At 66.6% G+C, this 43308-nt stretch carries 43 protein-coding genes and 1 tRNA gene (1 of these 44 cut by a window edge); 22 read left to right on the top strand and 22 right to left on the bottom strand.

The features are described 5' to 3' along the window. Positions 1 to 172 (top strand): integrase core domain-containing protein (locus NDB2M1_RS23400; protein ID WP_171955319.1); only part of this gene is annotated, 172 nt, incomplete at its 5' end. 82 nt (positions 173 to 254) lie between these two features. On the opposite strand, the gene NDB2M1_RS04820 is transcribed toward NDB2M1_RS23400, so the two are convergent. Continuing rightward, a tRNA-Ser gene (locus NDB2M1_RS04820) sits at positions 255 to 347 on the bottom strand. A gap of 228 nt (positions 348 to 575) precedes the next feature. Between NDB2M1_RS04820 and NDB2M1_RS04815 the strand changes: the two genes are divergently transcribed. Beyond that, a complete protein-coding gene (locus NDB2M1_RS04815) occupies positions 576 to 1367 on the top strand; it encodes a DUF1134 domain-containing protein (RefSeq protein ID WP_171955318.1) in 792 nt (263 codons plus the stop codon). 52 nt (positions 1368 to 1419) lie between these two features. Beyond that, positions 1420 to 2592 (top strand): amino acid aminotransferase, encoded by a 1173-nt coding sequence (locus tag NDB2M1_RS04810; RefSeq protein ID WP_072379950.1) that lies wholly within the window; start codon positions 1420 to 1422, stop codon positions 2590 to 2592. A gap of 13 nt (positions 2593 to 2605) precedes the next feature. On the opposite strand, the gene NDB2M1_RS04805 is transcribed toward NDB2M1_RS04810, so the two are convergent. From NDB2M1_RS04805 to NDB2M1_RS04780, 6 genes are all read right to left on the bottom strand, one after another. Further along, the gene (locus NDB2M1_RS04805; RefSeq protein ID WP_054121638.1) at positions 2606 to 3229 is read right to left on the bottom strand and encodes a riboflavin synthase; all 624 of its coding nucleotides are present in this window, start codon (positions 3227 to 3229) and stop codon (positions 2606 to 2608) included. An 11-nt stretch (positions 3230 to 3240) separates the two neighbouring features. Beyond that, on the bottom strand, positions 3241 to 4212 hold the full coding sequence (gene ribD, locus NDB2M1_RS04800; protein ID WP_072379948.1) for a bifunctional diaminohydroxyphosphoribosylaminopyrimidine deaminase/5-amino-6-(5-phosphoribosylamino)uracil reductase RibD: 972 nt from the start codon (positions 4210 to 4212) through the stop codon (positions 3241 to 3243). Next, positions 4209 to 4682: a hypothetical protein gene (locus tag NDB2M1_RS04795; RefSeq protein ID WP_072379947.1), complete on the bottom strand. Its 474-nt coding sequence runs from the start codon at positions 4680 to 4682 to the stop codon at positions 4209 to 4211. Before NDB2M1_RS04795 ends, ribD begins: the two co-directional genes overlap by 4 nt. A 67-nt stretch (positions 4683 to 4749) precedes the next feature. Then, a complete protein-coding gene (locus tag NDB2M1_RS04790; protein ID WP_072379945.1) occupies positions 4750 to 5499 on the bottom strand; it encodes a M48 family metallopeptidase in 750 nt (249 codons plus the stop codon). Next, positions 5496 to 5957 carry a YcgN family cysteine cluster protein gene (locus tag NDB2M1_RS04785; protein WP_054121634.1) on the bottom strand — a complete coding sequence of 154 codons (462 nt, stop codon included), beginning with the start codon at positions 5955 to 5957 and terminating at the stop codon, positions 5496 to 5498. Before NDB2M1_RS04785 ends, NDB2M1_RS04790 begins: the two co-directional genes overlap by 4 nt. A 7-nt stretch (positions 5958 to 5964) precedes the next feature. Further along, positions 5965 to 6588, bottom strand: a complete 624-nt coding sequence (locus NDB2M1_RS04780) for an SCO family protein (RefSeq protein WP_143146612.1) — start codon at positions 6586 to 6588, stop codon at positions 5965 to 5967. A gap of 87 nt (positions 6589 to 6675) precedes the next feature. On the opposite strand from NDB2M1_RS04780, the gene NDB2M1_RS04775 reads away from it, so the two are divergent. From NDB2M1_RS04775 to ssb, 5 genes are all read left to right on the top strand, one after another. Then, the gene (locus NDB2M1_RS04775; protein ID WP_054121633.1) at positions 6676 to 7308 is read left to right on the top strand and encodes an ankyrin repeat domain-containing protein; all 633 of its coding nucleotides are present in this window, start codon (positions 6676 to 6678) and stop codon (positions 7306 to 7308) included. A 12-nt stretch (positions 7309 to 7320) separates the two neighbouring features. Beyond that, positions 7321 to 8001, top strand: a complete 681-nt coding sequence (locus tag NDB2M1_RS04770; RefSeq protein WP_072379943.1) for a COQ9 family protein — start codon at positions 7321 to 7323, stop codon at positions 7999 to 8001. A gap of 60 nt (positions 8002 to 8061) precedes the next feature. After that, on the top strand, positions 8062 to 8316 hold the full coding sequence (locus tag NDB2M1_RS04765; RefSeq protein ID WP_072379941.1) for a FeoA family protein: 255 nt from the start codon (positions 8062 to 8064) through the stop codon (positions 8314 to 8316). Beyond that, entirely contained in the window at positions 8313 to 10169 is a 1857-nt protein-coding gene (locus NDB2M1_RS04760) for a ferrous iron transporter B (protein ID WP_072379939.1), read from the top strand. Before NDB2M1_RS04765 ends, NDB2M1_RS04760 begins: the two co-directional genes overlap by 4 nt. Before the next feature lie 98 nt (positions 10170 to 10267). Further along, positions 10268 to 10801 (top strand): single-stranded DNA-binding protein, encoded by a 534-nt coding sequence (ssb, locus tag NDB2M1_RS04755; protein ID WP_072379937.1) that lies wholly within the window; start codon positions 10268 to 10270, stop codon positions 10799 to 10801. Between the two features lie 125 nt (positions 10802 to 10926). Here the strand turns inward: ssb and NDB2M1_RS04750 are convergent, their stop codons facing one another. Then, a complete protein-coding gene (locus tag NDB2M1_RS04750; protein WP_072379935.1) occupies positions 10927 to 11673 on the bottom strand; it encodes a 7-carboxy-7-deazaguanine synthase QueE in 747 nt (248 codons plus the stop codon). Continuing rightward, a complete protein-coding gene (locus tag NDB2M1_RS04745) occupies positions 11670 to 14477 on the bottom strand; it encodes a valine--tRNA ligase (RefSeq protein WP_083554671.1) in 2808 nt (935 codons plus the stop codon). The genes NDB2M1_RS04750 and NDB2M1_RS04745 overlap by 4 nt, the downstream gene beginning before the upstream one ends. A gap of 101 nt (positions 14478 to 14578) precedes the next feature. Here NDB2M1_RS04745 and NDB2M1_RS04740 point away from each other — a divergent pair, with 101 nt between their 5' ends. Genes NDB2M1_RS04740 through NDB2M1_RS04725 form a run of 4 tightly spaced genes read left to right on the top strand, consistent with a single transcriptional unit; the run spans position 14579 to position 18086 of the window. Then, the gene (locus NDB2M1_RS04740) at positions 14579 to 15694 is read left to right on the top strand and encodes an MlaE family ABC transporter permease (RefSeq protein ID WP_072379933.1); all 1116 of its coding nucleotides are present in this window, start codon (positions 14579 to 14581) and stop codon (positions 15692 to 15694) included. After that, entirely contained in the window at positions 15691 to 16554 is an 864-nt protein-coding gene (locus NDB2M1_RS04735) for an ABC transporter ATP-binding protein (RefSeq protein ID WP_083554649.1), read from the top strand. Before NDB2M1_RS04740 ends, NDB2M1_RS04735 begins: the two co-directional genes overlap by 4 nt. A gap of 9 nt (positions 16555 to 16563) precedes the next feature. Then, positions 16564 to 17502 carry an MlaD family protein gene (locus NDB2M1_RS04730; RefSeq protein ID WP_072379931.1) on the top strand — a complete coding sequence of 313 codons (939 nt, stop codon included), beginning with the start codon at positions 16564 to 16566 and terminating at the stop codon, positions 17500 to 17502. 8 nt (positions 17503 to 17510) lie between these two features. Beyond that, positions 17511 to 18086, top strand: a complete 576-nt coding sequence (locus NDB2M1_RS04725) for an ABC-type transport auxiliary lipoprotein family protein (protein ID WP_082364581.1) — start codon at positions 17511 to 17513, stop codon at positions 18084 to 18086. On the opposite strand, the gene NDB2M1_RS04720 is transcribed toward NDB2M1_RS04725, so the two are convergent. Genes NDB2M1_RS04720 through crcB form a run of 6 tightly spaced genes read right to left on the bottom strand, consistent with a single transcriptional unit; the run spans position 18083 to position 21905 of the window. Continuing rightward, on the bottom strand, positions 18083 to 18778 hold the full coding sequence (locus NDB2M1_RS04720; RefSeq protein WP_072379929.1) for an ATP12 family chaperone protein: 696 nt from the start codon (positions 18776 to 18778) through the stop codon (positions 18083 to 18085). The two genes, NDB2M1_RS04725 and NDB2M1_RS04720, sit on opposite strands and share 4 nt — an antisense overlap. Then, positions 18775 to 19005, bottom strand: a complete 231-nt coding sequence (locus NDB2M1_RS04715; protein WP_072379927.1) for a hypothetical protein — start codon at positions 19003 to 19005, stop codon at positions 18775 to 18777. Before NDB2M1_RS04715 ends, NDB2M1_RS04720 begins: the two co-directional genes overlap by 4 nt. Further along, entirely contained in the window at positions 19002 to 19664 is a 663-nt protein-coding gene (locus NDB2M1_RS04710; protein ID WP_054121622.1) for an HAD-IA family hydrolase, read from the bottom strand. Before NDB2M1_RS04710 ends, NDB2M1_RS04715 begins: the two co-directional genes overlap by 4 nt. After that, a complete protein-coding gene (locus NDB2M1_RS04705) occupies positions 19661 to 20263 on the bottom strand; it encodes an FMN-binding negative transcriptional regulator (RefSeq protein WP_072379925.1) in 603 nt (200 codons plus the stop codon). Before NDB2M1_RS04705 ends, NDB2M1_RS04710 begins: the two co-directional genes overlap by 4 nt. Continuing rightward, positions 20263 to 21489 carry an RluA family pseudouridine synthase gene (locus NDB2M1_RS04700; protein WP_072379923.1) on the bottom strand — a complete coding sequence of 409 codons (1227 nt, stop codon included), beginning with the start codon at positions 21487 to 21489 and terminating at the stop codon, positions 20263 to 20265. Before NDB2M1_RS04700 ends, NDB2M1_RS04705 begins: the two co-directional genes overlap by 1 nt. Continuing rightward, positions 21486 to 21905: a fluoride efflux transporter CrcB gene (gene crcB, locus NDB2M1_RS04695; RefSeq protein ID WP_072379921.1), complete on the bottom strand. Its 420-nt coding sequence runs from the start codon at positions 21903 to 21905 to the stop codon at positions 21486 to 21488. The genes NDB2M1_RS04700 and crcB overlap by 4 nt, the downstream gene beginning before the upstream one ends. A gap of 185 nt (positions 21906 to 22090) precedes the next feature. On the opposite strand from crcB, the gene rpsU reads away from it, so the two are divergent. The 5 genes from rpsU (at position 22091) to gatB (ending at position 26519) form a co-directional block, all read left to right on the top strand. After that, entirely contained in the window at positions 22091 to 22297 is a 207-nt protein-coding gene (gene rpsU / locus NDB2M1_RS04690) for a 30S ribosomal protein S21 (protein ID WP_054121618.1), read from the top strand. A gap of 210 nt (positions 22298 to 22507) precedes the next feature. Continuing rightward, positions 22508 to 23050, top strand: coding sequence for an FKBP-type peptidyl-prolyl cis-trans isomerase (locus tag NDB2M1_RS04685; RefSeq protein ID WP_054121617.1), 543 nt, complete (start codon positions 22508 to 22510; stop codon positions 23048 to 23050). 55 nt (positions 23051 to 23105) lie between these two features. Continuing rightward, complete coding sequence (gene gatC / locus NDB2M1_RS04680; RefSeq protein ID WP_072379919.1) at positions 23106 to 23408, top strand: Asp-tRNA(Asn)/Glu-tRNA(Gln) amidotransferase subunit GatC; 303 nt, start codon at positions 23106 to 23108, stop codon at positions 23406 to 23408. Positions 23409 to 23538: 130 nt separating this feature from the next. After that, positions 23539 to 25023 (top strand): Asp-tRNA(Asn)/Glu-tRNA(Gln) amidotransferase subunit GatA, encoded by a 1485-nt coding sequence (gene gatA, locus NDB2M1_RS04675; RefSeq protein ID WP_072379917.1) that lies wholly within the window; start codon positions 23539 to 23541, stop codon positions 25021 to 25023. Between the two features lie 2 nt (positions 25024 to 25025). Continuing rightward, positions 25026 to 26519, top strand: coding sequence for an Asp-tRNA(Asn)/Glu-tRNA(Gln) amidotransferase subunit GatB (gatB, locus tag NDB2M1_RS04670; protein WP_072379915.1), 1494 nt, complete (start codon positions 25026 to 25028; stop codon positions 26517 to 26519). Between the two features lie 22 nt (positions 26520 to 26541). Here gatB and NDB2M1_RS04665 read toward each other — a convergent pair whose 3' ends face one another. Continuing rightward, complete coding sequence (locus NDB2M1_RS04665) at positions 26542 to 29385, bottom strand: M16 family metallopeptidase (protein WP_253185760.1); 2844 nt, start codon at positions 29383 to 29385, stop codon at positions 26542 to 26544. A 488-nt stretch (positions 29386 to 29873) separates the two neighbouring features. On the opposite strand from NDB2M1_RS04665, the gene clpB reads away from it, so the two are divergent. Beyond that, on the top strand, positions 29874 to 32453 hold the full coding sequence (clpB, locus tag NDB2M1_RS04660; protein ID WP_072379912.1) for an ATP-dependent chaperone ClpB: 2580 nt from the start codon (positions 29874 to 29876) through the stop codon (positions 32451 to 32453). 110 nt (positions 32454 to 32563) lie between these two features. Here clpB and NDB2M1_RS04655 read toward each other — a convergent pair whose 3' ends face one another. The 6 genes from NDB2M1_RS04655 to NDB2M1_RS04625 form a co-directional block, all read right to left on the bottom strand. Beyond that, complete coding sequence (locus tag NDB2M1_RS04655; protein ID WP_072379910.1) at positions 32564 to 33367, bottom strand: oxygen-dependent tRNA uridine(34) hydroxylase TrhO; 804 nt, start codon at positions 33365 to 33367, stop codon at positions 32564 to 32566. A gap of 45 nt (positions 33368 to 33412) precedes the next feature. Further along, entirely contained in the window at positions 33413 to 34705 is a 1293-nt protein-coding gene (locus NDB2M1_RS04650) for a spinster family MFS transporter (RefSeq protein WP_072379908.1), read from the bottom strand. Between the two features lie 100 nt (positions 34706 to 34805). Then, positions 34806 to 35879, bottom strand: a complete 1074-nt coding sequence (locus tag NDB2M1_RS04645; RefSeq protein ID WP_072379906.1) for a phosphotransferase family protein — start codon at positions 35877 to 35879, stop codon at positions 34806 to 34808. Between the two features lie 86 nt (positions 35880 to 35965). Then, positions 35966 to 37054 carry a Zn-dependent alcohol dehydrogenase gene (locus NDB2M1_RS04640; RefSeq protein WP_072379904.1) on the bottom strand — a complete coding sequence of 363 codons (1089 nt, stop codon included), beginning with the start codon at positions 37052 to 37054 and terminating at the stop codon, positions 35966 to 35968. Between the two features lie 123 nt (positions 37055 to 37177). Beyond that, entirely contained in the window at positions 37178 to 38467 is a 1290-nt protein-coding gene (locus NDB2M1_RS04630) for an acyl-CoA dehydrogenase family protein (protein ID WP_072379900.1), read from the bottom strand. A gap of 92 nt (positions 38468 to 38559) precedes the next feature. Continuing rightward, complete coding sequence (locus NDB2M1_RS04625) at positions 38560 to 39426, bottom strand: SDR family NAD(P)-dependent oxidoreductase (RefSeq protein WP_072379898.1); 867 nt, start codon at positions 39424 to 39426, stop codon at positions 38560 to 38562. 187 nt (positions 39427 to 39613) lie between these two features. On the opposite strand from NDB2M1_RS04625, the gene NDB2M1_RS04620 reads away from it, so the two are divergent. The 4 genes from NDB2M1_RS04620 to NDB2M1_RS04605 form a co-directional block, all read left to right on the top strand. Beyond that, the gene (locus tag NDB2M1_RS04620; RefSeq protein WP_072379896.1) at positions 39614 to 40774 is read left to right on the top strand and encodes an acyl-CoA dehydrogenase family protein; all 1161 of its coding nucleotides are present in this window, start codon (positions 39614 to 39616) and stop codon (positions 40772 to 40774) included. 150 nt (positions 40775 to 40924) lie between these two features. Further along, complete coding sequence (locus NDB2M1_RS04615; RefSeq protein WP_072379894.1) at positions 40925 to 42064, top strand: acyl-CoA dehydrogenase family protein; 1140 nt, start codon at positions 40925 to 40927, stop codon at positions 42062 to 42064. Positions 42065 to 42075: 11 nt separating this feature from the next. Then, positions 42076 to 42876, top strand: coding sequence for an SDR family oxidoreductase (locus tag NDB2M1_RS04610; RefSeq protein WP_072379892.1), 801 nt, complete (start codon positions 42076 to 42078; stop codon positions 42874 to 42876). 4 nt (positions 42877 to 42880) lie between these two features. Further along, a protein-coding gene (locus NDB2M1_RS04605) for an SMP-30/gluconolactonase/LRE family protein (protein ID WP_072379890.1) crosses the window boundary here: on the top strand, positions 42881 to 43308 show its start. Its footprint extends 454 nt past the window's final position; the window shows 428 of its 882 coding nt (coding positions 1-428); its start codon is at positions 42881 to 42883; its stop codon lies beyond the right edge, outside the window.

Here is a 43308-nt window from a genome sequence, read left to right as displayed (position 1 = left end):
GCTGGCGGTCTGGCGCTACGACTACAACAACGAAAGGCCGCACTCGTCACTGGCGAACCGAACACCGGCACGAATATCAAACCGGTGGACTCTCGTTATGACCGCGGGACCAGCGGGGGGCAGGTCACTTTCCAGACCCACACTTGTGTTGGATAGAAGTGAACATATATAGAACATTGCAGATGCAGAAGATACGAAAAAAGCCGCATTTCTGCGGCTTTTTGGATATTTGCGGTGCTCTCTGGAAGCAAGCCTGGCGGAGACGGAGGGATTCGAACCCTCGGTACCGGTAATCCCAGTACGACGGTTTAGCAAACCGTTGGTTTCAGCCACTCACCCACGTCTCCGGATCGCAGCGGCGAGGGCGCGCTATAGCGAGGGAGTGGGGGGGCGGCAAGGGGCTTCCTGCGGGGATCATGCAGCCGGTGTGGATTCGCCTCGGCGCGAAATCGACTCGGCTCATCGCCGGTTCATTGTACCGGGCCGAGAGATGAGGGCCTGATAGCATGACAATGGGTCCGGCCATCAAACCGGGCCATAAACCGCCAACGGGCCGCAGGATGGGAAATCGGGTGATGAAGCTGAGCCGGAACATCGCGATCGGGCTTGCCGCCTTGGGCTTGATGCTGGGGTCGGGCGCAAGCGCGCAGGTGCAGCAGATCGATCCCAACTCTGCGATCGACGGGGATCTGCCCGCGAAGCCGGCTGCGGGATCCACGCCGCCCGCCAGCGCTCCGGCCCCCCTCCCGCCCGCTCCAGCCGCCACGACGACCGGAGGCGATCCTACATTTACCTCGCCGGCGGCCGGTAGCGACCCTGCCAAACCGGGTACGGCTTCGATTCCGCCTGCAGCCGGGCCATCCCAGGGCACGGCGGCCGATGGCACCACCTACCGTGAGGACGATCTCATCGGCGCGGCGGAAGGCGTGTTCGGCCGGGGTGCGAAGGGTCTTGCGCTGCTGATCCAGGACATTCTCAAGAAGCAGGGCCGGCCCAACGCCTACATCACCGGGCGCGAGGCGGGCGGTGCGGTCGTTGTCGGGCTGCGGTATGGTTCGGGCACGTTGCATCACAAGATCGAAGGTGAACGCCCGGTCTACTGGACGGGACCCTCCCTGGGTTTCGATCTCGGCGCCAATGCGGCGAACACCTTCGTGCTCGTCTACAACCTGCATGACAGCGAGGACCTCTTCCGCCGCTATGGCGCGGGCGAGGGGCAGGCCTACTTCGTCGGCGGGTTCAACGTGAGCTATCTGCGGCGCGGCGACATCGTGCTGATCCCGGTGCGGTTTGGCGCGGGGCTGCGGCTTGGCGTCAACGGCGGTTACATGAAGTTCCGCAAGACGCAGAACTGGGTCCCCTTCTAAGCAGAACCGCACCCCCTTGTGCGCGGGGCCGTTTGGGGGCAAAGGCGCGGCCATGCTCGAGACCCTGAACGCCCAGCCCGCCGACGCGCTGCTTGCGCTGATCAAGCTCCACAATGCCGATCCGCGGCCGACCAAGATCGACCTCGGCGTGGGTGTCTATCGCACTGGCGAAGGCGATACCCCGGTGTTCGGCGCGATCAAGGCGGCGGAGAAGATCCTGCTCGAGACGCAGGATTCCAAGGCCTATCTCGGACCGGAAGGTGACATGGGCTTTGTTCATGCGCTGATCCCTTATGTGTTCGGTGCCGATTTTGACCGCAGCCGGGTCGAAGGCATGCAGGCCCCTGGCGGCACTGGCGCAGTACGTCTGGCGGTGGAAGTGGCGGCGCGCGCGGGTGCCAAGCGCATCCTCATGGGTACGCCCTCGTGGCCCAACCATGCGCAGATCGTTTCAGCGGTCGGCCTCGAGCTCAAGACTTTCAAGCATATGACCGCCGAAGGCACAGCCGATCTCGAAGCGCTGCGCGCGGCGCTGGCCGATGCTGCACCAGGCGATGTCGTGCTGCTCCACGGCTGCTGCCACAACCCGACGGGCGTCGATTACACCACTGCGCAGTGGGACGAGATCGCGCAACTGGTGGCCGCTTCGGGTGTGCTGCCGCTGATCGACCTTGCCTATCAGGGCCTTGGCGACGGCATGGAAGCCGATTCCTATGGCCTGCGCAAGGTGCTCGCTGCGGTGCCGGAAGCTCTGGTGGCCTACAGCTGCGACAAGAACTTCGGGCTCTATCGTGATCGTGTGGGTGCGTTCTACGCGGTGACGGGTGATGCCGATGCGCTCGCCAAGACCATGGCCAACGGTGCGACGATTGCCCGTGCGAGCTGGTCAATGCCGCCCGATCACGGCGCCGCTGCGGTCCGCCTGATCCTTGGCGACGCCACGCTCACCGCACAGTGGATCGACGAGCTGACCGCGATGCGCGCGCGCATGGCCGAAGTGCGCGAACGGCTCGCCGCCGCGCAGCAGATCGGGCCGATCAACATGGCGCCGCTTGGCATGCAGAAGGGCCTCTTCTCGATGCTGCCGCTTTCGAGCGAGCAAATCATGGCGCTGCGCGAGAAGCACGGCGTTTACATGGCCGGGTCGGGCCGCGTGAACATCGCGGGCCTGACGACGGGGAATATCGAGGCGTTTGTCGCGGCGCTGAAGGACGTGGCAGGCTGATCAGCCCGCCGGCCTACCCTGCCGCCGCGAGGCTCTGCATCCGCTTGAGGTAGCGGGCGAGGACATCGATCTCGAGGTTCACTTCGCGCCCCGGCGCAAGGCTGCCCAGCGTGGTCACTTCCGCCGTGTGCGGGATGATGTTGAGCATGAAATGGCAGCTGCCGTCCGGCTGGTCGGCCAGGTCGTTGACCGTCAGCGAGACGCCATCGACGGTGATCGAGCCCTTGGCGGCGATGTAAGGCGCAAGCTCCTTCGGCGCCGAGACGACGACGTGCCACGAGCCGCCAATGCGGTCGACCGAGACGACATGGCCAACGGCATCGACATGGCCGGTTACGATATGGCCGCCTAGTTCGTCACCCAGCTTGAGTGCGGGTTCGAGATTGAGCGCGGCGTGCTCGTGCCACTGCGCGGGGGCAGTGCGGCGGATCGTTTCGCCCGAGACGTCGACCGCGAACCAGCTGTCTCCCGCCGCGCCGCCCTTGTCGACCACGGTCAGGCACACGCCCGAGCAGGCGATCGAGGCGCCGATGGCGATCTTGGCCGGGTCCATCGCGCAGGCGATTGTCACGCGCGTATCGCCCTTGGTGGCAATGGCGCGGATGCGGCCGACTTCGGTCACGATACCTGTGAACATGGGGGTCTCCTTCAGCGGATGCGGTCGTAGACGTCGAGCGTGTCGCTGCCAAGCCGCCGCCGGTCCGTCAGCGCCCAGCGGCCATGGGCATTGCCCAAGGAGGTAAGGCCGATATCGCCGAGGCCGGGCCTGCCCGCACCGATCAGGATGGGCGCGCGGTACAGCAGCAGGCGGTCGACGCGGTCGGCGGCGAGGAACGCGGCGGCAGCACCGGCACCGCCTTCGATCAGGAGGTACTGCGTTTCGCTGAAGCTGGCGGCAGGATCGGCGATGGCCTGCCAGCCGTCAGGGGCAGTTCCGCGCGTCAGCACCCAGCGGGCGGGGCTGCGCGTCTCGAGGCCGGGCAGGCGAACGTCGAGCCGTGGCGAATCGGTGCGGAGCGTCTCGCCGCCGACAAGGATGGCGTCGGATCGCGCGCGCATGGCGTGGCCGTGGGCGCGGGCTTCGGCTCCGGTGATCCACTGACTGGTGCCGTCGGCCATCGCGATGCAGCCGTCGAGCGAGGTGGCGAGCTTGAGCGTGGTGTGCGGGCGGCCATGGCGCGCGCGGGTGAGGTAGCCTTCCAGCGAGCGCAGCGAGGCGGGGGAGGGGAGCAGTTCCGCCGCGATCCCCGCAGCCCGCAGCGAGGCGATGCCGGCGCCGGCCGTGCGCGGGTCAGGGTCTTCGCAGCCGATCACCACGCGGGCCAAACCGGCTTCGCGGAGGAGGTGTGCGCAGGCCGGGCCGCGCTGGCTGTCATGCGCGCAAGGTTCGAGCGTAACGTAGGCTGTCGCGCCGCGCGCCGCCGCGCCCGCCTGTGCCAGCGCTTCGGCTTCGGCATGGGGGCGGCCGCCAGGCAGGGTCCATCCTCGCCCGATGACACGGCCATCCTTGACGATCAGAGCACCGACGGCGGGGTTTGGCCGGCTCAGCGGCCTTCCGCGCGCCGCGAGTGCAGCAGCGGCGTCCAGCCAGTCGGTATCACTGAACGCCACTGTGCTCAGGGCGTCTTTGCGGAGGGCGTTGCCACCGGCTTGACCAGTGACTGCTCGAGAATCGCCTTGTTGCGGGCATCGGCAGCGCGCTTGGCCGCTTCACGCTCGGCGCGGCCCTGCCGGTCCATCGCTTCGGTATCAAGCCCGGTGGCGGCACCAACCGCCTTGTACATCTTGCGTACGTCCTCGGCGCGGGCTTCTTCCTCGGCGGCTTCCGCGCGGGCCTTCTTGGTCGCTTCGATATTGCCGGCGATGATTTCCGCATCGCTGCGATCCGCGCGCCAGCTTTCGAAGTAGATCACTTCGGGCGGACGGGGCAGACCGCGACCGCCTTGCTGCCACATCACCGAAAAGATCCCGACCGTGACAGCGAGCGCCAGCGCAAGCGAGCGGAAGCGGAATTCGCTCGGCGCGCCGAGGATCTGCCAGAGATCCTTGACGGCGCGCACCGGGGAGACGTTGCGGAAAAACTCTTTCATGCGGGCCTAGATAGAACGTGGCGGGGCGCTGCGCCAGTGGCGGCGCACCAACGCGGAAGAAGGGCAGTCAACCGAACGGCTGATAGAGCAGGCGGCCTTCCGCCTTCAGCCAGCGGTTGGCCTGCTCGATGCGGCCCTCATAAAGCTTGGCCAGATGCACATGGAAGGCCGGGCTGTGGTCGAAATGCGTCATGTGCGCCACTTCATGCGCGACGACCGAGCGGCGCACGAAATCGGGCGCCATCACCAGCCGCCAGTTGATCCTGATCACACCCCGGCTGCTGCAGCTGCCCCAGCGCCGCCGCGCGCGGGACAGGGCAAGCTTGGGCATCGCCTTGCCTGCACGGTCGCAATAGTAGGCAAGGTCGGCTTCCGCCAGCCGCAAGGCTTCGGCTTCGAGCCAGCGACGCAAGCGGCCTTCCATGCCGTCTGCCGGGCCGCCGAGGACAAGTTGTCCATCCACCACGACCGGACGGCGCGGGGCGCGCTGCTGCCATTCGACGCGCAGCGGCTCACCGCGAAAGGTCAGCGTGAAGCCCGGCTCGATCTGCACGGGCGCCGGGATGCGTTCCAGTTGCGCCGCGAGCCAGTCACGGCGCTGCTGGGCAAACTGGAGCGCGTCGGCGGTGCGGCCCCATTCGGGCATCGAAATGCGCGCCTCGCTGCCATCGGGGGCAAGGCGCAAGGTGATGCGGCGCGCGGTTCGCAGGCGGCGGATCACGACGGGCAGTTCGCGGCCCGCTACAGAAAGCGTACGCGGCAGCGGTGCCGGGCGCGGTGCACGGCCGCGCGGCAGCAGGCGTGGCAGCGAGATCATGCGCGCTCTGCCCCGAAGCCGATGCCGCCCGGCACGATATGGTCCTCCAGCGGTCCGGCGAGCACTTCGCTCACCGCCTTGCCGATCACCGAGTGACCAGCGCGGCGCACTGCCTCGCGGTCTCCGCACTCGAGATAGTGCCAGGAAGGAAGCGGCTTGCCATCGGCGCGCAACCGGTAAGCGCACGTCGATGGCAGCCACGGCACTTCGCGCACCAGCCGCGGCGTCAGGCGCAGGCAATCGGGCACCATCGCCTTGCGGTGGCGGTAATCGGAGCAGCGCCCGGTCGAGAGATCGAGCAGGCGGCAGGCGACATTGGTGTGATGGACCTCGCCGGTATCCTCGTCTTCCAGCTTGTGGAGGCAGCACTTGCCGCAGCCGTCGCACAGCGCTTCCCACTCGTCGCGGGTCAGCGCCTCGACCGGCTTGTCCCAGAAGCGGGTGGAAGACGAAGGCATCAGCGGATCAATGCACCCATTTCGCGAATTCGTCAGCCACCGCGTTCGCGTCCTTGTCGACCGGCAGCAGCGCGATCGGCTGGCCCTGCGGACCCATCAGGTAGGCGGCGCGGCTGTGGTCCATCAGATAGTCATTGGGGCCGGTGCCCTGACCCTTCTTGTAATAGACCGCATAGGACTTGGCGATCTGGGCGATCTGCGCGTCGGTGCCGGTCAGGCCGATCAGTTCCTTGCCGAAATGCGCGGCGAACTGGCCGACGACCTCGGGCTTGTCGCGCGCAGGATCGATGGTGATGAACAGCGGCTGGACTTTCGCGGCGAGATCCGGGTGCGCCTTGGCGAACTTGTGGTAGCCCTGCATCAGCATCTGCACATCGAGCGGGCAGACGTCCGGGCAGAACGAATACCCGAAATAGAGCGTGGTGTAGCGGCCCTTGAAATCAGCCGCGCGCACGGTCTTGCCGGTCTTGTCGACCAATGTGAAATCGCCGCCGATGGCCGCGCCTTCGAGCGGCGGCGGCTCGCTGGAAGCACCACTGCAGGCTGCGAGGAGGAGCAGGGCACCTGCGGCGAAGGCGCTGCGCAGACGGGTACGAATAGGTCTAATGGGGTCCATGGCGCGGCGGTTCATGCTCTGCTAACCAGCGGCTTGCAAGGGGCGACTCTGTCACAAGTCGGGCAGAATGCGCGCTTTATCGAGAGGGACGGGGCTTTGGTGATGAGGGACAAGTCGGTGATCGCACGCACCATTCGCGTCGGGTTTGCCGCAGCAGCACTGCTCGGCACGCTTGGCGCAGCGCTGCCCGCGCATGCGCAGTTCTCCGAGAGCTACAAGTTCCTCGAAGCCGTGCGCAAGAAGGACGGCCAGAAAGTCACTGATGCACTCAACGAGCCGGGAAGCCAGATCGTCAACACCCGCGATGTCACCACCGGCGAGAGCGGCCTGCACATCGTGACCGCGCGCCGCGATCTCACGTGGATGCAGTTCCTCGTCGCGCGTGGTGCCAACGTCAACGCGCGCGACGCACGGGGGACGACGCCGCTGGTGCTTGCCTGCAATCTCGGCTTCATCGAAGGGGTCGAATTCCTGCTCACTTCGGGCGCCAAGGTCGACGAGCCGAACAACACCGGCGAAACCCCGCTGATCACCGCCGTGCACCGCCGCGATCTGGCAATGGTGCGTGCGCTGTTGAAGGCCGGGGCCAATCCGGATCGTCCTGACAATTCGGGCCGCTCGGCCCGCGATTACGCAACCCTTGAAGGCAAGGACAGCCCGGTCGCGGGCGAGCTCGCCAACACCGCCAAAGGCGGTTCCGCTCCCCAGAAGAAGACCTATGGCCCCTCGTTCTGAACGGACCCCAAGATGATCGATACTGCAACCGCCGACATCTCGCTCGAGGACCTGCGCTGCCTGCTCGCTCCGCATATCGCCGAAGCGGCGGCGTTCGAAGGCTGGAGCGAAGCGGCTGTGAACGAGGCGGCGGAGATTGCCGGGATCGATCCCGCTGCCGCGCGTTTTGCCTTTCAGGCTGAGGGCGGGCAATCGGCGGCGATGGCGATGATCACCGCCTGGGCGGGCAGCATTGATCGCGCGATGGCACAAGCTCTGCCGGCGGATCATCTCGCGACCATGAAAGTGCGCGAACGGATCACCGCGCTGGTCACCTTCCGGCTCGACCAGATCGCGGGCCGCGAGGAAGCGCTGCGCAGCGCGCTGATCGAGATGGCCAAGCCGTGGAATGTCCCCGCAGCGACCAGGCTCGCCTGGCGCAGCGCCGATGCGATGTGGCGGCTCGCGGGCGACACCGCGACGGACTACAACCACTACACCAAGCGTGCGATTCTGGGATCGATCTATGCTGCGACCTTGGCCGTGATGGCCGAGGACAAGAGCGAGGACCGCGAGGAGACCCGCGCTTTCCTGGCCCGCCGGATCGACGGCATCATGCGCTTCGAGAAGGCCAAGGCGCGCTTCACCAAGCCGAGCGACGAGACCTTCAGCGTGACGCGCCTGCTCGGCCGGTTGCGCTACCCGGCGCGCTGAGTCGAAACAGTTATTGCGAATGACTTGCAATGACCCCGGCGCTGTGGCAGCGCTTTCGGGGTGACCCTCGACGAACTCCCCCTTGGCACCCCGGCGCGCATCTTGAGTGCCGATTGGGACGCGCTTGTGCCGGAGGAGGCGCAGCGCCTGCGCGCGCTGGGGATCGAGGAAGGGGCCGAAGTGCGACTCGCCTATCGCGGCGTGTTCCTCGCGCGTGATCCGATAGCCGTCGAAATCGGGCGCATGACTGTCGCACTGCGCCGCGTCCACGCCCGCGCGATGCAGGTCGAACCGCTGGCAGTCGCCGCAGCATGACCCGCCAGACGATGATCGCCGCACTGGTCGGCAATCCCAATGCGGGCAAGAGCGCGCTGTTCAATGCGCTGACCGGAGCGCGGCAGAAGATCGCGAACTATCCCGGCGTTACGGTCGAGCGCAAATCGGGCCGCATGCTGCTGCCGAGCGGCGAACCGGTCGAACTGGTCGATCTGCCCGGCTCCTACAGCCTCAATCCCTCGAGCCCGGACGAGGAAGTCACCCGCGATGTGATCCTCGGCCGCATGGCGGGGCAGGCGCAGCCCGATGTGCTGGTGATCGTGCTCGATGCCTCGAACCTCGAGCAGCACCTTGTCTTTGCGCAGGAGATCATTGAGCTCGGCCGGCCGGTGGTCGTGGCGCTCAACATGGTCGATCTGGCCGAACGCGACGGGCTGGTGATCGATCCGACCGCGCTCTCCTCGGCGCTGGGCGTGCCGGTTTTCCCGACCGTTGCCGTGCGCAGGCGGGGCCTTGCCGAACTGACCGCAGCCGTCGCCGCACTGCGCGATGCGCCAGCGGGGGAACTGCCCGCGCATCGCCCGCACGTCACCGCGCCGGAGCGGCGCATGCTGGCCCGGCAGATGGCGCGCGGGGCGATTCTTTCGGAGACGGCGAAGCATCGCATCCATGCGCAACTCGACCGGGTCCTGCTGCACCCGTGGCTGGGACCGCCGGTGTTGCTGGCGCTGCTGTTCGTGGTGTTCCAGGCCGTGTTCAGCTGGGCCGCGCCGCTACAGGACTCGCTGGATGGCGGGGCCGCCGCCCTCGGTGATCTCGTGCGGGATGCGCTGCCCGCCTCGCTGCTGCGCGATTTCCTGACGGACGGGGTGATTGCGGGCGTGGGCGCAGTGGTCGTTTTCCTGCCGCAGATCCTGATCCTGTTCTTCTTCATCCTGACGATGGAAGCGACCGGCTACATGGCCCGCGCCGCCTTCCTGATGGACCGCGCGATGGCAGGCGTCGGCCTTTCGGGCCGCAGCTTCATCCCGTTGCTCTCCAGCTTTGCCTGCGCGGTGCCGGGGATCATGGCGACGCGCAGCATCACCGATCCCAAGGACCGGCTGACGACGATCCTGATCGCGCCGTTGATGACCTGTTCGGCCCGCCTCCCGGTCTATACCGTAATCATCGCCGCGTTTGTGCCCAACCGGCAGGTCCTTCCGGGGATCGGCCAGCAGGGGCTCGTGCTGTTCGGGCTCTATGTCCTCGGCGTGCTAGGCGCGATGGGCGCCGCGCTGCTTCTGCGCGGTACAGTCACCAAGGGCGCGGCCTCGGGCTTCATCATGGAAATGCCCAAGTACCAGTTGCCCACGGTGAAGGACCTCGCGCTCGGCCTTTGGCAGCGCGCCTACGTTTTCCTGCGCCGCGCCGGTACGATGATCCTCGGCGTGACAGTAGTGCTGTGGCTGCTGCTCAACCTGCCGCGCGCGGAGCATCCGCAGGATCAGGTCAACGCCTCGATCGCCGGCCATATCGCCAATGGCCTCGCCGTGGTGATCGAACCGATCGGCTTCAATCGCGATATCGCGCTGGCGCTGATCCCCGCGATGGCCGCGCGCGAAGTGGCGGTGAGCGCGCTCGCGACGACCTACGCGGTGGGCCAGAGCGACGATGCAGTGCAAGGGCAGGCGCTGGGCGAACGGCTCAAGGCGCACTGGAGCCTCGCCACCGCGCTCGCCTTCCTCGCGTGGTTCGTGTTCGCGCCGCAGTGCATGTCGACCATCGCCGTCACCCGACGCGAGACCAATGGCTGGACATGGCCCGCCTTCATGCTCGCCTACCTGTTCGGCCTCGCCTACGTCGCGGCCGGGATCACCTACTGGACCGCGGTCGCCTTCGGGCTTGGCTGAGTCTTGGGCTGATGCTGTGGAAACGGATGCGGTCAGACTCGCTCTGACTGGCACCAGGGTCTAGGTCAGAGCCTCACACGATACAGGATCGCGAATCAATGGCAGGCAGCGTCAACAAGGTCATTCTGGTCGGCAATCTGGGGCAGGATCCCGAGGTGAAGAGCTTCCAGAACGGCGGGCGCATCGCCAACTTGCGCATCGCCACCTCGGAGAGCTGGAAGGACCGCGCGACTGGCGAGCGCAAGGAGCGCACCGAGTGGCACAGCGTCGTGCTGCAGTCGGACGGCCTAGTCGGCGTTGCCGAGCGCTATCTGAAGAAGGGCAGCAAGGTCTACATCGAAGGCCAGCTGCGCACCCGCAAGTGGCAGGATCAATCCGGCAATGACCGTTACACGACCGAAATCTCGGTCGGCCCGAACGGCAACCTCACCATGCTCGACGGCGCGCAAGGCGGCGGTGGCGGCATGGGCGGTGGCGGCGGCCAGCGCTCGGGCGGCGGCTGGAATGACGGCGGCTCCAGCGGTGGCGGCCGTTCGGGTGGTGGCTCGTCCGGCGGCGGCTGGAATCAGGGTGGCGGCGGCTCGTCGGGCGGCGGCTTCGGCGATGACCTCGACGACGATATTCCGTTCTGAGGTGGAACCCATCTGCTAGATCCGATCACGTCACAACTCCGCTCACCCTGAGCTTGCCGAAGGGTGCTGACACCCCCGTCGCGCGGGATGCTTCGACAAGCTCAGCATGAGCGGGCGCAGGGTGATCAGGTCCCGCGGGTATCGCCGTAGAGGTGGATGTGCAGCCGGTCGGTAAAACGCCAGCCATGCGTCAGCGCGGCGCCACCCAGCCACCTTGACCGCTCGCGCAGGATTTCGCTGGTGATCCCCTCCGGCATCACGAACAGGCGCTCCGCCGGGATGCGGTAAAGCGCCTGCAGTTCGGCGACTTCGTTGAGGTCGTCCATGTCCGCCACGACGAACTTGAACCACGCCTTGGGGTTCGCCGCCCAATCGCGCAGCAGTTCGGGGACGAGCGCGAGGTCCTCGGCATTGCCCGAATGCGAGAGCTTGGGGCTGACGTTGAACTGATCGACCAGCTGGGTGATCGCATGCGGCGGCGGGACGCTGCCGTTGGTCTCGATCTCGACTTCGAGCCCGGGGACCGCTTCCTTCAGTATCGGGATCAGCTTTGCCAGCGAGGGCGCCTGCAGCAGCGGCTCGCCGCCGGTGATCACCAACCGCGTCGGACGCAGCGCGAGGATGCGCATGGCGACCTCGCGCACTTCGAGTGTGATCTGGTTCTCCATGCGCTCGAAGGTCAGATCGTCGCGGTGCGGACGGATGTCGCCGGTAAAGCGCCACGTATAGGCGGTGTCGCACCAGCGGCAGGCCAGATTGCAGCGCGAGAGGCGCACGAACACGCAAGGCCGGCCCACCGAGGGGCCTTCCCCTTGCAGCGAGGGGAAGATCTCCGGCTCGCCGGGCGAGGTCGTTGCGAGCGTGAGGCTCAACCCAGACGCGCCAGTGCAGCGGCGAGGCGGGTCGCCTCGGCGCGGTGGTGGGCATGGTCAGCACGGGCCTTCTCGACCGCTTCGGGCTTGGCCTTCTCGGCAAACGCCGGGTTGGAGAGGCGGCCTTCAAGCGACTTGGCTTCCTTTTCGGAGGCGGCGAGCGCCTTTTCGAGGCGGGCCTTTTCGGCGGCAATGTCGATCACGCCTTCAAGCGGCACGATGAGACTGGCGTCGCCCGCGCCGATCTGCATGGCGGCGCCTGACGGGGCCGGCGCAAAGTGGATTGCGCTGAGCCGAGCCAGCCGCTCGATCGCGGCGGGATTGGCCTCGATGATCGCGCGCGTCGCGGCGCTCGGTTCGGGCAGATAGGCTTCAAGCCGCGCACCCGGGGCGATGCCGAGTTCGTTCTTGGCTCCGCGCAAGTTGGAAACCAGAGCGATCAGCCATTCCACCTCCGCCTTGGCCGCCGCGTCAACGCCCGCCTGCGGGGCAGGCCATTCCGCAACGATCAGCTCCGCTGAACGCGCGCCCAGCGCATGCCACAGTTCCTCGGTCACGAAGGGCATGAAGGGGTGGAGCATGACGAGGATCTGGTCGAGCACCCAGCCCGCGACAGCGCGCGTCTCGTCGTCGAACGAACCCTTGATCAGCTCGATGTACCAGTCGCAGAACTGGTCCCACACGAAGTGATAGATCGCGTTGGCGGCGGCATCGAAGCGCAAGTCGGCCATCGCCTGATCCAGCGCGGCGACGGTTTCGACCACTTCGCCGATGATCCAGCGGTTGACCGCCGAGACAGGTTGGAAGCCCGGTCCCGTGTGATCGCCGACAGCGCCGACGATCCCGTTGCTCTGGCAGAAGCGCGCGGCGTTCCACAGCTTGGTGGCGAAGTTGCGATAGCCCTCGACGCGGCGCTCATCCATCTTCACGTCGCGGCCCTGGCTTTCCATGGCGCACATGAAGAAGCGCAGCGCATCGGCGCCGTACTTGTCGATCAGGCCCAGCGGATCGACCACGTTGCCCTTGGACTTGGACATTTTCTGCCCGTCCGCCGCGCGCACCAGCCCGTGCAGATAGAGCCGCTTCCACGGGTTCTGCCCAGTCATCGCCTGACCCATCATCATCATCCGCGCATCCCAGAAGAACAGGATGTCGAAGCCCGAAATGAGCAGGTCATTGGGGTAATGCTTCGCCACCAGCGGCGCATCCGCCTCCGGCCAGCCGAGCGTGGCGAAGGGCCAAAGCGCGGAGGAGAACCAGGTGTCGAGCACATCCTCGTCGCGGCTCAGCGTGACGTCCGCACCGGCCTTGGCCTGCGCTTCTGCCTCGCTCTCGGCGACGTAGCATTTGCCGTCCGAGCCATACCACGCCGGAATGCGGTGTCCCCACCACAGCTGGCGGGAAACGCACCACGGCTGGATGTTCTCCATCCAGTTGAAGAAGGTCTTCTCCCAGGTCTTCGGCACGATCTCGATCGCGCCCGAACGCACGGCTGCGATTGGCGCCTTGGCCAGTTCAGCCGCATTCACATACCACTGATCGGTCAGCATCGGCTCGATCACCACGCCGCCGCGGTCGCCGAACGGTTGCATGATGATCTTGTCCTCGACCTTGATCATCAGGCCGTCGGCGTCGATGTCCGCCACCACCTTTTTGCGCGCTTCGTAGCGGTCAAGTCCGCGGTAGGCCTCGGGCACGAGGTTAAGCGCGTCGATCTCGCTGGCGCTCGCCTTCTCGCCACCCGCAATCGCCTTCGCGCGCGCGGCCGCTTCCGCATAAGGCGCGCCGTCGGTCCGCATCGTCGCGGTCTCGTCCATCAGGCGGTACATCGGGATGCCGTTACGCTGGGCGACGCCGAAGTCGTTCTCGTCATGCGCGCCGGTGATCTTCACCGCGCCCGAACCAAACGTCGGGTCCGGATATTCGTCGGTAATGATCGGGATCAGGCGGCGGTGTTCCTTGGGCCCGACCGGGATCTCGCAGAGCTTGCCGACGATGGGGGCATAACGCGCGTCGTCGGGATGAACCGCCACCGCGCCGTCGCCCAGCATCGTCTCGGGCCGGGTCGTGGCGATAGCGATGTAGTCGCGCTCTTCCTCCAGTACGACGTTCCCATCGGCATCACGCTCGACGTATGTGTAGGTCTCGCCGCCCGCGAGCGGGTACTTGAAGTGCCACATATGGCCCTTCACCTCGCGCGCCTCGACTTCGAGGTCCGAGATCGCGGTCTTGAGCTTGGGGTCCCAGTTCACCAGCCGCTTGTCGCGGTAGATCAGGCCCTGATTGTAGAGATCGACGAAGACCTTCACGACCGCCTTGGTGAAGTGCGGGTCCATCGTGAACTGCTCGCGGCTCCAGTCCATCGAGCAGCCGAGGCGGCGCAACTGGCCGGTGATCGTGCCGCCGCTTTCCGCCTTCCACTCCCACACTTTCTCCACGAACTGCTCGCGGGTGTAGTTGGTGCGCTTGTCCTGCCGCGTTTCCAGCTGGCGCTCGACCACCATCTGCGTGGCGATGCCGGCATGGTCGGTGCCGACCACCCACAGCGCATCCTTGCCGCGCAGGCGCTCGTAGCGGATCACCACATCCTGCAGCGTGTTGTCGAGCGCGTGGCCGATATGGAGCGAGCCGGTCACGTTCGGTGGCGGGTTCACGATGGTGAAGGGCGCGGCGTCGGGGCGCTCGGGCCGGAACAGGCCGTTCTTTTCCCAGTGGGCATACCACTTGGCTTCGAGCCCCGCAGCCTCGAACGTCTTGGCGAGGGCGGCGGCCCCCTCCTGCTCTGCAATCGTCGCTTCGGTCATGATGCTGCGGGCCTTGCCATCCCGCGCCCACCGCTGCAAGTGCGTCAACGGGCCGGACTGCGCTTGCGGCCATGGGCGATTTCCCGCATGTAACGCCTACCATGCGGGCAACAGCCGATTTTATCACCGAAACGGATGCCGATGGGGGCGCTGCGCTGGTTCTTACCGGCCCGCTGACCGTTTCGGCAATGGGATCGGTGGATTCGCGGCTGCGTGCGCTGGAAGGTCCGTTCAAAGCCATCGACATCAGCCGCGCCAGCCGCATCGATACCGTTGGCGCGTGGACGGCATGGAGCCTTTCGCAGCGCTTTGGCGCGCCGATCACCGGCGCCTCGCCTGAAGCGGAGCGGCTGATCGGGGCGATCAGCGCGGTCGATGACAACACCGCTCCGGTCGAGGCACCGCGCCTGCCTCTCTATTTGCACGTGCCCCAGCAAGTGGGCGGTGTGATGATCGGACTCGGCCACGGCATGCTGCTGGTGCTCGGCTTCCTCGGCCAGATCGTGCTGGCGAGCGGCGTTCTCATTCGCCATCCGGGCAAGTTCCGCTTGCGCGCGCTGGTCCATCAGATGGAGCTGATGGGCGTCAACGCGCTCGCCATCATCGGCCTGATGAGCTTCCTTGTCGGCATCGTCATCGCGCAGCAGGGCGCGGTGCAGCTGCGCCAGTTCGGCGCCGAGATCTACACGGTGAACCTCGTCGGCCGCCTGAGCTTGCGCGAACTCGGTATCCTGATGACCGCGATCATGGTCGCGGGCCGCTCGGGCTCGGCCTTCGCCGCGCAGCTCGGCACGATGAAGCTGACCGAGGAAATCGATGCGATGCGCACGATCGGTGTCTCGCCGATCGAGGCGCTGGTGATCCCGCGCCTCCTCGCGACCATGCTGATGATGCCGCTGCTTGGGATCTATTCGGCCGCCATCGGCATCGTCGGCGGCGCGGCGCTTTCGGCGCTCACGCTCGGCATTCCCTTCTTCACTTTCCTCGCGCGCATTCAGGAAGTCGTGCCGCTGCACGACGTCTGGGTCGGCCTCATCAAGGGCCCGGTGTTCGGCCTGATTGTCGCCACATCGGGCTGCTATCAGGGCCTGCAGGTGAAGAGCAACGCCGAGGAGGTCGGCACGCGGACGACGGCGGCGGTGGTCATGGCGATCTTCATGGTGATCGTGCTCGACGCGTTTTTCGCGGTGTTCTTTTCGGAAGTGGGCTGGGGATGAGCGACGAAGGATTGCTCACCGCCTGCGCTGTGCCGCCTCCGCCGGGGAGCGAGGCGGACCTGTTCCCGATCCGCGTGCGCGGCCTCAAGAACGCGTTCGGCGACCATGTAATCCACGAGAACCTCGATCTCGACGTTCGGCGCGGCGAGATTCTTGGCGTGGTGGGCGGTTCGGGCACGGGCAAGTCGGTGCTGATGCGCTCGATCATCGGGCTGCAGATCCCCGAGGAAGGCACGATAGAAGTGCTCGGCAGCCCGATTACCGATGCGCGCGACGATGACGACATCGACATCCGCTGCCGCTGGGGCATCCTGTTTCAGGGCGGCGCATTGTTCTCCACGCTGACCGTGGCGGAGAACGTCGAAGTCCCCTTGCGCGAGTTCTACCCGGAGATCACCGACGAACTGCGCCATGAGATCGCGCGCTACAAGGTGCTGCTCTCGGGCCTCCCGGCGGAAGCGACGAGCAAGTACCCTAGTGAGCTTTCCGGCGGCATGAAGAAGCGCGCCGGTCTCGCCCGCGCGCTCGCGCTCGATCCCGAACTGCTGTTCCTCGACGAGCCGACCGCCGGGCTCGATCCCATCGGCGCGGCGGGGTTCGACCAGCTGATCCGCAGCCTGCAGCAGACGCTCGGCCTCACCGTGTTCCTGATTACCCACGATCTCGATACGCTCTACGAGATCTGCGACCGGGTGGCGGTGATCGCGGACAAGCGCGTGATCGCGGTGGGCACGATCCCCGAACTGATCGCCACCGATCACCCGTGGATCACTTCGTACTTCAACGGCCCGCGCGGCCGCGCCGCAATGGCGGCAAACGAGCGCAACGCTGCCCTTGGCACCGCCGGGCAGGAGGCATAGGGATAGCCGATGGAAACGCGCGCCAATCACATCTGGGTGGGGATCGTCACCCTCTTGCTGCTGGCGGGGCTTGCGGCGCTGCTGATCTGGATCGCGCGGCTGAGCCAGCACGAGCAGAAGGACTATGACATCTTCTTCAAGCAATCGGTCGACGGCGTCGCGAAGGGCTCGGAAGTGTCCTATTCCGGCGTGCCGGTGGGGCAGGTGAAGGACATCGCGCTGTGGGAGAAAGACCCCAGCTTCGTGCGCGTGCGGATCAAGGTCGATCGCAAGGTGAAGCTGCTGCAGGGCACCACCGCCAGCCTGCAGGGCAGCTTCACCGGCGTGTCGACCATCCAGCTGACCGGCGCGATCAAGGATGCGCCCGAGATCGACGAGCCCGGTCCTGCAGGTGCGCCGGTGATCCCGACCAAGCGCAGCGGTCTGGGCGAGATCCTCTCGACCACCCCGCTCCTGCTCGAACGCCTGGCGACGCTGACAGAGCGATTGACGATGGTTCTCTCTGACCAGAACCAGAAAGCCTTCGCCAATATCCTTGCGCATACCGACCAGCTGACCGGCAATCTCGCCAATGCCTCGCCCGAGGTGAAGAAGTCGCTGGCCGAGCTGCAACTGACCCTGAAGCAGGCGACCACCACGCTGGCGACCGTCGACAGGCTGGCGGCCTCGACCGATGCCTCGATCAACGATCCTTCGAACGGGCTGACGAAGCAGTTGCGCGCCACACTCAAATCGGCGCAGGCGGCGGCGGACTCGCTGCAGGCGACAATGAACGAGACCAAGCCCGCCGCGAAGCAGTTCAACGACCGCACACTGCCCGCCTTCGAAGCGGCGCTGCGCGATATCGAGGCCACTTCGCGCTCGATCCGCCAGATGACCGACACGATCAACGATCGCGGCATCGGCAGCGTCGTGGGAAGCCCCAAACTGCCGGACTACAAGCCATGAGCGCCCGCATGACCCGAACTTTTGCCCTGTCGCTCGCGCTGCTGGCGGCGCTCTCCGGTTGTGTGCGGATCGGGGCGAAGCCGCCCGGCACTTTCCTCACGCTGACGCCGGACGCGGCGCCGACTGCAGGCGCGACCAGCAGCGGCACCTTGAGCGAAGCGACGGTTGTGCTCGAACCTTCGGCCGCGGCATCGATCTCGGTGCTGCGTATTCCGGTGCAGATCGATGCTTCCAACGTCGCCTATATCCGCGGCACGCAGTGGGTGGAGCGCCCCAGCCGCGCCTTCCAGCACCTGCTCGCCGACACGCTGCGTGCACGCGGCAAGGGGCTGGTGGTCGAGACCGACCGCGCCACCACCGGCACGCGCATCGGCGGTCAACTGCTGGCGATGGGGTTCGATGCGCAGACGCGTTCAGCCGTTGTGCGCTTCGATGCGATGAAGTGGCTGGCAGGCGGCAAGATCGAGACGCGGCGCTTTGAAAGCACCGTGCGCGGTGTCGATCCCTCGCCGAACGAGATTGGCCCGGCTCTCAACAAAGCGGCCAACAAAGTGGCGGGCGAGATCGCAGACTGGGTGGGCTAAACCCGCGCCAGCACTGCAAACTTCGCCGCCGCGGCAAAGGCTGCATGCCGGCGCGCGCGGCGGTCCTGCGCTTCGGCGTCCTTGCCCCAGAGCTCGGCCTGCCAGTCTTCCTCAAGATTGGCCGCATCCCATAGCGCGTCTACATCGGCACCGGGTTCCACCGCCATCAGCCCGAGCACCAGCGAGGCAGCGAGCGAGGCCGTGTTCTTCACCGCCGCCAGCGTGAAGCCGTCGCGCGTGGCGAGGTCTTCGCGCAGGCGGGCCAGCGTTTCCTCGGGCTGCGGGCGGTGCATGATCCCGGCCACGCGCACGAAGCGTATATCCCATCGCGCCTCCGCGGCGGTCAGCAGCGGATCCCACACCGCGCGCTGGCGGATGCCGAGCGCTTCGTCCGGTTCGGCGCGGTAGCACAGGGTGTCGGTCTCGGCGTAGGGGATCAGTTCGTCCACCACCGCCGCCTTGCCGGGCGTCACCACGTCGATGGCGTAATCCACCAGGTCGCGGAACACGAAGCGGGCAGGATCGATCTCCTCGCCTTGTCCGGACCACTCTGCCGCCATCGCTTCGGCCAGCGGCGCTGTCGGCACGATCTGCGGCGCACCGCCGACCGTACGCAGGCCCCGGCCATCGAGCATGACCCTGAAGCCGCTGCCTTCGACAGCAACGGTAACCGCCTTGTAGAAACGCTTCATGGACGACTTTTCCAGCGCCTCGCGAGCAAGAGCGGGGCGACGAAAAAGTCGACTAGTCCTGCCGCGATCAGCACATAACCTGCCGCTTCGGGCAGCCTTGGCAGCCACGCGACTTTGCCGGTGATGATCAGCACCCCGCCAAGCGCCAGCAGCGCGCCGGACAGACGCACCATCTGAAGGACGGCAAAGCGCGCGGCGGCGGGATCGCGCTCCGGAGAGGTGTTCATTCCATGCCCTTCAGGAGCAGGCGCAGTTCGGCGATCGACCCGGCCACCGCCTCTGCCCCCGCTTCCACCAATTCGCGCGGGTGGTGATAGCCCCAGTCGACGCCGATGGCGCGGACCCCGGCGTTGACTGCCATGGACATGTCGAATGCGGTATCGCCGATCATCGCGGTCTCGCTCGGGCTCGCACCGCTTTCTGCAAGGCAAGCCTCGATCATGCTGGGGTGCGGCTTGGAGGGGTGCCGGTCCGCCGTCTGCAAGGTGATGAAGTGCCCGGCCAGACCATGCGTTTCGAGGCAGTGGGCAAGGCCTCGGTCGCTCTTGCCGGTGGCGACGCCGAGCAGCCAGCCCGCGCCTGCCAGTTCCTCGATCAGGGCGGCAATGCCTTCGTAGAGCGGTTCGGCCACTTGCCCCGCCATGCGCCGCTCACGGAACGCGTCGCGGTAGAGCTGCGCAAGCATCGAATGGTCGTCCGCCGTTCCATCGGGCCGCAGGCGGCGCATTGCCTCGGGCAGCGAAAGGCCGACCACGCGGCGCGTGGCATTGCGGTCCGGCGGGACGAGCCCAGCGGCCTCGAACGCCGCATCCATCGCCGCGCAGATATCGGCCTGGCTATCGACCAGGGTGCCGTCGCAATCGAAGATGGCCAGCCGCAAGCTCATTTCCCGAACTGCTCCATCAGCGCTGCGAGCGCGAGCTTGCCTTCGCCCTTGAGACCTTCGATCACGCGATTGCGCTCCTCGGCCGGCTTGTTCTGCGAAAGCTTCAGGGTGGGCCGCCAAGCCTCGACCGTCAACTCGAAGCCGACGATCATGTCCATCATGCGGTCGCGCTTGATCCGGGCCATCTTGTCCATGGTCCACGGCGTGCCTTCGCTCACCCGCGCCTCGTGGTGGGCCGAAACGTCTTCCAGCAATGCATGCAGCCCATCGCGGTCCATGCGCCGGACCGGGCCTTCCATTTCGAGCGCGAGGTAGTTCCAGGTCGGCACCTGATCGGGATCGCTGTACCAGCGCGCCGAGATATAGCCGTCCGGCCCGTTGACCACCGCCAGCGCCCGCGCGCCATCGAGATGGCGGGTCAGCGCATTGCCGAGCGCGAGGTGGAACCGCAGCGTTCCCGCATCCGTCAGCAGCAGCGGCACATGGGCGACACGTGGGCCGTCCGGTGTGGTCAGGAAGACCATGCCGAAGCCGGTCTCCTCGATCAGCGCGGCATAGAGCGCGCGGTCGTCCGAACGAAAGGCGGGATTGGGGTGCATCAGGCCTTGGGCCCTCGGCGCGGCGGTGCACCGCGCTTCGGCGCTGCCTTGGGCGCGGTCGGCTTGCTGCCAACGCCCTTCTTGACACCCCCGCGCGGCTTCGGCGCGCTGCGACCGGACGGAGGCGCATCGGCGCGCTTGCGGCGCTCGCCCCGGCGTTCCTTGCGGTACTCCTTGGCGTGGGCCTTGGCGGCACGTTTCTCGATCACCTTGTCGGGGATAAGCTTGACTGGCTCCAGCTGCAGATCGCCGTCGGCTTCCTCGAAGCCCAGTTGCGCCATGCTCGCCGCGAAGTGCTCGGGCAGCGGTGCGGTCACATCGAGAAGGTCGCCTTCGGGATGCTCGATCCTGAGGCGGCGCGCATGGAGGTGCATCTTGCGGCTGATTGATCCCGTCAGGAATGCCGCCTGCCCGCCATATTTGCCGTCGCCGACGATGGGGTGCCCGATGGCCGCCATGTGCACGCGCAGCTGGTGCGTGCGCCCCGTCAGCGGCTGAAGCTCGACCCAGCATGCGGCATTGCCCGCGCGGCCGATCACGCGGTAGCGGGTGCGAGCGGATTGGCCGTGCTCGGTCTCGTCGACCATCATCTTCTCGCCGCCGGTGCCCGGCTGCTTGGCGAGCGGCAGTTCGATCAGGCCGTCTTTCACATCCGGCACGCCGGTCACTAGCGCCCAGTAGATCTTGCGCGCGCTGCGGCCCGAAAAGCGCTTGGAGAAGAACGCCGCGCTGCCCGGGGTGCGGGCGATCAGGAGGACGCCTGAGGTATCCTTGTCGAGCCGGTGGACGAGACGTGGGCGCGGACCCTTCTCCTCGGCATAGGCATCGAGCAGCCCGTCGACATGCTCATGCGTGCCGCTGCCGCCTTGCGTGGCCAGCCCCGGCGGTTTGTTGAGCACGATGGCGGCGCGGTCCTTGGTCAGCACCATGCTGTCGGCCAGCGCGATCTGTTCGGGCGTAAGTGGCTTGCGGGGGCGGGCACCCTTGGCGGCGGCAGGGGCACTGCCACCGGGCGGCACGCGCAGCACCTGGCCCTTTTCGAGCCGCGTATCGACATCGGCGCGCTTGCCATCGACGCGCAGCTGTCCGGTCCGCGCCCAGCGCGAGACGGTCGCGAAGCCGACGGCGGGCAGGTTGCGTTTGAACCAGCGGTCGAGCCGGACGCCGTCGTCATCTTTGGTGACGGTGAACTGGCGGACGTCGTCCGATGCGTCGGGGCCGCTCATGCCGCCACCCGCATCAGCCAGAGCCCGGCAAACAGCGCGGCAAAACCTGCCACCAGCGATGCAGCCACATAGGCCGCCGCCAGCCCCAGCTGCCCGCGTTCAACAAACAGCGCGAACTCCAGCGCAAAGGAGGAAAACGTGGTGTAGCCGCCCAGCACGCCGACGCCGAGCAGCAGCCGCCACTGCTCGCCCTCCGAGCCATGACGCGCCAGCCACCCGGCGAGAAGGCCCATCGCAGCGCTGCCCAGCACGTTGACGGTGAGGGTGGCCCAGGGAAAAGCGCTCGCGGCCACAGGTCCGATGGCCGCAAGATACAGGCGGCCGGTCTGGTAGCGCAGCCAAGCGCCGAGCGCGCCGCCGGCGGCGACCGCAAGGCCGGGTGGGACACTGGAAAGCAAAGGTGTGGTAGACGTCATTCGCCATGCCCCTAACGCAGCCATGCGCCAAATGCACGAGATTGCTTGCCTTGGCGGGCCTCTTTTGGTAGCGGGCGCCCAGTTGGAGCCGATCCCGTCGGATTCGGCCCGTTATCTATTTCATAAATTCAAGGTGACTCCCGCGTGGGCGGGCTCTCGCCATCAGCATTGAGGTGTAGCGATTTATGCAGATTCTCGTTCGCGACAACAATGTCGACCAGGCCCTCCGCGCGCTTAAGAAGAAGCTGCAGCGTGAAGGCGTGTACCGCGAGATGAAGCTGCGCCGTCACTTTGAAAAGCCCTCGGAAAAGCGCGCCCGCGAAAAGGCCGCCGCTGTCCGCCGCGCCCGCAAGATGGAGCGCAAGCGGCTTGAGCGCGACGGCGGCAAGTAAGCTGCTGTCGGGGCAGCGCGTTCTGCCCCTAAGCCTCTTGCGATAACGCCAGGGCCGGGTGTTCCCGGGTTCTGGCCTCTTGATAAGACCATCCGGCTGGGCCAAGAGGGCGCCGTATTCGCGGCGCCCTTTCGCTTGTCTGACGCATGTCGGTCCGGCATCAGGGCATGGAATCGGAGCTCTCCCGCAGGCTCCGCAAAAGGGGAAGACATGTCGGAAATCACCCGCGTTCCGCTCCAGCCGGTCGGCAAGGGATCGCTCACCCGCATCTGGATCGGCGTGATTCTCGCGCTGCTGATCGGCGCGACGGCTGCATGGTCGACACGCTATCAGGGCCTCGTCGTCGAAACGCTCAAGGCGGGCTCGGGTCCTTCGCCGACGCTCGGTGATGTCGTGCTGGTCAACTATGCCGGCCACCTCGCCAACGGCAAGGAGTTCGACAAGGGCGAAAAAGTCGCCATGCCGGTCGAGGGCGTGATCCCCGGCTTCAGCAAAGGCCTGCAGAAGATGCAGCGCGGCGGCAAGTACAAGCTCGTGATCCCGGCTGCGATGGCCTATGGCGCGCAGGACCAGAAGAACCCCTCGACGGGTGAAGTCGTGATCCCCGCCAACAGCGACCTGACGTTCGACGTCGAACTGCTCGATTTCAAGAGCGCGGCCGAGATCGAGCAGCGCCGCCAGATGCTGCAACAGCTGCAGCAGCAGATGGGCAGCGCGCCGAAGGGCGGCGCTGAATCCGCACCGCAGCCCTGAACCAATTCCCGGCCGGTGGTCGAACCGTCGGCCCCAGTTCTAGCGAAAGACAGCCATGTCCGTAGACACCGCCACGGTGGCCAGGATCGCCTCGCTGGCCCGCATCAAGGTGACCGAAGACGAGATCGCGGCGATGGTGCCCGAGCTCAACGGTATCCTCGCGTGGGTCGAGCAGCTGGGCGAATTGAATGTGGAAGGCATCGCGCCGATGACGGCGGTGATCCCCAACAAGCAGCGCCTGCGCGATGACGTCGTGAACGCCGATCCGCTGACCGGCGGCGACGTGCGCGACAAGGTGCTCTCCAATGCGCCTGCCGGTGAACACGGCTTCTTCGGCGTGCCCAAGGTGATCGAATGATGGTTGAAGCAAGCGTTGCGCCCATGTGCTTCGACAAGCTCAGCACGAGCGGTATTCTTGTTTCAGTCCAGTTCCCGCTCATGCTGAGCTTGTCGAAGCATGCTGGCGCGGTCGTCGGGATAGAATTGGCATGACGGAGCTTACTGACCTCGGCGTCGCCGCGATCCGCGAGGGCGTGGCGAAGGGCGACTTTACCGCCGTCGAAGTGGCGGGCGCATTCAACGCTGCCGTCGCCGAAGCGCAAGACGCGCTCAATGCCTTCATCACGCTGACACCCGAGAAGGCGCTCGAAGCCGCCGCCGCCGTCGATGCAGACCGCGCGGCGGGCAAGCCGCTCGGCAAGATGGCCGGTGTGCCGATCGGCATGAAGGACCTCTTCGCGACGACCGGCACCAGGACCACCGCCGCCTCGAACATCCTCGGCAACTTCGTGCCGCCCTACGAATCCACCGTCTCGCAGAAGCTGTGGGACGCGGGCGCCGGCATGCTCGGCAAGCTCAACCTCGACCAGTTCGCGATGGGCTCCTCGAACGAGACCAGCGCGTTCGGCAACGTGATCTCGCCCTGGCGCCGTGAAGGCAGCGAAGCGCAGCTCGCTCCCGGCGGCTCCTCGGGCGGTTCCTCCGCGGCGGTTTCGGCGCGCATTGCGCCTGCTGCGACCGGCACCGACACCGGCGGTTCGATCCGCCAGCCCGCCGCCTTCACCGGCATTTCGGGCATCAAGCCGACTTATGGCCGCTGCTCACGCTGGGGCATCGTCGCCTTCGCCTCCAGCCTCGATCAGGCGGGCCCGATGGCGCGCGACGTGCGCGACTGCGCGATCATGCTGGAAGCGATGGCGGGCTTCGATCCCAAGGATTCGACCAGCCTCGACATGCCGGTGCCGGAGTGGGAAGCCAGCCTGAACGCGGACCTGCGCGGCAAGAAGGTCGGTATCCCGCGCGAATATCGCATGGACGGCATGGACGCCGACGTCGCCCGCGTGTGGGACGAAGGCATCGCCTGGCTCAAGGACGCGGGCGCCGAGATCGTCGACATCAATCTCGCGCACACCAAGTACGCGCTGCCCGCGTATTACATCATCGCGCCCGCCGAAGCCTCCTCCAACCTCGCCCGCTATGACGGCGTGCGCTATGGCCTGCGCGATCTGCCGCAGGGTGCGGGGCTGCAGGACATGTATGCCGCCACCCGCGCTGCCGGGTTCGGCGCGGAAGTGAAGCGCCGCATCATGATCGGCACCTACGTGCTCTCGGCAGGCTTCTATGATGCCTACTACACGCAGGCGCAGAAGGTCCGCACGCTGATCAGCCGCGACTTCATGGACGCATTCCAGACCGTCGACGTGATCCTCGCCCCCACCGCGCCGACCGCCGCGTTCGGCCTTGGCGAGATGGTGAGCGATCCGCTGGCGATGTACCTCAACGACGTGTTCGCCGTGCCCGCCTCGCTGGCAGGCCTTCCCGCCATGTCGGTGCCTGCGGGTCTCGACCGGCAGGGTCTGCCGCTGGGGCTCCAGCTGATCGGCCGCCCGTTCGATGAACAGGGCGTGCTCGATGCGGGTCTGGCAATCGAAGCCCGTGCCGCGTTCACTGCGCGTCCGGCGAAGTGGTGGTAAGCATGAGCGACTATCGTATTCAGGGCGCAACGGGTGAATGGGAGGTCGTGATCGGCCTTGAAGTCCATGCGCAGATCAGCACGCAGGCGAAGCTCTTTTCCGGCGCGGCGACCGCGTTCGGTGCGGAGCCCAACACGCAGGTCAGCCTCGTCGATGCGGCGATGCCGGGCATGCTGCCCGTGCCCAACATGGAATGCATCCGCCAGGCCGTGCGCACAGGCCTTGCGATCAATGCGCAGATCAACAAGTGGTCGCGTTTCGACCGCAAGAACTACTTCTACGCGGATCTGCCGCAGGGCTACCAGATCAGCCAGCTCTACCACCCCATCGTAGGTGAAGGCGCGATCGAGGTGCAGCTCGACGACAAGAATCCCGAGAGCACCAAGACCATCGGCATCGAGCGCATCCATGTCGAGCAGGACGCGGGCAAGCTGATGCACGATCAGCACCCGACGATGTCCTACGTCGACTTGAACCGCTCGGGCGTCGCGCTGATGGAAATCGTCAGCCGCCCGGACATGCGCTCGCCTGCCGAGGCGGGGGCGTATCTGTCGAAGCTGCGCACAATCCTGCGCTACGTCGGCTCTTGCGACGGCAACATGGATCAGGGCTCGATGCGCGCGGACGTCAACGTCTCGGTGCGCCGCCCGGGCGAGCCCTTCGGCACGCGCACCGAGACGAAGAACGTGAACTCCGTGCGCTTCGTGATGGCCGTGGTCGAGCAGGAAGCCAAGCGCCAGGTCGCGCTGCTCGAAGACGGCGGCAAGGTCGTGCAGGAAACCCGGCTCTACGATCCGGACCGCAACGAGACGCGTTCGATGCGCAGCAAGGAAGATGCGCACGACTACCGCTACTTCCCCGATCCGGACCTGCTGCCGGTGGAACTCGACGATGCCTTCGTCGAGGAATGCCGCGCCAGCCTGCCCGAACTGCCGGATGCCAAGCGCCACCGCTATGAAACCGCGCTGGGGCTCTCCGCCTACAACGCGGGCGTGCTGACCGCCGAGGTCGAGACCTCGCGCTGGTTCGAGGCGCTGCTCGCGGCAAGCGCGGCAAAGCAGGGCAAGCCGGAAGGTGAAGTCGCCAAGCAGGCGGCCAACTGGCTGACGTCCGAACTGTTCGGTGCGCTCAACAAGCTGGGCAAAGGCCTTGCCGAAAGCCCCGTCAGCCCGGAAGCGGGCGGCGAACTGCTGGCGCTCGTCGGCAAGGGCACGATCTCGGGCAGCGCGGCCAAGCAGGTGCTCGAGAAGATGCTCGAGACGGGCGATGCGCCGGGCGTGATCGTCGAGCGTGAGGGCCTGACGCAGACCTCGGACACCGGCGCGATCGAAGCGGCGGTCGATGCTGTGCTCGCCGCGAATGCGGACAAGGTGGCGCAGTACAAGGGCGGCAAGGAAGCCCTGTTCGGCTTCTTCGTCGGCCAGACGATGAAGGCCATGCAGGGCAAGGGCAACCCGCAGCTGGTGAACGAGGTGCTGAAGGCGAAGCTGGCCTGAGGCCGGCTTCGCCCAGCGCGCCTTACTCCGCTTTCATAACTTCCACCGGCAGGCCCAGCCCGTCGAGCTGCGGCCTGACCTTGGCCGCGTCGCCGACGACGACCCAGACAATGCGGCTGGGATCGATGATCTTGCGCGCCGCTGCGTCGAGGTCGGCGGGCGTCATCGCGCGGTAGCGGGCGGGAAGCGTGGCGTAGTAGTTGTCCGGCCGCTTGTAGGTTTCGATCTTGGCCACGCCTTCGAGGACCGCGCCCGAGGTTTCGAACGCGCCGGGCAGTTCGCGCGCGCTGCCCTGGGTGGCGAGCGCGGTCTCTTCCGGTGTGGTGCCCTTGGCACCGAGATAGCGCGTCATTTCGCCCTGCAGTTCGCGGATCGAGGGGCCGGTCTGATCGGTCTGGACGGGGGCGATGATCCGGAAGATCAACCGGTCCGCACGGTCGCTGATCGCGCTGTCGACACCGTAGGACCAGCCCTTGGTCTCGCGCAGGTTGGTGTTCATGCGGCTGAGGAAATCGCCGCCGAGCACGTCGTTGGCGGTGCGCAGGGTGACCGTGTCGTCCGTGCCCTTGGCCGCGATGACTTCGCCGCCGACGATCATCGACTGCGGCGACCCGGGCCGGTCGATGAGCACGATGCGCGGGGCAGGTGTGGGGATCGGCGAGGAGAAGTCCTTGACCGGCGGGGCCATTCGGTTCGACGGCCAATCACCGAAGCTCTTTTCGAGTAGTGGAACCACATCGGCGAGCCTGGTATCGCCCACGACATAGATCGTCGCGCGGTCGGGACGCAGCCAGCGGGCGTGGAAGGCGGCGAGATCGGCGCGGGTCAGCTTCTTCACGACATCCGCTTCGCCTGTGCCCGTCGGAGCATAACCATAGGGATGGGCCGGGCCGTAGATCGCCGGGTAGAGTGTGCGGCTGGCGAGCGAATAGGGATCGGTGCGCTCGGACTGGATCGTGCTCAGCTGCTGGGCGCGCACGCGTTCAAGCTCCGCTGGATCGAGCGCGGGGTGGCGCACGTAATCGGCGAGGAGATCGAGCGATGGTGCGAGGTTGGGCACCAGCGCGTTCAGCTCGAACGCCGTCGAATCGGGCAGGCCTACGCCGTTGATCGAGGCGCCCAGCGTTTCCTTGGCGCGGGCGAGGGCGGACGAATCGAGGCTGGTGGTGCCCTCGTTCATCAGCCGCAGCAGCAGCGACGTGGTGCCGCGCGCGTCCTTCGGATCGGCGGCATAGCCCGCATCGAACGAGACGCGCACCGAGACGACCGGCACCGCGCTGCGACGGGCGAAGACGACCTTGATGCCGTTCTTGAGGCTGGTGCGCTCGATGGCGGGGAAATCGAGCGTGGGGACGTCGCCGCCGGACGGGATCTTGCTGCGGTCGGCATCCACCGTGGTCGCCGCAGCGGCCGCGACGACCGGCGCCGGGGCAGCCGTGGGCAGTGCTGCATCGCCGCCGCGCGCTTCGCCGCCGCCGGTGCGATTGCCCGGCACGACCGTCAGCGCGAAGACCGGGCGCTTGAGCCACTTGGCCAGCGCATCGCGCACCGCGGCTGGGGTGAGCTTGGCCGCGGCTTCGAGTTCCTTGCGGTAGTTGGCCGGATCGCCCGAATAGAGCAGCCCTTCGGCGAGGGTGGCGGCCTTGCCGCCGCCGCCACCAACCGATTCGAGCGAGCGGATCTCGCTGGCGGCGAACGACGTGGCAGCGCGGGCGAGCTCGTCTGCCGTTGGACCTTCGGTCATCAGGCGGGTGAGCTCGGCATCGAGCGCTGCGCCGACCTTGGCGGGGTCCGCGCCTGGCTTCACATCGGCTTCCATGATGAACTGGCCGCCCTGCGCGAAGACATCGGCGTGGGCGGAGGCGGAGACGGCGGTCTGCGCGCCGCGCACCAGCGCATCGTCGAGCCGCGAGCTGGCGAGGCCGCCGAGGATCAGGCCGCCGACCTGCAGCGGGAGGTAGTCCGGATTGTCGAGCCCGGGGATCGCCCACATGCGGTAGACGCGGGTGGTGGCGACGCGGTCCTGCACGGTGCGAACGATGGGGGCGGGGAGCGTCGGCACCGGCACACTGACCGGCTGGACAGCTGGACCGGCAGGGATCGCGCCGAACCACTTCTCCACTTTGGCCTTGGCGGTGGCGGCGTCGATGTCGCCCGCGAGGACGAGGATCGCGTTGTTGGGGCCGTAGTGATCGCGGAACCAGCCCTTCACGTCGGCAAGGCTGGCACTGTCGAGGTCTGCCATAGAGCCGATCGTGGTGTGGTGATAGGGATGTCCGGCGGGGTAGAGCGTCTCGAACTCTTCATATTCGATCAGGCCGAAGGGCGCGTTGTCACTCTGCCGCTTCTCGTTCTGGACGACGCCGCGCTGGTTATCGAGCTTCTCCTGCGTCACCGCGCCGAGCAGGTGGCCCATACGGTCGCTCTCGAGCATCAGCGCGCGGTCGAGCGCGGCGGTCGGTACCGTCTCGTAGTAGTTGGTGCGGTCGAACCAGGTCGTGCCGTTGGCATCGGTCGCACCGACTTCCTTGAGCGGGGTGAAGAAGTCTTCCGGCGCGTTTTCCGAGCCGTTGAACATCAGGTGCTCGAAGAGGTGGGCGAACCCGGTCTTGCCGCGCGGTTCGTTCTTGGAGCCGACCTTGTACCACACCGAGATCGCGACCACGGGCGCCTTGCGATCGGTGTGGACGAGGACAGTGAGGCCGTTGGGCAGGGTGAAGCGCTCGTAGGGGATGTCGACCGCCTTGACGAGATCGGCGACCGGCGCGGCCTTGAGCGCAGCAGAAGAGATTTGGGGTGCGGCCGGATCGGCGGCGAGCGCGGGCGCGGCGGCAAGGAGGACGGGAAGCGCGAGGAGGGAGGCCATCAACGAACGGGGCATGGTGATCCTGCGGCTGGGGCGGACCACTGGTCGGCGGTCGCGCTGGAAGGGATGCGTGCTCTGTTCCAGAGCATGGCGTGGCTGAACAGAAGCAAAATCGATTCGCGAGCCGCTTGGCCCATTCGGGGTGGGGGTTGACACGGTTGACACAGTCCTGAGGAATAACTCGGTTCGATCAGTGAGGGCGTTTTGATCGACTGAGACGATCATCTGGTTTGGCAAGGAGGCGCGGCCAAAAGTCATCAACTTGGCCATAGCGGGTTTGCTCTCTGTAGGACAGCGAGCGCCCGACGAACGTCGCTGCGGCACCGACCGAGAACCTGTGCGTTGAGGGGCTGGGGCAAGACATGGTTGCCGAACCTGCGGGATGGACGCCCGAAGAGCTTCGACGAACGGCTGCGGAATTTTGATCCATGTCCTTGTGTGGCCGAAATGACACACTACCTTCGGGGCATCAGGAGGAAGTCTTACCCATGAACCTCGAGAAATTCACCGACCGCGCCAAGGGCTTCCTGCAGGCGGCGCAAACCGTTGCCATCCGCATGAGCCACCAGCGGATCGCGCCCGAACACGTGCTGAAGGCCTTGCTGGAGGACAGCGAGGGCATGGCATCCGGGCTGATCCAGCGCGCTGGTGGCACGGCTTCCATCGCGCTTGCGGAGACCGACAAGGCGCTGGCCAAGATCCCGGCGGTATCGGGCGGCGGGGCGCAGCAGACGCCCGGCCTCGACAACGATGCCGTGCGCGTGCTCGACGCGGCGGAGCAGATCGCGGCCAAGAGCGGCGATGCCTATGTGACCGTGGAGCGCATGCTCGTCGCGCTGACCTTGGCAACCACCACCGCGGCGGGACAGGCGCTCAAGACCGCGAACGTGACGGCGCAGGCACTCGAAGCGGCGATCACCGCGCTGCGCGGCGGCCGCACGGCAGACAGCGCCGGGGCGGAGAACGCCTATGACGCGATGAAGAAGTATGCCCGCGACCTCACCGAAGCAGCGCGCGAGGGCAAGCTCGACCCCGTGATCGGGCGCGACGAGGAAATCCGCCGCACGATCCAGATCCTGGCGCGGCGCACCAAGAACAACCCGGCGCTGATCGGCGAACCGGGCGTGGGCAAGACCGCGATTGCGGAAGGCCTCGCGCTGCGCATCGCCAATGGCGACGTGCCCGACAGCCTCAAGGACCGCCGCCTGATGGCGCTCGACATGGGCAGCCTGATCGCGGGCGCGAAGTATCGCGGCGAGTTCGAGGAGCGGCTCAAGGCCGTGCTCGACGAAGTGAAGGGCGCGGAAGGCGAGATCATCCTGTTCATCGACGAGATGCACACGCTGATCGGCGCGGGTAAATCGGAAGGCGCGATGGATGCGGGCAACCTGCTGAAGCCGGCGCTGGCGCGCGGCGAACTGCACTGCATCGGGGCGACCACGCTCGATGAGTACCAGAAGTATGTCGAGAAGGACCCCGCGCTGCAGCGGCGGTTCCAGCCGGTGTTCGTGGGCGAGCCGACGGTGGAGGACACGATCTCGATCCTGCGCGGGCTGAAGGAGAAGTACGAGCTGCACCACGGCGTGCGGATCACCGACGGCGCGATTGTGGCGGCGGCGACGCTCAGCAACCGCTACATTGCGGACCGCTTCCTGCCCGACAAGGCGATCGACCTCATGGACGAGGCGGCCAGCCGTCTGCGCATGGAAGTGGAAAGCAAGCCCGAGGAGATCGAGAACCTCGACCGGCGGATCATCCAGCTCAAGATCGAGGAAATGGCGCTCGCCAAGGAAAGCGACACGGCCTCGAAGGACCGGCTGGCGGCGCTGCGCGAGGAGCTGGCGAACCTCGAGCAGCAGTCGAGCGAGCTCACCACCCGCTGGCAGAACGAGCGCGACAAGATCGCCGCCGAGGGCAAGATCAAGGAAGCGCTCGATGCGGCGCGGATCGAGCTCGAGCAGGCGCAGCGGCAGGGCGATCTCGGCAAGGCGGGCGAGCTTGCCTATGGCCGGATTCCCGAGCTGGAGAAGCAGCTCGCCGAAGCGCAGGGCATGGCGGAGAACGCCTTGCTGCGCGAGGAAGTGACCGCGGACGACATCGCCGGGGTGGTCAGCCGCTGGACCGGGGTGCCGGTCGAGCGGATGCTGCAGGGTGAGCGCGAGAAGCTGCTCAAGATGGAAGAGACCATCGGCAAGCGGGTGATCGGGCAGCGCGATGCGGTGGTCGCGGTTTCCAAGGCGGTGCGCCGCGCGCGGGCGGGCCTGCAGGACCCGAACCGGCCGCTGGGCTCGTTTCTGTTCCTCGGCCCCACGGGCGTCGGCAAGACCGAACTGACCAAGGCGCTCGCGGGCTTCCTGTTCGACGACGACAACGCAATGGTGCGCATCGACATGTCGGAGTTCATGGAGAAGCACTCCGTGAGCCGCCTGATCGGCGCGCCTCCGGGCTATGTCGGCTATGACGAAGGCGGCGTGCTGACCGAGGCGGTGCGGCGGCGGCCCTATCAGGTCGTGCTGTTCGACGAGGTGGAGAAGGCGCACCAGGACGTGTTCAACGTGCTGCTGCAGGTTCTCGACGATGGGCGCCTGACCGACGGGCAGGGCCGCGTGGTGGACTTCACCAACACGCTGATCGTGCTGACCTCGAATCTGGGCAGCCAGTATCTGGCGAACCTCGAGGAAGGGCAGGACGTTTCCAGCGTCGAGCCGCAGGTGATGGACGTGGTGCGGGCGCACTTCCGGCCCGAGTTCCTCAACCGGCTCGACGAGATCATCCTGTTCCACCGCCTTGGCCACGAGCACATGGCGCCGATCGTCGACCTGCAGGTGGCGCGGGTGCAGGCGCTGCTGAAGGATCGCAAGATCGTGATCGACCTCACCGAAGCGGCGAAGCGCTGGCTGGGCCGGGTGGGCTACGATCCGGTCTATGGCGCAAGGCCGCTGAAGCGCGCGGTGCAGCGCCATGTGCAGGATCCGCTGGCCGAACGCCTTCTGGGGGGCGAGATCCCCGATGGCAGCACGGTGCGGATCGACGAAGGCGACGGGGCGCTGACGTTTTCGGTCGCCTGAGCCGGGATGCCCCCTCCCCGGCGGGGAGGGGTTGGGGGAGGGGGTACGGCGCTTGCGGTTCGAGCGCTTGTTACCCCCACCCGGCCTCCCCCGAGCGGGGGAGGGGCAGGTCAGCTTGCGGTGCAGGCGCAGCTCTCGCCCGCCGGCACAGCCCGGCCGCAGCTTTTGCATAGCACATGCTCGCCCTCGGCCAGCCCATGGCCGAGGGCGACGCGTTCGTCGAACACGAAGCATTCGCCCTGCCAGAGGCTCTGCTCGGCGGGCACCTCTTCCAGATAGCGCAGGATGCCGCCCTTGAGGTGATAGACCTCTTCGACGCCCTCGGCCTTGAGGAAGGCGGTCGATTTCTCGCAGCGGATGCCGCCGGTGCAGAACATGGCGACTTTGGGCTGCTTGCCCTTGCCTAGGAGTCGTTCGCGTTCGGCGCGGAACCAGGCGGGGAACTCGCGGAAGGAGCGGGTCTCGGGATTGATCGCGCCCGCAAAGGTGCCGACGGCGACTTCGTAGTCGTTGCGCGTATCGATCACGATGGTCTCGGGATCGCTGATAAGCGCGTTCCAGTCGTGCGGGGCGACGTATGTGCCGACGCTCGCCAGCGGGTCGATGTCGGGCAGCCCCATCGTGACGATCTCCCGCTTCAGGCGGACCTTGAGGCGGCCGAAGGGCATTTCGCTGGCGGCGGAATACTTCACGTCAGGGTCCGCGCAGCCGGGAAGGGCGCGGATGTGGGCGATGATGGCCGCGATCCCCTCGGTGGTGCCGGCGATGGTGCCGTTAATGCCTTCGCGGGCGAGGATGAGCGTGCCCCTGATGCCTTGCGCTTCCGCGAGTTCGAGGAGCGGCGCGCGCAGGGCGGCCGGGTCCGCGAAGCGAGCGAAGCGGTAGAGGGCGGCTACGGTGAGCGGGGCAGGCATTGCGGCGCGGTAACCGATGAGCCACGCCGGGCAAAGGGGGCATGCCTAAGGGCCCTTGCGGTCCAGTTCCTCGTTGAGTCGCAGCGAGGCGCGCCAGAAGAAGAAGGCGGGGACAAAGCCGATGAGAGCAGCTCCATAGAGCACCCAGCGCACGCTTTCGTCACCGGCAACCGGCTTGATCCAGTCCGACAGCATGCCGAAGAAGAGCGGACCGAGGCCGAGCCCGATGAGGTTCTGGCTGAAAAGCAGGACCGCGCTGGCCATGGCGCGGGCTTCGGGTTTCACGAGGCCTTGTGCGCTCGAAAAGCAGGGGCCGTAGTAGAGCGAATTGAGCAGGGTGGGGATCATCAGCAGCGCGAGCGCCCAGCGCCAGTCAGTCATGACATAGGAAGCGATGGCGAGCGGGACGGCGAGGGCGAAGCCGACGGCGGGGGCGGTCAGCACGTGCTGGCGATTGACCTTGCCGTAGCGGTCCGCCAGCCAGCCACCGGCGAAGGTGCCGACGATCGCGGCCACACCGCCCCAGATGCCGAACCAGAAGCCGGTTTCGCCTGCGCTGAGGCCATGGGTGCGCTGGAAGAAAATCGTCGTCCAGGTGGCCTTGCCATAGCTGAGGAAGGCGGCCGCCGATCCCGCTGCGACGAGCAGGACATAGGCGCGCGAGCTGAGGATTTCGCGCAGGGCTTCGCGGTTGGACAAGGTGCGGGGTTGTACCGCGGTGGCGGCGCCGAGGGCGGCCGCGCGGCGTGGATCGCGGATCAGCAGCATGACTGCGCCAGCGAGCAGGATGCCGGGCAGGCCCACGACGACGAACGCCGCGCGCCAGCCATAACTATCGGCAAGGAGCCCGCCGATCAGCATGCCCAGCAGCGTGCCGATCGGGATGCCCAGCGCATAGATGGCAAGGGCCGAGGCGCGCTTTTCCGGCGGGGCGAGATCGGCGATCAGCGAATGGGCTGCGGGCGAGCAGCCCGCCTCACCGACGCCGACGCCGATGCGCGCGAGCAGCAATTGCACGAAATTCTGCGCCTGCCCGCAGAGCGCGGTCATGCCCGACCAGATGACGAGCGCGCCGGCAATCAGGCCGACCCGGTTGGTCGATGGCCGATCCGCATAGCGCGCGATGGGAATGCCAAGGAAGGTGTAGAACGCGGCGAACGCGATGCCGGTCATCAGGCCGATCTGCGTGTCGGAGAGGCCGAGATCGCTGCGGATCGGTTCGGCGAGGATATTGACGATCTGGCGATCGAGGAAATTGAAGATGTAGACAACGAGCAGGACCGCGAGGACGAGGTGCAGCGACAGAGGCTTTGGTGCAAGCGCGGCCGGTTCGTTCATCCTCGTCCTTTCGCGGGTCTGGTGCCCGCCGACATTACCCCTCCGTCAGCCCTTCGGGCTGCCACCTCCCCATTTGCGCTCCGCGAAAATGGGGAGGATCTCAGGCCCCTGCCTTCAGCGCATACTCCCACGCTGTATCCGCCAGCGGGCCGACGCGGTCGGACATGGCCTTGGCGTGGGCGCTGCTGGCGGTGCCGTCGAGGTAGCGCTTCTTGATGCCCTGGATGATGCCGGCGAGGCGGAAGTAGTTGTAGGCGAGGTACCAGTCCATGCCGGGGAGGCCGTCGCGCCCCGTCTTCTCGCAGTAGCGCGCGACGACTTCGTCGAGCTCCGGAATGCCGAGCGCGGCGCGGTCGAGGTCGGCGACGCCCGAGCGGCCGCCGTTGTCGGTGGACCAGGCCATGCAGAAGTAGGTGAAATCGGCGAGGGGATCCCCCAGGGTCGAAAGTTCCCAGTCGAGCACGGCGAGCGGCTTGGGCTCGCCATGGGCAAAGATCATGTTGTCGATGCGGTAGTCGCCGTGGACGACGCTGGTGCGGGTCTGTTCGGGCAGGGTGCGCGGGAGCCACTCGATGAGGCGCTCCATCGGCTCCATGCGTTCGGTTTCGGAGAGGCGGTACTGCTTGGTCCAGCGATCGACCTGGCGGCCGAAGTAGTTGCCGGGCTTGCCGAAATCGGAAAGGCCCACGGCCTCCACATCCACGCTGTGGAGCGCGGCGAGGGTATCGACCATCGCGAAATACGTGGCGCTGCGTTCCTCGCGGCTCGCGCCGGGCATCGCACCGTCCCAGATCGTGCGGCCATCGACGCAGCCCATGACATAGAACCACGAGCCGACGACATCGTCATCGGTGCACAGGCCATATTGCGGAGCGACCGGAAAGCCGGTGGGGGCGAGCGCGGCCTGCACCTTGTATTCGCGGTCCACCGCGTGCGCGCTGGGGAGCAGCTTGCCGAAGGGCTTGCGGCGCAGGACATAGGGGCCAGACGGCGCATCGATCCGGTATGTGGGATTCGACTGGCCGCCCTTGAACTTGGAAACGGTGAGCGGGCCTATGAAGCCCGCGACATTGGCTTCGAACCAAGCGGTGAGCTTCGCTTCGTCGAGCTTGTCCGCGCCTTCGGGGGCTACGGTGCCGGTGAAGGCGGCCTGGGCGTCGATAGCTTCGGTCATTGGTCTTTCCCGTTGGTGAGGCCGCGTCCTGGCGCAGCCTGCTCCCCTTTACCCCGGTTGTGTCCCGGGGTTTCCTGTTGATTGGACTAGTCGAACACGATCACCGAGCGGGCCGAGTGGCCGGCCTTCATCTTCTCGAAGCCTTCGTTGATGCCTTCGAGCGGGATGCGCTCGGCGATGATGGTGTCGAGATCGAGCAGGCCGCGCATGTAGAAATCGACGAGGCGGGGGAGATCGACCGGGAAGTGGTTCATCCCCATGATCGCGCCCTGCAGCTTCTTGCCCGAGAGCAGATCGAAGGCGGAGAGGCCGACCTTGTGCTGGAGCGGCATCATGCCGAGGATCGTGGCGGTGCCGCCGCGGCGGAGCGAGGCGACCGCGAGATCACCCGAGGCGGGGCGGCCGACGGCTTCGACCGCGTGATCGACGCCGCCCTTGGTCAACTCGACGATCTGCTTGGCGGCATCGGGATCGAGCGCATCGACGACATCGGTGGCGCCGAGCTTGATCGCGAGTTCGCGCTTCTCCGGCATCGGATCGGCGGCGATGATCCGGCCGGCGCCGGCGATCTTGGCCGCGTTGATGGTCGCGAGGCCGACGCCGCCGCAGCCGATCACTGCGACGGTTTCACCCGGCGTGACCTTGCAGGCGTTGAAGATCGTGCCCGCGCCGGTGGTGACGGCGCAGCCGATGACGGCGGCGCGGTCGAGCGGCATTTCGGGGTTGATCGCGACGCAGGCGTGTTCGTGGATCAGCATCATTTCGGCAAAGGCCGAGAGATTGAGCATCTGGTTGACGACGCCGCCGTCGCTGCTGCGGGTGAGCCGCGGGGCCTCGCCGGGGCGGCGGCGGGTGTCGCCGCCGAGGCAGAGGGCCATGCGGCCGGTGACGCAGAATTCGCAGTGGCCGCAGAAGGCCGAGAGGCAGGTGACGACGGCATCGCCCTTCTTCACCGTGCGCACTTCGCTGCCGACTTCCTCGACAATGCCCGCCGCCTCGTGTCCGCCGACGCAGGGCATCGGGTGCGGATAGGTGCCTTCGATGAAGTGCAGGTCCGAATGGCACAGGCCGCAGGCGGCGGTGCGGATCAGCACTTCATGCGGGCCGGGCTTCGACACGGTGAGCTGATCGATGACGAGCGGCTGGCCGGCGGCTTCGAGGATGGCGGCTTTCATGGGGGCTACCTTGCACAGTTCCCCTCCCGCCTGCGGGAGGGGTTAGGGGAGGGTGTGTTGGGGGCGAGCGCGAACATGCCCTCCCCCGGCCCCTCCCGCAAGCGGGAGGGGAGATTTCTGGCCTTACCGCGAGATCGCCATGTCGCCCGAGCTGAAGCCCGGATCGCTCGGCAGATCGGTGTGGCGCGCATATTCGATGCGGGCGACGGCGCGGGCGTGGACTTCGTCCGGACCGTCCGCGAGGCGCAGCGTGCGCTGGTGTGCATAGGCTTCGGCGAGGCCGAAGTCTTCGGAGACGCCGCCGCCGCCGTGGGCCTGGATCGCATCGTCGATGATGCGCAGCGCCATGTTGGGGGCCTGCACCTTGATCATCGCGATTTCGAGCGCGGCGGCCTTGTTGCCGACCTTGTCCATCATGTCCGCCGCCTTCAGGCAGAGCAGGCGGGTCATCTCGATATCGATGCGGGCACGCGCGATGCGTTCTTCCCACACCGAATGCTCGGAAATCCGCTTGCCGAACGCGATGCGCGACTGGAGGCGGCGGGCCATCTTGGCGAGCGCTTCCTCCGCGACGCCGATGGTGCGCATGCAGTGGTGGATGCGGCCCGGCCCGAGGCGGCCTTGCGCGATCTCGAACCCGCGCCCTTCGCCGAGAACGACGTTGGAGACGGGGACGCGGACGTTCTCGAGCACGACTTCCATGTGGCCATGCGGCGCATCATCGTAGCCGAACACCGGAAGGTGGCGGATGATGTTCACCCCCGGCGCGTCCATCGGAACAAGCACCTGCGATTGCTGCTGGTGGCGCTTGGCGCTGGTGTCGGTCTTGCCCATGACGATGGCGATCTTGCAGCGCGGATCGCCGAGGCCCGAAGACCACCACTTGCGGCCGTTGATGACGTATTCATCGCCTTCGCGGACCATGCGGGTTTCGATGTTGGTCGCGTCCGACGAGGCGACCAGCGGCTCGGTCATCAGGAAGGCGGAGCGGATCTCGCCGTTCATCAGCGGGCGCAGCCAGCGCTCCTTCTGCTCGAGCGTGCCGTAGCGGTGGAACACTTCCATGTTGCCGGTATCGGGCGCGGAGCAATTGAACACTTCGCTGGCCCACGAAATGCGGCCCATCTCTTCGGCGCAGAGCGCATATTCGAGGTTGGTGAGGCCGGGGCCTTCAAACTCGAACGTGTCTTCGACATGGTGATGCCCGGCGTTGCGCGGGGGCATGAACAGGTTCCAGATGCCGGCGGCCTTGGCCTTGGCCTTCTCTTCCTCGACCACCTGCAGCACCTTCCAGCGGCCACCGCTGGCCTGCTCGGCCTTGTAGTCCTTGTGGCGCGGGCGGACGTTGGTCTCGATGAAATCGCGCACGCGGTTGCGCCAGTAGACCTGCCGTTCGGTCGGTTCGAAATCCATGTTTGCTCTCCTGCGGTGCGCCGGGCGGCACCGTTCTTGTCTCTTGATTTAATCTGTCGGTTAAACCTTGCGCCAGATCAAGCGCAGAAAGTTCAGGCCTGTGCTTCGGCTGCCGCTTTCATCTGGCGGAGCGCTTCGAACAGGTCAGGCACTTCGGGATCCCACGAATGGCGCGGGCCGATGGTGAGGCCGCCGTCGACGATGATCGAGGTGCCGTTCACGAAGCTTGCCGCCTCGCTGCACAGGTACGCCACGGCTTCGGCAATGTCGCTCGGCTGGCCGCCGCGCGCGACGGGCTGGGCGGCCTGGCTCATCATCGCGATGGCGCCCTTGGCCTGCGCTTCGAGTTCGGCGGGAACTTCGAGCGAGGTGGTGAAGATGTTGGTGTTGATGAAGCCGGGCTGGACGGCGTTCACGCGGATCTGGTGACGGGCAAGGTCGGCGGCGCTGGTCTTGGTGAGGTGGAGGACGCCTGCCTTGGCGACAGCATAGGCATTGGGCGAGTAGCCCGGGCCGACGGCGGCGACCGAGGAGGTGTTGACGATGGCGGCGCCCCCTGTTCGTGTAGATGGGCGGCCGATCATGTGCGGCACGGCGTAGCGGATGCCGAAGGCGACCGAGCGGAGCAGGAGGTGCATCGTGCGGTCCCAGCCCTCGGGCTCGATCTCGTCGATCTTGGCCATGTCGCCGCCTGCGCCGGCATTGTTGAAGACGGCGTCGATCCCGCCGGTCTCGGCTGCGGCGCGGTCCATCAGCGCCTTGATGTCCTCGGTCACGCAGACGTCGCAGCGCACGGTGTGGACTTCGCCGTTGGATTCGGCAGCGGTCTGCGCGAGGCCGGCCTCGTCGATATCGGCGGCGTAGACCTTGGCGCCCTCGGCAGCGAACAGGAGTGCGGTGGCGCGGCCAATGCCGGAAGCGGCGCCGGTGACGACGACGGTCTTGTTGTGGAATCGCATGGGAACCTCTCCATCTGCTTATGATTTTGGCGCGAGCTTAGGCTCAAGCGGCTCTTCGTCAATGCCGATCGGCTTTACGCTACGGCATGCGGGGCCCGCGCGATTGGCGGAAAACCTTGGCAAAATCGGCGCTTGCCAGCGCGCGGCGAGTCGCCTTAACCTCTCGATTAAGAGAGGAGCAAAAGCCATGTCGGAGCTGGAAGCTTTCCGCGCGGAAATCCGCGCGTGGATCGAGGCGAACTGCCCGGAAGAGATGCGCAAGCCCGTGCAGGGCGAGGACGACATCTGCTGGGGCGGGCGCAATTTCGTGTTCAAGAGCGCGGCGCAGAAAGCCTGGATGGAGGTCTGCGCGGCCAAGGGCTACACCGTGCCGGATTGGCCCAAGCCCTATGGCGGCGCGGGAATGAGCCCGCCTGAAGCCAAGATCTGGCGCGAGGAACTGGCGCGCGCCGGGGCGCGGCCGCCGCTGTCGAGCTTCGGCATCTGGATGCTCGGGCCGGCGCTGCTGAAGTTCGGTACCGAAGAGCAGAAGGTGCTGTACCTGGGTCAGATCGCGCGCGGCGAGATCCGCTGGTGCCAGGGCTACTCGGAGCCGGGTTCGGGGTCCGACCTCGTCGCCTTGCAAACCTACGGCGAGGACAAGGGCGACCACTGGGTGGTCAACGGCCAGAAGATCTGGACGAGCTATGCCGACAAGGCCGACTGGATCTTCTGCCTCGTCCGCACGGACAAGACCAATGTCTATCAGGGGATCAGCTTCCTGCTGTTCGACATGACGACGCCGGGCGTGACGACGAAGCCGATCAAGCTGATCAGCGGCAATTCGCCGTTCTGCGAGACCTTCTTCGACAACGTGGTGGTGCCCAAGCACCAGATCGTCGGCCAGCTCAACCGGGGATGGGATGTGGCGAAGTACCTTCTCGGCCACGAGCGCGAGATGATTTCGGGCGCAGGCGGCGGCGAGCAGACGAGCACGATCGGCAAGGTGCTGACGCGCAACGGGCTTGATGATCCGATGCTGCGGGCGGAACTGGCGCAATTCGATATCGATGCGCTGGCCTTTGCGGCGTGCGGGGAGAAGTTCCTCGACGAGATCAAGGTCGGCAAGGCACACCCCGCCAAGCCCAACATGATGAAGTACGCGGGCACCGAGCTCAACAAGCGGCGGCACGAGCTGCTGATGGCGGCGGGCGGCAGCACGGCGCTGGAGTGGGAAAGCGAGGAAACACGCGGCGGCGCACCGGCGCGGTCATGGCTGCGGACCAAGGCCAATTCGATCGAGGGCGGCACGAGCGAGGTCATGCTCAACGTCGTCGCCAAGCGCATTCTCGAGCTGCCGGGGGCGTAACGAGCAATCCCCCACCAACCGCACATGCTGAGCTTGTCGAAGCATCGGGCGCGGCCGTGGTGCCAGCACCCTTCGACAAGCTCAGGGTGAGCGGAGTTGGGGATCTGGGTTTCGGATTTTCTGACTTTTTAAAGGCTTAGGAGTGCATCCATGCCGCTGTACCATACCGAAGATCAGGCCATGCTGGCCGAGAGCGTCACCGGCTTCATGGCCGACGAGGGCGGGATCAAGAAGCAGCTGCGCCACTGGCGCGACATCAATTGCAAGGACGGCTTCGGCCACGGCTTGTGGAAGCAGTTTGCCGAGATGGGCCTCACCGGCATGCTGGCCGCCGAGGCAGACGGCGGGCTCTCCATGGGCCATGTCGAGGCGGGCATCGTGCTCGCCGAGATCGGGCGCAACCTGACGCCCTCGCCGTTCCTGACGACGTCGGTGATGGGCGTGACCGCGCTGAACCACGCGTCGGACGACCTGCGCGGGCGCTGGCTGCCGGGGATCATCGCGGGCGAGACGGTGCTGGCCATGGCCATCGACGAAGGCGCCAAGCACAAGCCAGAGAAGATCGCCTGCCGCGCCGAGAAGGCGGGCAATGGCTTCCGCCTGACGGGCGCCAAGGACTTCGTCATTCATGGCACGTCGGCGGATGCGATCATCGTGGCGGCGCGTACGTCCGGCAGCGACAGAGATGCCGACGGCGTGACGCTGTTTGCCGTGCCCAAGGACGCGGCGGGGATCGGGCACAATGCGGTGCGACTGGTCGATAGCTCCCTCGCCAGCCACGTTCGCTTTGATGGCGTGGAGCTCGATGGTTCGAGCGTGATCGGCGAAGTCGATGGCGGGCGCGCAGTGCTGAACAAGGTGCTCAGCGCGGGGCGCATCGGTGCGGCGGCGGAGCAGACCGGCGTAGCCGGTGGGGCCTTCGCGATGACGACCGGCTACCTCAAGACGCGCAAGCAGTTCGGCAAGCTGATCGGCGAATTCCAGGCACTGCAGCACCGTGCGGCGCACCTCTATTCGGAGCTGGAGATCGCCGAGGCAGTGGTGATCAAGGCGCAGCAGCTGCTCGATGGCGGTTCGGAACGGGCCGAGCTGATGGTCTCGGTCGCCAAGGCCAAGGCGGCGCGCGCGTGCAACCTTGCGGTGCGCGAAGGCGTGCAGATGCACGGCGGCGTGGGCATGACCGACGAATACGACATCGGGCTCTACATGAAGCGCGAACGCGCGCTGACCGAGTTCATGGGCGATGCCAATTACCATGCCGAGCGCGTTGCGCAGCTCAGCGGCTATTGAGGATACCTGATATGGATTTTGCCAAGCTTTTCAGCCTCGAAGGCCGCGTCGCGGTGGTGACGGGCGGTTCGCGCGGGATCGGGCGGATGATTGCCGAAGGCTTCATCGCGGCGGGCTGCGAGCGAGTCTACATCACGGCGCGCAAGGCTGCTGTGGTCGAGGAAACCGCCGCCGAACTCGGGCCCAAATGCATCGCGCTGCCGGGCGATATCTCGACCTTTGCGGGGATCGAGGCGCTGGCCGAGGACCTGGCCCAGCGCGAGAGCCGGATCGACATCCTCGTCAACAATGCGGGCGTCGCGTGGGGCGCGGAGTTCGACGATTTCCCGGAAATGGGCTGGGACAAGGTGATGAACCTCAACGTCAAGACGCCGTTCTTCCTGACGCAGAAGCTGCATGGTCTGCTCAAGGCCGCTGCCGGCGAGCGCCCGGCCAAGGTGATCAACATTGCCTCGGTTGATGGCCTGCGCGTGAACCCGTGGGAGACCTACAGCTATCAGGCCTCGAAAGCGGCGCTGGTGCACCTGACACGGCGCATGGCCGCGCGCCTCGTCAAGGACAACATCATCGTCAACGCGATCTGCCCGGGCGCCTTCGCTTCGGAAATGAACAAGGCGGCGGCGAAGAACCCTGAAGCGTCGGCGCGGGGCATCCCATCCAAGCGCATCGGCAATCTGGAAGACATGGCGGGCGGCGCGATCTTCCTCGCCAGCCGTGCGGGGGATTATGTGGTCGGTACGCCGCTGCCGATTGACGGCGGCATCGTGAACGCGTGGATTCCCGAGAATCCCGTCAACCCGCTGGGGGAGTGACGCCATGAGCCGCGCGGTCCGCCAACTTGCCGACGGGTTCCACTTCGGCGAGGGGCCGCGCTGGCATGAGGGGCGACTGTGGTTCAGCGATTTCTACAGCCACACCATCCGATCGGTGGACCTCTCGGGGGACCACCGGATCGAGCTGGAGCTGGATGACCAGCCATCGGGGCTGGGGTGGATGCCCGATGGCTCGCTGCTGTTCGTATCCATGCGCAAGCGGCAGGTGTGGCGGCGCTGGCCGGATGGGCGGCTGGCGCTGCATGCCGATCTGGCGGACCTGACCGCGCATCTTTGCAACGACATGGTGGTGGATAGCGAGGGCCGCGCCTATGTCGGCAACTTCGGCTTCGATCTCGACCATGAACTGCGCGCGCGGGGTGTCCCGGCGGTGCTGGCGGATCATCCCAAGGCCAATCTGGTGCTGGTGCA

Origin of the sequence: Novosphingobium sp. NDB2Meth1 (assembly GCF_900117425.1) — a bacterium.
Taxonomy (GTDB): Bacteria; Pseudomonadota; Alphaproteobacteria; order Sphingomonadales; family Sphingomonadaceae; genus Novosphingobium.
Note: the sequence above shows the minus strand (reverse complement) of the source record. Positions and strands in the feature narration are given on the sequence as shown.

Excerpts from the sequence above, each read along its gene's own strand:
- NDB2M1_RS04740 (WP_072379933.1), top strand. The coding sequence starts at position 14,579 with ATGCGGGCAACAGCCGATTTTATCACCGAAACGGATGCCGATGGGGGC.
- NDB2M1_RS04805 (WP_054121638.1), bottom strand. The coding sequence starts at position 3,229 with ATGTTCACAGGTATCGTGACCGAAGTCGGCCGCATCCGCGCCATTGCC.
- gatA (WP_072379917.1), top strand. The coding sequence starts at position 23,539 with ATGACGGAGCTTACTGACCTCGGCGTCGCCGCGATCCGCGAGGGCGTG.
- NDB2M1_RS04650 (WP_072379908.1), bottom strand. The coding sequence starts at position 34,705 with ATGAACGAACCGGCCGCGCTTGCACCAAAGCCTCTGTCGCTGCACCTC.
- NDB2M1_RS04810 (WP_072379950.1), top strand. The coding sequence starts at position 1,420 with ATGCTCGAGACCCTGAACGCCCAGCCCGCCGACGCGCTGCTTGCGCTG.
- NDB2M1_RS04655 (WP_072379910.1), bottom strand. The coding sequence starts at position 33,367 with ATGCCTGCCCCGCTCACCGTAGCCGCCCTCTACCGCTTCGCTCGCTTC.
- NDB2M1_RS04795 (WP_072379947.1), bottom strand. The coding sequence starts at position 4,682 with ATGAAAGAGTTTTTCCGCAACGTCTCCCCGGTGCGCGCCGTCAAGGAT.
- gatC (WP_072379919.1), top strand. The coding sequence starts at position 23,106 with ATGTCCGTAGACACCGCCACGGTGGCCAGGATCGCCTCGCTGGCCCGC.
- clpB (WP_072379912.1), top strand. The coding sequence starts at position 29,874 with ATGAACCTCGAGAAATTCACCGACCGCGCCAAGGGCTTCCTGCAGGCG.
- NDB2M1_RS04630 (WP_072379900.1), bottom strand. The coding sequence starts at position 38,467 with ATGGATTTCGAACCGACCGAACGGCAGGTCTACTGGCGCAACCGCGTG.
- NDB2M1_RS04620 (WP_072379896.1), top strand. The coding sequence starts at position 39,614 with ATGTCGGAGCTGGAAGCTTTCCGCGCGGAAATCCGCGCGTGGATCGAG.
- NDB2M1_RS04610 (WP_072379892.1), top strand. The coding sequence starts at position 42,076 with ATGGATTTTGCCAAGCTTTTCAGCCTCGAAGGCCGCGTCGCGGTGGTG.
- NDB2M1_RS04770 (WP_072379943.1), top strand. The coding sequence starts at position 7,321 with ATGATCGATACTGCAACCGCCGACATCTCGCTCGAGGACCTGCGCTGC.
- NDB2M1_RS04685 (WP_054121617.1), top strand. The coding sequence starts at position 22,508 with ATGTCGGAAATCACCCGCGTTCCGCTCCAGCCGGTCGGCAAGGGATCG.
- NDB2M1_RS04745 (WP_083554671.1), bottom strand. The coding sequence starts at position 14,477 with ATGACCGAAGCGACGATTGCAGAGCAGGAGGGGGCCGCCGCCCTCGCC.
- NDB2M1_RS04790 (WP_072379945.1), bottom strand. The coding sequence starts at position 5,499 with ATGATCTCGCTGCCACGCCTGCTGCCGCGCGGCCGTGCACCGCGCCCG.
- NDB2M1_RS04665 (WP_253185760.1), bottom strand. The coding sequence starts at position 29,385 with ATGGCCTCCCTCCTCGCGCTTCCCGTCCTCCTTGCCGCCGCGCCCGCG.
- NDB2M1_RS04705 (WP_072379925.1), bottom strand. The coding sequence starts at position 20,263 with ATGCACCCCAATCCCGCCTTTCGTTCGGACGACCGCGCGCTCTATGCC.
- NDB2M1_RS04720 (WP_072379929.1), bottom strand. The coding sequence starts at position 18,778 with ATGAAGCGTTTCTACAAGGCGGTTACCGTTGCTGTCGAAGGCAGCGGC.
- crcB (WP_072379921.1), bottom strand. The coding sequence starts at position 21,905 with ATGACGTCTACCACACCTTTGCTTTCCAGTGTCCCACCCGGCCTTGCG.
- ssb (WP_072379937.1), top strand. The coding sequence starts at position 10,268 with ATGGCAGGCAGCGTCAACAAGGTCATTCTGGTCGGCAATCTGGGGCAG.
- NDB2M1_RS04735 (WP_083554649.1), top strand. The coding sequence starts at position 15,691 with ATGAGCGACGAAGGATTGCTCACCGCCTGCGCTGTGCCGCCTCCGCCG.
- NDB2M1_RS04760 (WP_072379939.1), top strand. The coding sequence starts at position 8,313 with ATGACCCGCCAGACGATGATCGCCGCACTGGTCGGCAATCCCAATGCG.
- NDB2M1_RS04725 (WP_082364581.1), top strand. The coding sequence starts at position 17,511 with ATGACCCGAACTTTTGCCCTGTCGCTCGCGCTGCTGGCGGCGCTCTCC.
- NDB2M1_RS04775 (WP_054121633.1), top strand. The coding sequence starts at position 6,676 with ATGAGGGACAAGTCGGTGATCGCACGCACCATTCGCGTCGGGTTTGCC.
- NDB2M1_RS04625 (WP_072379898.1), bottom strand. The coding sequence starts at position 39,426 with ATGCGATTCCACAACAAGACCGTCGTCGTCACCGGCGCCGCTTCCGGC.
- NDB2M1_RS04785 (WP_054121634.1), bottom strand. The coding sequence starts at position 5,957 with ATGCCTTCGTCTTCCACCCGCTTCTGGGACAAGCCGGTCGAGGCGCTG.
- NDB2M1_RS04615 (WP_072379894.1), top strand. The coding sequence starts at position 40,925 with ATGCCGCTGTACCATACCGAAGATCAGGCCATGCTGGCCGAGAGCGTC.
- NDB2M1_RS04730 (WP_072379931.1), top strand. The coding sequence starts at position 16,564 with ATGGAAACGCGCGCCAATCACATCTGGGTGGGGATCGTCACCCTCTTG.
- NDB2M1_RS04815 (WP_171955318.1), top strand. The coding sequence starts at position 576 with ATGAAGCTGAGCCGGAACATCGCGATCGGGCTTGCCGCCTTGGGCTTG.
- NDB2M1_RS04710 (WP_054121622.1), bottom strand. The coding sequence starts at position 19,664 with ATGAGCTTGCGGCTGGCCATCTTCGATTGCGACGGCACCCTGGTCGAT.
- NDB2M1_RS04700 (WP_072379923.1), bottom strand. The coding sequence starts at position 21,489 with ATGAGCGGCCCCGACGCATCGGACGACGTCCGCCAGTTCACCGTCACC.
- NDB2M1_RS04715 (WP_072379927.1), bottom strand. The coding sequence starts at position 19,005 with ATGAACACCTCTCCGGAGCGCGATCCCGCCGCCGCGCGCTTTGCCGTC.
- gatB (WP_072379915.1), top strand. The coding sequence starts at position 25,026 with ATGAGCGACTATCGTATTCAGGGCGCAACGGGTGAATGGGAGGTCGTG.
- NDB2M1_RS04645 (WP_072379906.1), bottom strand. The coding sequence starts at position 35,879 with ATGACCGAAGCTATCGACGCCCAGGCCGCCTTCACCGGCACCGTAGCC.
- NDB2M1_RS04780 (WP_143146612.1), bottom strand. The coding sequence starts at position 6,588 with ATGAACCGCCGCGCCATGGACCCCATTAGACCTATTCGTACCCGTCTG.
- rpsU (WP_054121618.1), top strand. The coding sequence starts at position 22,091 with ATGCAGATTCTCGTTCGCGACAACAATGTCGACCAGGCCCTCCGCGCG.
- NDB2M1_RS04640 (WP_072379904.1), bottom strand. The coding sequence starts at position 37,054 with ATGAAAGCCGCCATCCTCGAAGCCGCCGGCCAGCCGCTCGTCATCGAT.